Genomic DNA, 57,671 nt, shown 5'->3' with positions numbered 1-57,671 from the left:
TGTTTGTCGATTGCCGCACCACCAACGTCATATTCGCTGGTGGAGATACGCAGGCCAAAACGCTGACGCACGGCGTCGATGGTTTTGTAGGCCTGAGCCATGATCTCTGGACCGATGCCGTCTCCGGGTAAAACGGCGATATGATGTGTTTTGCTCATGATTAGACTGCTTCCTGATTAGAATGTGATGATGTTGTTTGCGTCTGGTGGATGCGTTGTTTTTCTTTTTCCACCTGTTGTGCACGCCAGATATTGTTCAGAACGTTAATTAACGCCAGCGCTGATGACTCAACGATGTCCGTTGTGATGCCAACGCCGTGAAAGCGACGACCATTATAATTAGCGACGATGTCCACCTGACCCAGCGCATCTTTGCCTTGGCCCTTGGCTGACAGCTGATATTTGACGATATCGATGTCATAACCGGCGATACGGTTGATAGCCTGATATACCGCATCAACAGGGCCATTACCGGTCGCTGCTTCGGCGCTAATTTCTCCTCCGATGTTCAGTTTTACCGAAGCTGTTGCCATTACGCTGGTGCCAGATTGCACACTGAAGTAGTCCAAACGGAAATGCTCTGGTTCTTCTTGTTGTTTATTGATGAAAGCTAAGGCTTCTAAGTCGTAATCGAAAACTTGACCTTTTTTATCAGCCAGCTTCAGGAAAGCGTCATACAAAGTATCCAGATTGAAGTCGGTGCCTTCTCGATATCCCATCTCTTCCATATGATGCTTCACTGCGGCACGACCGGATCGCGAGGTCAGATTCAGCTGTACCTGATTCAGACCAATAGATTCTGGCGTCATGATTTCGTAGTTTTCGCGGTTTTTCAGCACGCCGTCTTGGTGAATACCCGATGAATGGGCAAAAGCGTTAGAGCCGACGATGGCTTTGTTGCCAGGGATGGGCATATTGCACATTTGGCTGACGAACTGGCTGGTACGATAGATTTCTTGATGATGAATATTGGTGTGGACGCCCAGCATTTCAGAACGAGTGCGGATAGCCATAATGACTTCTTCCAACGCACAGTTTCCAGCGCGTTCACCGATACCATTAATCGTCCCTTCGACCTGACGAGCACCCGCTTGTACGGCGGTAATAGAGTTGGCGACCGACATGCCTAAATCATCGTGACAGTGCACGGAGATAATGGCTTTATCAATGTTTGGGACTCGCTCGTACAAATTGGTGATGATTCCGCCAAATTGATACGGCGTGGTATAGCCAACGGTATCGGGGATATTGATGGTCGTTGCGCCGGCTTTGATAGCTGCTTCCACGATGCGGCACAGATTGTCTAACGGAGTGCGGCCCGCGTCTTCACAGGAAAATTCGACGTCGTCAGTATAATTGCGAGCGCGTTTGACAGAATGCACCGCCATCGCGACCACATCTTCAAAGGACTTTTTCAGTTTCGATTCAACGTGCAGTGTAGAGGTAGCCAAAAAGACATGGATGCGGAAGGCTTCAGCCACGCGCAGCGCCTCAGCGGCAACGTCGATATCTTTGTCGACACAACGCGCTAAACCACAGACTCGGCTATTTTTGATGTTGCGTGCGATGGTCTGTACTGATTCAAAATCGCCAGGTGAAGAAACGGGAAAGCCAACCTCCATTACGTCAACGCCCATGCGCTCTAAGGCCATGGCGATCTGCATCTTTTCTTTGACGCTCAGGCTGGCTTGTAATGCTTGTTCACCATCGCGCAGCGTGGTGTCGAAAATAATGACTTGTTGGCTCATGCAGGTTGCTCCTCGCAGTTTTTATTAATTCATCAGTTCTTATTAACGCGTTGCGCTGCTTTTGACGTAAAAAAAAGCCCGCGCATTTGCGCGGGCTTTCTTGTGTTTGGTTGGAATCAGTTTTGATTACCGCCCACAGGCTCACCGCGCAAATTGGATGCGAGAAGGAGGAGGCCTAGGAGACGAGTCATTTTGATCATGTGATTCCGCTCTTAATCTGGGTGAATAAACTCAATGCTTAAAGTGATACTGGATAGCGGTAGCCTTGTCAACGGCTATTTAGTCGAGTGAAGAAAACTCATCTTCTTATGCAATAGTGATTAATGTTCCCGTTGTCATGTAATACAGAATTGTGAGGTTCATCCAATCTTTATTCGAAACATTAGTGTGCTAATTGCGTTCAGCTTGTTCTATAACTTCATGCGTTTTTATTGTAACCGATTGGATGAGAAGAATATTTCCATAAATATACATGGGTATTATTCATCGTTATTTAATCATTGCTTCCTTGAATTTTAAGTACAACTAAATCATTAACCAGTAGAATGTATCAATATTGAATGAGTGGCTACCTAATGAGTGATTGTTGTACTCGTATGTCATTGTAATTCTAATTGTATGAATCTATCTCAAATCATGTGAGTGCTTTAATTCATAAAGCTATATGACTATTTATCATTTATGAATTCATTTGCCCTCAGTGTTTTAATCAAACCGTAATGTCGCTTTTCTTTATTACGACGTTAACAAAGTTATTTATATTAGGGTGATGTATGTCAGCACAAAGTGAAGTTATGTCATTGGCCGAGAATGGAAGTACAGAGCTAGTTCAGTTAAGAAATGTTGATCTTAATTTATTAACTGTTTTTGATGCGGTAATGCAGGTGCAAAATATTACCCGAGCGGCGCATGCTTTGGGCATGTCTCAGCCTGCGGTAAGTAACGCGGTAGCTCGCTTAAAAGTGATGTTTAACGATGAGTTGTTTATGCGTTATGGCCGAGGTATTCAGCCAACGCATCGTGCATATCAACTGTTTGGTTCGGTTCGTCAGGCGTTGCAGATTGTACAGAATGAGCTGCCAGGTTCTGGTTTTAATCCACTGGTCAGCGAAAGAGTTTTCAATGTTGCAATTTGTAGCCCATTAGATATTCGCTTAACAGCGAAGTTGTTTAATCAGATCAAAGATAGCGCTTCTCATGTTCAATTGCATTTGAACTCATCCGTTAATGAAAATATTGAGCGTAAATTACGTTATCAGGAAAAAGACTTCTTGATCAGTTATAGCCGCTTTGAAAGCGATGAATATTCATGTGAACCGTTATTCAAAGATGAATTTGTTTTAGCTGTATCAAAAAATCACCCGCGTATTAATAATATGGTTAGCAATCAGCAACTGTTGGTAGAACAGCATGCGGTTGTTGGCTTAAATCTCTTCTCATCGCTGAGTCGTGGTTATTATGAGTCTAGCGAATTAGCACGCTGCATTGCATATCAAGGTACAGATATGAATAGCGTATTGAGCGTCGTTTCTAAAACAGAAATGGTTGCTATTGCTCCACGTTGGCTTGTTGAAGAGTATGCCGAGCATTTGAATCTCTCTGCAGTGCTTCTGAGTGATATCGAAAGAGAGCGTACCTGCTACCTGAGCTGGCACCACGCGGCAGAGCGTGACAGCGGTCATCAGTGGATGAAGTCGGTGTTAAGTGAGTTTGGTAGTAAGTTTTAAGTATTAAATTAATTTAAAAATTGAAGTTACATAAAATGGAGAGCCTAGCTCTCCATTTTTATATTTAGCCCAATAGCTCATAAACCAGTGTTTTATACACCCTTACCCCTAATTTCCCAGTTTTTTATATCTTTTACTTTTTTCTTTTTTTCTTCTATCGCGGCTAGATTTTTTATCTATGATGTCGATGTCATGGCTATAAATCATTCAAAAAATCGATCATAACTCACATTTATAGATTGAATAATCGTTGACCCGACAGCTAGAACAGGTAGACTTCCGCCAAAAGAGCGCACAGCTGTAAGCTGAATGAGATTTTTCACTTCTGTCTCATGGCGACTTCCACTTCGATAAATTCAATGAACTTCTTCTATGATCAATGAGTTAAATAAATACCATCTGGTTGAACGTATTCAGCAGCAGATCAAACATATTCCGCAGCGCGTTGCGCTACGTGAATGGTCTGCCCACGGTGAAACGCCCTATACTTGGCAGCAGGTCGGGCTACGCGTTGAAAAACTGGCGCTGGCATTGTGTGCGCTAGGCGTTGATGTTCAGGAGCGAGTGGCGATCTTTGCCCACAACTCGGTTTCGTGGTCACTGATTGATCTGGCGATTTTACACCTGCGAGCGATCACTGTTCCTGTTTACTCGACCAATACCGCTGCTCAGACGGCATTTGTTCTCAATGATGCAGACGTACGTATTTTGTTTGTTGATGGTCAATCTCAATATAACGCGGCGCTAGCGTTACGAGGGGTATGCCCTCAGCTTGAGCATATTATTGTTATGTCGGACAGCATCGACATGCAGGGCTGCGAAATTGCATGTACGCTGGATTCATTCGTGGCCAGCGCGCAAGAACGTTATTTACCTCTGTTAAAAGAGCGTATTGAACAGGCTGACATGAGCGATCTGTTCACGCTGATCTACACATCAGGGACTACCGGCGAACCGAAAGGCGTCATGCTGAATTATACCAATATGGGTGCTCAACTGCGTTTGCATGACGAGCGCCTGACGGTAACAGCAGATGATGTGTCACTCTGTTTTCTGCCACTTTCGCACGTCTTTGAACGCGCTTGGAGCTTCTATGTTATGCATAGTGGCGCGCAAAACGTGTATCTCAGCGATACCAATCAGGTACGCGAAGCGATGCAGTCTGTGAAACCGACAGTGATGTGTGCGGTACCGCGTTTCTACGAGAAAATTTTCAGCGCCATCCACGAAAAAGTGGCACAGGCTAAATGGCATAAACGCGCCATGTTTAAGTGTGCAATTTGGGTGGGGGAAAAACGTTTCCTCACTGAACGAGCAGGCTGCAAGCCGAACGTCGTTTTATCCGCCATGCATAAGCTGGCTGATAAACTCGTACTGAGCAAACTGCGCGGGATTTTGGGCGGGCGCGTGCGATTTTTACCAGCGGCTGGGGCAAAACTGGATGATAACGTTATTCTCTTTTTCCAAGCATTGGGTGCAAATATTAAATATGGCTATGGCATGACAGAAACCTGCGCCACGGTATCTTGTTGGGAAGAGAACGATTTCCGCTTTGGTTCTATCGGCAAACCGCTGCCAGATGTTGAAGTTCGCATCGGTCACGAAAATGAAATTCAGGTGCGTGGGCCGATTGTTATGTGCGGTTACTACAACAAACCGTTAGAAACCGCCGCAACCTTTACGGAAGATGGCTGGCTAAAAACGGGCGATGCGGGAGCATTAGATGAAAATGGCAACTTGTTTATTACTGAGCGCCTAAAAGATCTGATGAAAACCTCTAACGGCAAATACATTGCGCCACAAATGGTGGAAGGCACGTTAGCACAGGATCGTTTTATTGAGCAGGTTGCTGTGATCGCCGACGCAAGAAAGTTTGTGTCTGCCTTGATCGTGCCTTGTTTTGAGTCGCTGGAAGAGTACGCCAAGTCGATCAATTTAAAATATCACGATCGTCTGGATTTACTCCGTCATAGCCATATCGTAGAAATGTTTGATCAGCGTCTACGTGAGATGCAAAAGGGGTTAGCGAAGTTTGAGCAGGTTAAGCGTTTTACGCTGCTGCCCGAGGCCTTCTCGATGGAGCAGGGAGAACTAACTCCGACGCTGAAACTGCGGCGCAAAATTATTAACTCTCGCTATCAGATGGAAATTGAGTCCATGTATTTGGAACATTAATTTCTATCACTGTGGTATCAACGGCCAGCGCTTCTGCTGGCCGTTTTCTTTTCATGTGATATCACAGACTCTCTTTAGGACTGAGAATGATTTAGTTCTGTAATTTAGTCACCTGCAGCGATAAGCGCGGAGCCAACTCACCTACTCTTAGCGTTTTATACCTAAAAAAAGCGTGAATCCAGCAAGGTTACAATTCCTTCACTTTTGCTTCCGAGTTTGCCGTTTGCGCACTTGTTATTCCCACGTTAAGGTAATAAATCAAACACAACACATAAAAACAGGGATAAACCCTAATGCTGGTCACTTAAGCGTGATTTTAGGGGAAGTACACCGATGGGGTCGTAGCAGCTTTAGCTGCCGGAGCGCCCCGCGGTGTGCTAGCCCCGTGTATCTCGATCTCTTAAACGATTCGTATTAGTGATAAACCCTGGATATAACCTACGCAAAGTCAGCCGGGAGGCAAAACCATGGAGATGTTGTCAGGAGCCGAGATGGTCGTTCGATCGTTGATCGATCAGGGAGTAAAGCATGTATTCGGTTATCCGGGCGGGGCCGTTCTTGATATTTATGACGCTCTGCATACGGTTGGAGGTATTGAGCATGTGCTCGTGCGTCATGAGCAAGGCGCGGTGCATATGGCCGATGGTTTTGCGCGGGCCACAGGAGAAGTGGGCGTGGTGCTGGTCACATCAGGACCGGGAGCGACCAATGCCATCACCGGTATTGCGACGGCTTATATGGATTCGGTGCCTATGGTGGTTATCTCTGGCCAGGTAGCCACGTCTCTTATTGGTAATGACGCGTTTCAGGAATGCGACATGGTGGGGATATCCCGTCCAGTCGTGAAACACAGTTTCTTGGTTAAGCATACCGAAGATATTCCTACCATTCTCAAAAAGGCCTTCTATTTAGCATCTACTGGACGTCCGGGGCCCGTTGTGGTCGATTTACCTAAAGACATCATGAATCCGGCGATTAAGCTGCCTTATTCATATCCTGAAAGCGTCAAAATGCGTTCTTATAACCCAACCTTGCAAGGTCATCGTGGGCAGATTAAGCGCGCCTTACAGACGTTGTTAGCCGCCAAACAGCCGATTATCTATGCCGGTGGTGGGGTGATTAGTTCTGGCTGTCATGAAGAACTGCGTGATCTGGCTGAGCGCTTGAATATTCCAGTCACTACCTCGTTGATGGGTCTGGGGGGCTTCCCCGCATCACATGCGCAAAGCGTGGGGATGTTGGGAATGCACGGCACTTATGAAGCCAACATGGCGATGCATAATGCAGATGTTATTTTTGCCGTTGGTGTCCGTTTTGACGATCGCACCACCAATAATCTTGCTAAATATTGCCCAAATGCGACCGTGCTACATATTGATATCGATCCGACATCGATCTCTAAAACCGTGGATGCGGATATTCCGATCGTCGGTGATGCTAAAGAAGCACTCGGGACGTTTCTTGAGTTGTTAGGTCAGAAAGAAGTTAAACAAGATTTCGATGGCCTGCGTGATTGGTGGCAGAGCATCGCTCAATGGCGTGCGCGCAAATGTTTGAGTTACGACACCACAAGTGGCCGCATCAAACCACAGCAGGTCATTGAAACGTTGCATCGGCTGACGAAAGGTGAAGCCTACGTTGCATCTGACGTGGGGCAGCACCAAATGTTTGCCGCACTCTATTATGGCTTTGATAAACCGCGGCGCTGGGTGAACTCGGGCGGTTTGGGCACGATGGGCTTCGGTTTGCCCGCGGCGCTTGGGATTAAATTAGCCCTGCCAGAAGAAACCGTGATTTGCGTGACGGGGGATGGCAGTATCCAGATGAATATTCAGGAGCTGTCTACCGCATTGCAATACGATTTACCGGTGGTGGTGATTAACCTGAACAACCGTTTCTTGGGTATGGTGAAGCAGTGGCAAGACATGATTTACGCGGGACGTCACTCGCAGTCATATATGGAATCGTTGCCAGATTTTGTGAAGCTCGCAGAAGCCTATGGACACGTTGGTATTTCTATCCGCACGCCGGATGAGCTGGAAAGCAAATTAGAACAGGCATTGGCGGTTAAGAACCGTCTGGTGTTTGTTGATGTGACCATCGATGAAACCGAACACGTTTACCCAATGCAGATTCGCGGTGGGTCAATGGATGAAATGTGGTTAAGCAAAACGGAGAGGACTTAATAATGCGCCGGATCTTATCTGTATTACTGGAAAACGAGTCAGGCGCACTGTCCCGCGTGGTTGGCCTGTTTTCGCAGCGCGGGTATAACATTGAAAGCCTGACCGTAGCACCGACTGATGACCCCACGCTTTCGCGTATGACCATTCAAACCGTCGGCGACGCTAAGGTACTAGAACAGATTGAAAAACAACTGCATAAACTGGTAGATGTCCTGCGAGTGAGTGAGTTGGTACAAGGATCGCACGTAGAGCGAGAAATCATGCTGGTGAAGCTACAGGCTACCGGTTATGGACGAGAAGAAGTTAAGCGTAGCACCGATATTTTCCGAGGTCAGATCGTAGACGTTACAGCTTCGCTTTACACCGTTCAGCTAGTAGGTACCAGTGACAAGCTCGATGCCTTCCTAAGTGCCGTACGAGAGGTTGCTGAAATTGTTGAAGTCGCTCGTTCTGGTATCGTGGGTGTATCTCGTGGTGACAAAATAATGCGTTAATGCAGGTCAATTTTCTGTCTAATAGTGCTATTTAGAGGCTCAGCTTTGTGCTGAGCCTCTTACTTTTTCCTATTTGCTGATGCCTTTCAGCAAAACCGGTTGCTCCTTTCTTCTTTATGCGGTTAGATCAATGCCATTAAAGGCCATTCGGTCTTCTTATTTCATTTGATGCATGTAATGTATTTTACTGGCTCAAGAGGGGGATAACGTGAAGTTGGATGAAATCGCGCGTCTTGCAGGGGTTTCGCGGACGACGGCCAGTTATGTCATTAACGGTAAAGCCAAACAGTACCGTGTGAGTGATAAGACGGTTGAGAAAGTGATGGCTGTGGTTCGTGAGCATAACTATCATCCAAACGCCGTTGCCGCAGGATTGCGTGCTGGCCGCACCCGTTCAATCGGATTGGTTATTCCTGATCTGGAAAATACCAGTTATACCCGTATCGCAAATTATCTGGAGCGTCAGGCGCGTCAACGTGGCTATCAGTTGCTCATTGCCTGTTCTGAAGATCAGCCTGACAACGAAATGCGTTGTATTGAACATCTGCTACAACGTCAGGTCGATGCGATCATTGTATCCACTGCGCTGCAGCCAGAACACCCATTCTATCAGCGCTGGGCAAAGGATCCTTTGCCGATCATTGCGCTGGATCGCGCACTCGATCCAGAACACTTTATCAGCGTTGTCGGTGCCGATCGTGAAGATTCGGAGATGTTGGCGGAAGAGTTACGGAAATTCCCAGCGAAGTCGGTGCTCTATCTTGGCGCACTTCCTGAGCTCTCCGTGAGCTTCCTGCGCGAACAAGGTTTTCGTGATGCTTGGCGAGAAGATCCACGTGAAGTGCAATATCTTTACACCAACAGTTATGAACGTGACGCGGCAGGCGTCGCATTCTCTAACTGGTTAAAAAATAATGAAATGCCGCAGGCGTTGTTCACGACTTCTTTCCCGCTTTTGCAAGGGGTTTTGGATGTGACATTGAAACACCACGGGCATTTACCTACCGATTTGGCTATTGCGACTTTTGGTGATAATGAACTCTTGGATTTTCTGGATTGCCCGGTACTGTCAGTCGGTCAGCGTCACCGTGATATTGCCGAACGTGTTCTGGAGTTAGTACTCGCTAGTTTAGATGAGCCGAAGAAACCGAAGGCGGGATTGAGCCGGATGCGCCGCGTTTTATTAAAGCGCGGACGACTTAACCGGATGTAAGCAGCAATAGCAATAAAGTGTTATTCCGCAAATGAGCGCCGGTTTTTACCGGCGCTTTTTTATGCCTGCGCTTTGATATAGCCCGAGACTTTGAAGAGTTTACGGCAGTAATCAAGGAAGTACCCATAGGCGACGCCCATAGCCATTGAAACCACAGCATTGCTGGTGACCGCAGCCAGAATTTGCGCGCCATCAGCCCCGACATACCACAGAATAATGGCGTAAACCGGTGACTGGAAAGAGACATAGGCAATCAGGTCCGCCAATATTTTTGCCATGCCTTTTGAACGACAGCGCTGTGATTGGCGAATAAACCAGTCGCGGTACACGCCATAGGGCCAAGCAATAAGAATATTGACGGGGATGGAAAGTAAGCGAGATGACAACGACTGATTAAAGCTCATGCCAGAAATAAAAACTTCAATCAGCATGCCGACGATAAAGGAATAAACCACCAGCGCAAAAATATCTGCGGCAGCGCTGCGGGCACGTGAAGCGGGTGAGAACATAACGGCTAACTCCATTTTGAAACTAGTCATTAATACTGTTTTGTTGCGCTTTTGTTGGTTTTATAAACTGCATTTTGATTGTTTGAATAGCATACATGATTGCTGTTTGTTTTTTAACTAGCTATAAATTTTAATTTATAATGACTTTTGCTACAAAAAACTCTTAGGGTAGCGCGCCGAAGAGAATTTCATGATTTCTCACCGTGGCATTAAAATTTTTGTTTCCTTTCAACTTGTTGTGTGAAAATCATACAAATAGCGTTGGCCGATCACGAGTTCGTCGCCAAATCGGAAGGTTTGCAAAATAAAATTGATATTTGAGAACTATCTGAGGTGAAAGTTATTCAGAGGTAAATTTATCTAAATTACGATTTAAAAAAAGCAGTTAGATATTTAGTACCTAAAGACATTATTATCTGACGATAAAGTGAGATAAAATGTCCGACGGAAAAAAGTAAAGGAAGATTTTTTAATTAATTGATTGATGTTAAAAGGTATTTTTAATTTCCGGCATTGAATAACTTATGCTGAATTAGTCTTTGCTTTACCAATGTAAAGCGTATGTAAATTATCCAAGACATGTTCAAAATGAGAGCTATATTGCAAAGTCTGGTTAAATTTTAATTTTTGGTAAAATTTCTGTGTTTCGCGTCATTGACACTTCCCTCCAAGAATTTCCCTTAATTTATCATGATGTTAATTTTATTATTCCTCTTTAGGACTTTTCATCGTGGAAGGTTTTAAATTCACTTCAAGCAAAAATAATCCCAAACCGCATCCGCTCTGGCTTGACAAGGTTTTCCTACCCTCCGTAAACTTCCTTGTGTGGGAATTTGTGGAGTAAAGTGGTGAGATGGGGCAACGAGGGGTAATTTAGGTATGTTTCGTGGCGCAACAACCATCAATCTTGACGGTAAAGGACGCTTAGCGGTTCCGATGCGCTATCGCGAATTACTGCTCGAGGAATCGCAAGGTCAAATGGTTTGCACCATCGATCTCCATCAGCCATGCCTATTGCTTTATACCCTGCCTCAGTGGGAAGTGATTGAACAAAAGCTTTCGCGTTTATCGAGCATGAATCCTGTAGAGCGTCGCATTCAGCGTCTGCTGTTAGGTCATGCGAGTGAGTGTCAGATGGATAGTGCCGGTCGATTGCTGATAGCAAGCACGTTGCGTCAGCACGCAGGACTCACAAAACAAGTGATGCTAGTTGGGCAGTTCAATAAGTTTGAACTGTGGGATGAAGAAAACTGGTATCAACAAGTCAAGGAAGATATTGACGCACAACAGACCGCTACGGAGCCATTATCCGAGCGGCTACAGGATTTGTCGTTATAGTCATGTCAGAAGAAAATTACCAACACAAGACCGTGTTGCTTGATGAGGCGGTAAACGGCCTTAATCTGCGCAGTAACGGCATTTACATTGATGGCACTTTTGGTCGCGGTGGTCATTCTCGTCTTATTTTGTCTCAGTTGGGACCGGAAGGACGCTTGCTGGCTATCGATCGTGACCCGCAGGCGATTGCCGCAGCAGCAGAAATCACCGACCCACGCTTTTCTATCATTCACGGCCCATTCTCCGATATGGCGACCTATGTGCGCGAATTAGGTCTGGAAGGTCAAATCAACGGTGTTCTGCTTGATCTTGGCGTGTCTTCACCACAGCTTGACGATGCCGAGCGTGGTTTCTCCTTTATGCGTGACGGGCCGCTTGATATGCGCATGGATCCAACCCGTGGCCTTTCTGCCGCAGAGTGGTTGATGAAAGCGGAAGAAGAAGATATTGCTTGGGTGCTGAAAACCTTCGGCGAAGAACGCTTTGCTAAACGCATCGCTCGCGCCATCGTTGAGCGTAATCGTCTTGAGCCGATGACACGGACGCATGAGTTGGCAACGTTGATTGCGAATGCAAGCCCATTCCGTGAAAAGCATAAGCACCCAGCCACGCGTAGCTTCCAAGCGATCCGTATCTATATCAATAGCGAGCTGGAAGAGATTGAACGTGCGCTGAACGGCGCGTTGGAAATTCTATCCCCTGAAGGACGTCTGTCGATCATCAGCTTCCACTCGTTGGAAGATCGCATTGTTAAACAGTTTATTCGCCACCATAGCCGTGGCCCTCAGGTTCCAGCCGGTATCCCTTTAACCGAGGCTCAGCTGCGTAGCCAAGGTGGTCGTAAGTTGAAAGCGCTCGGAAAAATGAAACCAAGCAGTGACGAAGTAAGCGCTAACCCACGAGCGAGAAGTTCTGTCCTGCGTTTTGCGGAAAGGACGGTTGAATGATCGGTAACGAGCGCCACACGCTAGTTGCCGTTATTGGCGGAGATATTCTCCGCCACGGCAAGCTGCCTCTGATTCTGTTTATCGGCGTGCTGGTTTCGGCGGTGCTGGTGGTAACAACAACGCATAAAACGCGCCTGTTGACCGCGCAGCGCGAGCAGCTAGTGCTTGAGCGTGACGCTCTAGATATCGAGTGGCGCAATTTGATTCTGGAAGAGAATGCGTTAGGCGATCACAGCCGCGTGGAACGAATTGCAACCGAGAAGCTGCAAATGCAGCACGTAGACCCATCTCAAGAGAATATCGTGGTTAAACAATAGAGTATTTAACCGGTTTTATTTTCAATGGATCACCTTTGACGTAGGTAAATGTGTAATCAATGAAAGCAGTGCGACCCGGAAAGTTAAAGCGTCAGGAAGATCAGGCCAGCTTTGTCAGCTGGCGTTTTGCGTTGCTCTGCGGGTGCATATTTATTGCATTAATGGGTTTATTAGGACGAGTTGCCTATCTCCAGGTGATTAACCCCGACCGTTTGGTGCGCGAAGGCGATGCGCGTTCACTAAGAACTCAGCCTATCCTCACTTCGCGTGGAATGATCAGCGACAGGGCTGGGCGACCACTGGCGGTGAGCGTACCGGTAAATGCGATTTGGGCTGATCCGAAAGAAGTGAACGAACACGGTGGTATCACCTTAGATACCCGCTGGAAAGCGTTGGCTGATGCATTAGAAATGCCGTTAGACAAAATGGCTGCGCGTATCAACGCCAACCCCAAAGGCCGTTTCGTCTATTTGGCGCGTCAGGTTAACCCTGCGATGGCTGATTACATCCACAAGCTCAAATTGCCAGGCATTTTCCAAAAGCAAGAGTCGCGCCGTTATTACCCCGCAGGGCAAGTGACCGCTCACATTATCGGGGTGACCAACATTGATGGTCAGGGGATTGAAGGCGTAGAGAAAAGCTTTGACCGTTGGTTAACTGGCCAGCCTGGCGAGCGTACCGTTCGTAAAGACCGCTTTGGTCGTGTCATTGAAGATATTTCATCCGTTGACAGTCAGGCCGCGCATAACCTTGCCCTTAGTATTGATGAACGTTTACAGGCGCTGGTTTACCGAGAACTGAATAATGCCGTCGCATTTAACAAAGCCGAATCGGGTACTGCGGTGTTGGTAGATGTGAACACGGGTGAAGTGTTGGCGATGGCTAATAGCCCTTCATACAACCCGAATAATCTAGCCGATACGCCAAAAGAGGCCATGCGTAACCGCGCTATCACCGATATTTTCGAGCCAGGTTCTACGGTAAAACCGATGGTAGTGATGACCGCGTTGCAACACAACGTGGTGAAAGAGAACAGCGTACTGAATACGCTCCCTTATTTTGTTAACGGGCATCAGATTAAAGACGTTGCCCGCTATCCAGAACTCTCCATCACGGGGATTCTCCAGAAATCGAGTAACGTTGGTGTATCAAAGCTGGCGTTAGCGATGCCGTCCTCTGCGCTGGTAGAAACCTACTCGCACTTTGGATTGGGTAAGGCGACCAATTTGGGGCTGGTCGGAGAAAGCAGTGGCATGTACCCAAAAAAACAACGGTGGTCTGACATAGAGAGGGCCACCTTTTCTTTCGGATATGGGCTAATGGTAACGCCGTTACAGCTAGCACGTGTCTATGCAACGATTGGCAGCTTGGGTATCTATCGCCCGTTGTCGATAACAAAAGTCGATCCGCCGGTTCCTGGTGAGCGAGTGTTCCCTGAGCCAATTGTGCGTACGGTCGTACATATGATGGAAAGCGTAGCGTTGCCCGGTGGTGGTGGTACTAAAGCCGCCATTAAAGGCTACCGTATTGCGATTAAGACCGGTACGGCGAAGAAAGTAGGCCCTGATGGCCGTTATGTTGATAAGTACATTGCTTACACCGCGGGCGTAGCGCCAGCGAGTAATCCTCGATTTGCTCTGGTTGTGGTCATCAACGATCCGCAGGCAGGGAAGTATTACGGTGGTGCGGTATCCGCCCCGATCTTTGGCGCTATCATGGGTGGCGTACTGCGCACCATGAACGTTGAGCCGGACGCGTTGCCCACGGGTGATAAAAACGAATTAGCGAACAATAAAAAAGAGGGTTCAGGTGGCAGATCGTAATTTGCGCGCGCTTTTGGCTCCTTGGGTAGCAGATGCTCCGGAGCGCGTTTTGCGAGAAATGACATTAGACAGCCGCATTGCGGCTGCGGGCGATCTGTTTGTGGCGATTGTTGGCCACACCGCAGATGGTCGCCGTTATATTCCGCAAGCGATAGCGCAAGGCGTTGCTGCAGTCATCGCAGAGGCAGATGGGGAAGCAGAAGATGGCACCATTCGTGAGAGCCATGGTGTTCCCGTCATTTACCTGAGTCAGTTAAATCAGCGTCTTTCGGCGCTGGCAGGCCGCTTTTACCATCAGCCGGGTGCTGATTTACGCTTAATCGGCGTTACGGGTACCAACGGCAAAACAACCATTACGCAACTACTGGCGCAGTGGGGGCAGTTGCTCGGTGAAATTAGCGCGGTGATGGGAACCGTAGGAAATGGTTTGTTAGGGCAGGTTCATCCAAGCGAAAACACCACCGGTTCAGCCGTTGATGTTCAACACCTGCTGCGTAGTCTGGTATCTCAAGGCGCTACGCTGGCAGCGATGGAAGTCTCCTCACATGGTTTGGTTCAGGATCGTGTCGCCGCGCTGCCGTTTGCGGCTTCCGCGTTCACTAATTTGAGCCGCGATCATCTTGATTATCATGGTGATATGGAGCACTACGAACAGGCTAAATGGCTGCTGTTCTCAACCCATCACAGCGGTGAAAAAATTATTAATGCCGATGATGAAGTCGGTCAGCGTTGGTTGGCTAAGTCACCGGATGCGGTCGCTGTCACTATGGAACAGCGTCTGCCGGAGAACTGGGCCGGACGCTGGGTTTCTGCAAGCCAAGTTGACTATCACGACGGCGGTGCAAGCATCCGCTTTGATTCGTCATGGGGTAAGGGTGTGCTGGAAAGCCGTCTGATGGGCGCATTTAACGTGAGCAACCTGCTGGTGGCTGCTGCAACGATGCTGGCGCTTGGTTATCCATTGGATGTGCTGTGCAAAACGTCATCCCAGTTGCAGCCAGTATGTGGCCGTATGGAAGTTTTCACTGCGCCAGGAAAACCTACCGTCGTTGTCGATTACGCCCATACGCCGGATGCGCTGGAGAAAGCCCTCGAAGCTGCTCGTCTGCACTGTAAAGGGCAGTTGTGGTGTGTCTTTGGCTGCGGTGGCGATCGTGATAAAGGTAAGCGCCCACTTATGGGGGGGATTGCCGAGCAATATGCGGATCGTGTTGTAGTGACTGACGATAATCCTCGCAGCGAAGAGCCTCGATCCATTATGGCCGATATTCTTAACGGTATGCTCGATGCTGGGCATGCGCAGGCGATTTCTGGCCGCGCTGAAGCGGTGACTGGCGCGATCATGCAGGCGAAACCTGATGACGTGATTCTGGTTGCTGGCAAAGGCCATGAAGATTACCAGTTAGTGGGGAATCGTCGCTTGGACTATTCCGATCGTGTGACCGTTGCTCGTCTGCTGGGGGTGATTGCATGATCCCCGTCTCCTTGCAGGCTGTTGCACTGGCTGTAAACGGCCAATTAATAGGCGCCGACACGCAGATTAGCGATGTTGTCACCGATACTCGTAAGCTGACTGATGGCTGCCTGTTTATCGCGTTAAAAGGTGAAAAGTTCGATGCCCATGACTTTGCGGCGGATGCCGTAGCAAAAGGCGCAGGGGCTTTGCTGGTAAGTAAACACTTACCCATTGATGCACCGCAGATTGTGGTTGCTGATACCCATATCGCGCTGGGATTACTCGGTGCATGGGTACGTCAGCAAATGCCCGCTCGCATTATTGCGTTGACGGGTTCATCCGGTAAAACCTCGGTGAAAGAGATGAGCGCAGAAATTCTGCGCCAGTGCGGTAACGTGCTGTATACCGCCGGTAATTTTAATAACGACATCGGTGTGCCGCTGACGTTATTGCGCCTTGAACCAGAGCATGAGTTTGCTGTGGTCGAGCTGGGGGCTAATCACGTCGGTGAAATTGCCTATACGGTCAATCTGGTTAAGCCGGAAAGCGCGCTGGTCAATAATCTAGCGGCGGCTCATTTAGAAGGATTTGGCTCTTTGGCCGGAGTCGCTAAGGCTAAGGGCGAGATATTTGATGGTTTAACGTCAAATGGAACCGCCATCATCAACGCTGATAGCAATGACTGGCCGCACTGGCAAGAAAAAATCACCCACCAACGCGTATGGCGTTTCTCGCCACAGGCAGCGGAGGCGGTAGATTTCTTTGCTAGCGACGTGCGTATAACGCATCAAGGTACCGAATTTGAGCTGCATACGCCGTTTGGTACTGTTCCTGTCATCCTACCGCTGCCAGGTCGCCACAATATTGCGAATGCGTTGGCTGCGACTGCGCTAACGATGTCCGTGGGTGCAACGCTAGAGAACGTACGGCAGGGACTGAGTGAGTTAAAAGCGGTTCCGGGTCGACTGTTCCCGATCCGTTTAAATGCACAGCAGCTAATCCTTGATGACACCTACAACGCGAACGTAGGCTCAATGACCGCCGCAGCGCAGGTGCTTGGTTCTATGCCCGGTTACCGAGTGATGGTGGTGGGCGATATGGGGGAGCTGGGCGCGGAAGAAGAAGACTGTCACCGTCAGGTGGGCATTGCGGCCCGCGAAGCGGAGATTGATAAAGTGCTGAGCGTTGGCCGCTTGAGCCATCTCATCAGCGAGACCAGTGGTTGTGGTGAACATTTCACGGACAAAACGGCTCTGATTGAGCGCCTGAAAAACCTGTTATGCGAACATGCGGCGATCACCATTTTAGTTAAAGGTTCACGTAGTGCCGCTATGGAGCAGGTAGTACGAGGCTTATCTGTGCAGGAAATGCAGGAGAATCAATCATGTTAGTCTGGCTGGCCGAACACTTGGTCAAATACTATTCCGGTTTTAACGTCTTTTCCTATCTGACGTTTCGCGCCATCGTCAGCTTACTGACTGCGCTGTTCCTGTCCCTATGGATTGGACCGCGCATGATTGCTCGTCTGCAAAAAATGTCTTTTGGTCAAGTTGTGCGTAATGACGGACCTGAGTCGCATTTCAGTAAACGGGGTACACCGACGATGGGGGGGCTGATGATCCTCACGTCTATCACCATTTCCGTGCTGATGTGGGCATATCCTTCCAATCCCTATGTATGGTGTGTGCTGTTCGTACTGCTTGGCTATGGTGTTGTCGGTTTTGTCGATGATTACCGCAAAGTTGTGCGCAAAAACACCAAAGGCTTGATTGCCCGCTGGAAATATTTCTGGCAGTCGGTGATTGCGTTGGTCGTCTCCTTTGCCATGTACTCCATCGGTAAAGGCACTCCAGCCACTGAGCTGGTGGTTCCCTTCTTCAAAGACGTTATGCCTCAGCTGGGTCTGCTCTACATCTTGTTGAGCTACTTCGTCATCGTTGGCACCAGCAACGCGGTTAATTTGACCGATGGTTTAGACGGTTTAGCTATCATGCCGACGGTCTTTGTTGCCGCGGGTATGGGGCTGGTGGCGTGGGCAACCGGTAACATGAATTTTGCGGCGTATCTGCATATCCCTTACCTGCGCCATGCGGGGGAGCTAGTGATTGTATGTACCGCCATCGTGGGGGCTGGGCTTGGATTCCTTTGGTTTAACACCTATCCGGCTCAGGTCTTTATGGGAGACGTCGGCTCTCTGGCTTTAGGTGGGGCGCTGGGTACGATTGCTGTTCTGCTGCGTCAGGAGTTCCTGTTGGTGATTATGGGCGGTGTGTTCGTGATGGAAACACTGTCAGTTATTTTGCAGGTCGGCAGTTTCAAATTGCGCGGGCAACGTATTTTCCGTATGGCACCCATTCACCATCACTATGAATTGAAAGGCTGGCCAGAACCTCGCGTTATCGTGCGTTTCTGGATTATCTCTCTGATGCTGGTGCTGATTGGCCTAGCAACCTTGAAGGTGCGTTAATATGGTGGACTATCAGGGTAAGAAAGTCGTCATCATTGGCCTAGGTCTTACAGGCCTGTCGTGTGTTGATTTCTTTATGGCGCGAGGCGTTACGCCGCGCGTTATTGATACCCGTTTGTCTCCGCCGGGGCTGGACAAGCTGCCGGAAAACGTCGAGCGCCATCTGGGAGATATGAACCAAGAGTGGTTGCTGGATGCTGATCTGATCGTAGCCAGCCCGGGTATTGCTCTGGCGTCCCCAGCGCTGAGCGTTGCCGCTGAGGCGGGCGTTGAAATCGTGGGTGATATCGAACTGTTCTGCCGTGAAGCTCAGGCGCCCATCGTTGCTATTACGGGCTCTAACGGAAAAAGTACCGTGACGACGCTGGTGGGTGAAATGGCGAAGTCTGCTGGGTGGAACGTGGGCGTGGGCGGAAATATTGGTTTGCCGGCCCTGATGCTGCTTAAGCAAGAGTGCGATCTCTATGTGCTTGAGCTTTCTAGTTTTCAGCTTGAAACCACCACCAGCTTACGCGCCGCTGCTGCGACGATCCTTAATGTTACCGAAGATCATATGGATCGCTATCCGCTGGGGTTACAGCAGTATCGAGCCGCAAAGCTACGTGTCTATGAAAATGCGAAAGTTTGCGTTGTGAATTCTGACGATGCCTTGACGATGCCCATCCGCGGCGCTGACGCTCGCTGTGTCAGTTTTGGCGCTGATGTTGGTGATTATCATTTGAACCGTCAACAGGGTGAAATCTGGCTGCGTGTGCGCGGGGAAAAGATCCTAAACACACGTGAAATGAAAATCACCGGGAAACATAATTTTACTAATGCGTTGGCCGCATTAGCGCTGGCTGATGCTGTGGGTATTCCGCGCGCCTCTAGCCTGAAAGCGTTAACCACATTCACGGGCTTAGCGCATCGTTTCCAGCTTTCATTGGATCATAACGGCGTGCGTTGGATCAATGATTCCAAAGCAACCAATGTGGGCAGTACCGAAGCTGCGTTGAATGGCCTGCACGTCGATGGCACTTTGCATCTTCTGTTAGGTGGCGATGGTAAATCGGCAGATTTTAGCTCTTTAGCTCAATACCTACAGGGCGATAACGTGCGTTTGTACTGCTTTGGTCGCGATGGTGAACAGCTTGCTGCATTACGCCCAGAGGTTGCCGAGCAGACTGAAACCATGGAACAGGCCATGCGTATTATTGCAACCAGAGTGAAGTCTGGCGATCTGGTTCTGCTTTCTCCTGCCTGTGCCAGCCTCGACCAGTTTAAAAACTTTGAACAGCGCGGCGATGAGTTTAGTCGCTTAGCCAAGGAGATTGGATGATGCGCTTGAGACTCTTACGCTTACCTTATCAAAGCTATTCACTGCCGCGTTTCGGTATTATCACCCGTTTTCGTGAATGGGTGATGGGCGCTGGTGAAAGCGATGCTGCGATGGTGGTGCTATATGACCGTACGCTGCTTTGGCTAACCTTTGGGTTGGCTGCCGTGGGTTTTATTATGGTGGCATCAGCCTCAATGCCTATTGGTCAGCGTTTGGCAGACGATCCATTCCTGTTCGCAAAACGTGATGCGCTTTATCTGGCTCTGGCGTTTGGTTTGGCCATGGTGACATTACGTGTGCCAATGGCGGTTTGGCAGCGTTACAGTAACGCATTTTTGTTAGTGTCTGTCGCCATGCTGCTCATTGTTCTGGTCGTGGGAAGCTCGGTTAACGGTGCATCGCGCTGGATTGCTTTTGGCCCGCTGCGAATTCAGCCTGCGGAGATCTCCAAACTGGCGCTGTTTTGCTACCTGTCGAGCTATCTGGTGCGCAAGGTAGAAGAGGTCCGTTCGAATTTTTGGGGCTTCTGCAAGCCGATGGGCGTGATGGTGGTATTAGCCGTGCTGCTGCTGGCTCAGCCAGATTTGGGTACGGTGGTTGTGTTGTTCGTGACTACGCTCGGTCTGCTGTTTTTGGCGGGTGCCAAAATGTGGCAGTTCTTGGCGATCATCGGTTCCGGTATTTTTGCCGTGGTGTTACTGATTGTTGCTGAACCTTATCGTATGCGACGTGTTACTTCGTTTTGGAATCCATGGGCCGATCCATTCGGTAGTGGTTATCAGCTAACACAATCTTTGATGGCTTTTGGCCGCGGCGAATTTTGGGGACAAGGCTTAGGTAACTCAGTTCAGAAACTGGAGTATTTACCCGAGGCGCATACCGATTTTATTTTCTCTATTTTAGGCGAGGAACTTGGGTATTTCGGTGTGGTTCTCGCTTTGTTAATGGTATTCTTCGTGGCTTTTCGTGCGATGTCCATTGGACGCCGTGCATTAGAGGCCGATCAGCGTTTTTCTGGTTTTCTAGCCTGCGCCATAGGTATTTGGTTTAGTTTTCAGGCACTGGTTAACGTTGGCGCCGCTGCGGGGATGTTGCCGACTAAAGGGCTAACGCTGCCGCTGATTAGTTACGGTGGCTCCAGTTTGCTTATTATGTCGACCGCATTGGTATTGCTGTTACGCATAGATTATGAAACCCGTCTGGAGAAAGCGCAGGCGGTAGTAAGGAGTGCCCGGTGAGTAGCAATACTGCTCGTCAAAATAATAAACGCCTGATGGTGATGGCTGGCGGCACTGGGGGACACGTCTTTCCTGGTTTGGCTGTCGCACATTATTTGCAGGCTCAGGGATGGCAGGTTCGCTGGCTAGGTACCGCCGATCGTATGGAAGCACAGCTGGTGCCACAGCATGGTATTGAAATTGATTTTATTCAGATTTCAGGCCTGCGTGGCAAAGGTTTAAAAGCTCAGTTGGGTGCTCCGGTGCGTATTTTCCGCGCGGTGCGTCAGGCTAAAGCGATTATGAAAGCGTATCAGCCTGATGCCGTGTTAGGGATGGGCGGGTACGTTTCCGGCCCCGGTGGTTTGGCCGCGTGGCTATGTGGAATTCCTGTTGTACTGCATGAGCAAAACGGGATTGCGGGTTTAACTAACCGCTGCCTGTCAAAGATTGCCAAGCGTGTATTACAGGCCTTCCCTGGCGCATTTCCTAATGCACCGGTAGTAGGTAATCCGGTGCGTGAAGACGTATTAGCACTACCCACACCTCAGCAACGTTTAGCTGGCCGAATGGGGCCGATTCGCGTTCTGGTCGTGGGGGGAAGCCAAGGCGCGCGCATCTTAAACCAGACGATGCCGAAAGTGGCTGAACAGCTGGGTGATAGAATTACGTTGTGGCATCAGGTTGGCAAGGGCGCATTACCGGCGGTATTGGCCGACTATGAGAAAGTCGGGCAGACGCAGCACAAGGTGACTGAGTTTATTGATGACATGGCCGCGGCCTACGACTGGGCGGACGTAGTGGTATGCCGCTCAGGTGCTCTAACCGTGAGTGAAATTGCTGCTGCAGGCCTTCCCGCGTTATTTGTGCCTTTTATGCACAAAGATCGCCAGCAGTATTGGAACGCGTTGCCGTTGGAGCAAGCCGGTGCTGCAAAAATTATTGAACAGCCACAGCTTACCGTGGAGTCAGTCACTGCAACGTTGGCTGGATGGGATCGTCAGACCCTATTAGAAATGGCAGAGAAAGCTCGCGCTGCCGCAATTCCGGATGCGACTGAACGTGTTGCCGCCGTGATTTGTGAAGTAGCGAAATAATTTACCGCTGAGCGGGAGTTTGTTTGATAACAGTTTATTCAAGAACTCCGGCCAAAATGACAGAACTGAGAAACAGTGAATAAGAACGTAAATACTCAACAGCTCGCGAAACTGCGTACCATGGTGCCTGAGATGCGTCGTGTCCGGCACATTCACTTTGTCGGCATCGGCGGTGCTGGCATGGGCGGTATTGCCGAAGTGTTGGCTAACGAAGGTTATCAAATCAGCGGTTCTGATTTAGCACCGAATCCCGTCACGCAGCAGCTTACAGAGCTGGGCGCGCAAATTTATTTCCACCATCGCCCTGAAAATGTCAAAGATGCGAGCGTTGTGGTGGTTTCAACGGCAATCTCTGCGGATAACCCAGAGATTGTTGCCGCTCGTGAAGCACGTATCCCTGTGATTCGTCGTGCGGAAATGCTCGCTGAGCTGATGCGTTTTCGCCATGGTATTGCGATTGCGGGCACCCACGGTAAAACGACCACCACGGCGATGGTTTCCAGTATTTATGCCGAGGCAGGTTTAGATCCGACGTTTGTGAACGGTGGATTAGTCAAAGCCGCTGGCACACACGCGCGTTTAGGTTCTAGTCGTTATCTGATTGCGGAAGCCGATGAAAGTGATGCATCTTTCCTGCACTTGCAGCCGATGGTGGCCGTGGTAACAAATATCGAAGCCGATCATATGGATACTTATCATGGCGACTTCGAAAATTTGAAGCAGACATTTATCAACTTCCTGCACAACTTACCATTTTATGGCCGTGCAGTGATGTGTATTGACGATCCCGTCGTGCGTGAGCTACTGCCTCGTGTTGGTCGTCATATTACGACCTATGGCTTCAGCGAAGATGCGGATGTACGTATTGAGTCGTACCAGCAGAATGGCGCTCAGGGAACGTTTTTTATCTGTCGTCAGGATAAGCCTCGTTTGGCGGTCACGCTAAATGCGCCAGGGCGTCATAACGCTTTGAATGCGGCTGCAGCCGTTTCTGTTGCGACAGAAGAGGGGATTGCGGATGAGGACATTCTACGCGCGCTAGAGGGCTTCCAGGGCACCGGGCGCCGCTTTGATTTCCTCGGCGAGTATGCGCTCGATAATGTGAACGGCAAAGAAGGTAAGGCGATGCTGGTTGATGACTACGGACATCACCCAACTGAGGTGGATGCCACCATCAAAGCTGCTCGTGCGGGATGGCCTAATCGTCGTCTGGTGATGATTTTCCAGCCGCATCGGTTCACTCGTACTCGTGACCTGTATGACGATTTTGCAAATGTGTTGTCTCAAGTTGACGTATTGCTGATGCTGGATGTTTATTCCGCTGGCGAGACGCCTATTCCGGGAGCTGATAGCCGTTCACTGTGTCGCACCATTCGCGGCCGCGGCAAGTTGGATCCAGTTTTGGTTTCCGACGCAGCAACCTTGCCGGCAACGCTGGCACAGTTTTTACAAAATGACGACCTGATTTTGACTCAGGGCGCAGGAAATATTGGCAAAGTGGCGCGAACTTTGGCTGAGCAGAAACTGCAGCCGATTAACGTTGACAGAACAAGTACGGATGAAAAACATCATGGCTGAGAAAGTTGCTGTATTACTGGGTGGTACCTCCGCAGAGCGTGAAGTGTCTTTGCAGTCAGGCCAAGCGGTATTAAAGGGTCTGATAGAGGCCGGTATTGATGCGCATCCGGTTGATATTAAAGACTTCCCTGCAACGCAGTTGAAAGATGCAGGATATGACAAAGTCTTTATCGCCCTTCATGGCCGTGGTGGCGAAGACGGAACTCTGCAAGGCGTTTTGGAGTTTTTGCAACTGCCTTATACCGGTAGTGGTGTGATGGCCTCCGCCTTAACGATGGATAAGCTGCGTACTAAGCTGGTTTGGCAAGCCTCAGGCCTGCCAGTTTCGCCTTTTGTTGCTATCAGCCGTGCACAGTTTGATGACGGCTTAACGCAAGAGATGTTGGTTGCACTGAATGCGTTAGGTTTACCGCTGATTGTTAAGCCAAGCCGCGAAGGTTCTAGCGTTGGCATGAGCAAAGTGAGCGATGCCAGCGAGTTTGATGACGCTTTGGTAGAAGCCTTCCGTCATGATGATGATGTTCTGGTAGAGAAATGGCTAAGCGGTCCTGAATACACCGTTGCCTTCTTGGGTGACGAGATTTTACCGTCAATTCGTATACAAGCGCCGGGAGTATTCTATGATTATGAGGCTAAGTACTTGTCTGATAAGACCGAATACTTCTGTCCAAGTGGTTTGAGCGAAGATCGCGAACGCGAACTGGCCGAGTTGGCACGTAAAGCTTATAAGTCGCTCGACTGCAGTGGTTGGGGACGAGTGGATGTCATGATGGATAGCGATGGCGAATTCTATCTGTTGGAAGTGAATACGGCTCCGGGTATGACCAGTCATAGTTTGGTTCCAATGGCGGCGCGTCAGTCTGGGCTGAGCTTCTCTCAGCTAGTTGCCCGCATCTTGGAGCTGGCTAACTGATATGTCGCAGGCAGCCCTGAACACTCGCGACCGTGAACCGGCAGGTTCAGGCCAACGCCGTAGTGGTGCAGGCCTGCGTCGCAGTAATGGTATTCGTTTGTTTGGTATGATTTTTTTATTAATCGTACTGGGTTCAATCGTGGTTAGTGGCTGGATGGTGGTGAGCTGGATGAAAGACGCCAGCCGTATGCCACTTTCCAAGCTAGTGGTGACTGGAGAGCGTCATTTCACCAAGAATGACGATATCCGACAGGCCATTTTGTCATTGGGTGCCCCTGGCACATTTATGACGCAGAACGTTGATGTGATCCAACAGCAGATAGAGCGTTTACCGTGGATTAAGCAGGTTAGCGTGCGTAAGCAGTGGCCTAACGAACTTAAAATTCATCTGGTTGAGTATGTTCCAGTTGCTCGTTGGAATGACTTACGTTTGGTTGATGCTGAAGGTAAGCCATTCAGCGTACCGGCAGAGCGCACGATACAGCAGAAAATGCCGCTGCTGTATGGCCCAGAAGGCAGTGAAAATGACGTGCTGGAAGGGTATCGCTCAATGAGTCAGGAACTGGCGAAAAGTAACTTTAAGCTGAAAATGGTGTCAATGAGTGCGCGTCACTCATGGCAGTTAGGTCTAGAGGATGACATCCGTCTTGAGCTGGGACGTGATGATCCATCTGGGCGCTTAGCGCGGTTTGAGGAACTTTATCCCGCGCTACAGCAGCAGGCGCAGGCAACAAACCAACGTATTAGCTACGTTGATCTGCGCTATGACACCGGCGCAGCCGTGGGATGGGCTCCAGCGCCGATTGACCCGCAGACACAGCAACACGCTAATCAGCAACAGAATCAGGCACAGGTTAAACAACAATGATCAAGTCGACGGACAGAAAACTGGTAGTTGGACTGGAGATCGGAACGGCAAAAGTAGCCGCTCTGGTAGGGGAAGTTCTGCCCGATGGCATGGTCAATATCATCGGTGTGGGGAGTTGCCCATCCCGTGGCATGGACAAGGGCGGCGTTAACGATCTGGAATCCGTCGTTAAGTGTGTCCAGCGTGCCATTGATCAAGCCGAATTGATGGCAGATTGCCAAATTTCCTCAGTCTATTTGGCACTATCTGGCAAACATATCAGCTGCCAGAACGAAATAGGGATGGTTCCTATTTCCGAAGAAGAAGTGACGCTGGAAGATGTAGAAAACGTTGTTCACACCGCGAAGTCCGTTCGCGTGCGTGATGAGCACCGTGTTCTGCATGTTATTCCGCAGGAATATGCGATTGACTATCAAGAAGGCATCAAAAATCCGGTTGGACTCTCGGGCGTGCGTATGCAGGCTAAAGTTCATCTGATTACCTGCCATAATGATATGGCTAAGAATATTGTCAAAGCCGTTGAGCGCTGTGGCCTCAAGGTCGATCAACTGATTTTTGCCGGACTCGCAGCGAGTTATGCTGTATTGACCGAAGATGAGCGCGAACTGGGCGTTTGTGTGGTAGATATCGGCGGTGGCACCATGGATATGGCAGTCTATACCGGTGGAGCCCTGCGCCACACCAAGGTTATTCCTTATGCGGGCAATGTGGTCACCAGTGATATTGCTTACGCATTCGGCACTCCGCCAACCGACGCCGAAGCCATCAAGGTTCGCTACGGTTGTGCAATGGGAACGTTGGTGAGCAAAGACGAGAGCGTTGAAGTGCCAAGCGTTGGCGGTCGTCCGCCGCGTAGCCTGCAACGTCAGACTTTGGCTGAAGTGATTGAGCCTCGTTATACCGAATTGTTGAATCTGGTGAATGATGAAATTCTGCAGTTGCAGGAACAGCTTCGCCAGCAGGGTGTAAAACATCATCTGGCAGCAGGGATTGTTTTGACCGGTGGTGCCGCGCAGATCGACGGACTGGCAGCGTGTGCGCAACAGGTGTTCCATACGCAGGTGCGTATTGGACAGCCTCTGAATATCACCGGCCTGACAGATTATGCGCAGGAACCTTACTACTCAACGGCGGTTGGGCTGCTGCATTACGGAAAAGAGTCGCACCTTAGCGGTGAGGCTGAAGTAGAAAAAAGAGCTTCAGTCGGCAATTGGTTCAAGAAAATCAATGGCTGGCTGAGAAAAGAGTTTTAATGTTTAAAAAAAGAGATCATCCTTACGGGTTAATGATCTCGAAGCGACAGGCACAAAACGGAGAGAAACTATGTTTGAACCAATGGAATTAACCAACGACGCGGTGATTAAAGTCATCGGCGTCGGCGGCGGCGGTGGCAACGCCGTAGAGCACATGGTGCGTGAGCGTATCGAAGGCGTTGAATTCTTCGCGGTTAACACCGATGCTCAAGCGTTGCGTAAAACGGCTGTTGGCCAAACCATTCAGATCGGTAGTGGAATCACTAAAGGTCTGGGGGCGGGTGCGAACCCAGAAGTGGGCCGTAACTCTGCAGAAGAAGACCGTGAAGGTCTGCGTGCTGCATTGGAAGGTGCTGACATGGTATTTATCGCAGCCGGTATGGGCGGCGGTACAGGTACCGGCGCTGCGCCCGTTGTGGCTGAAGTTGCTAAAGATTTAGGTATTCTGACTGTTGCTGTTGTGACTAAGCCTTTCAATTTTGAAGGCAAGAAGCGCATGGCGTTTGCAGAGCAGGGTATCGCTGAACTGTCCAAGCACGTGGATTCCCTGATCACTATCCCGAACGACAAATTGTTGAAAGTTCTGGGTCGTGGTATCTCCCTGTTAGATGCGTTCGGTGCAGCTAACGACGTACTGAAAGGTGCGGTACAGGGTATTGCGGAACTGATTACACGCCCAGGTCTGATGAACGTCGACTTTGCGGACGTGCGTACCGTGATGTCCGAAATGGGCTATGCCATGATGGGATCGGGTATTGCCTGTGGCGAAGACCGTGCAGAAGAAGCGGCTGAAATGGCCATCTCTTCTCCACTGTTAGAAGATATCGATCTGTCTGGCGCACGCGGTGTGCTGGTTAACATCACTGCGGGCTTCGACCTGCGTTTGGATGAGTTCGAAACCGTAGGTAACACCATTCGTGCATTTGCTTCTGACAATGCAACCGTAGTTATCGGTACTTCTCTGGATCCAGAGATGAACGATGAGCTGCGTGTTACCGTCGTTGCAACCGGTATTGGCATGGATAAGCGTCCTGAGATCACTCTGGTTACCAGTAAACAGGCTCCACAGCCAGTTATTGACCAGCGTTATCAGCAGCATGGCTTGTCTCCGTTGCCACAAGAGAGCAAACCTGCAGCAGCGAAAGTCGTTAATGACCAAACCGCTCAGGGGAGTAATAAAGAACCTGACTATCTGGATATTCCGGCCTTCTTGCGTAAGCAAGCAGACTAATTTGCTCAGATATTTGGCATCTCCGCTCTTTGTGCTAAACTGTCCCGCCGCCCCTAGTATAAAATTACTTTGCTAGAGGTGGTTGGATGGATAAACACTGCGAGATAAAACGATGATCAAACAACGGACATTAAAACGTATTATTCAGGCGACTGGTGTCGGTCTTCATACCGGCAAGAAGGTCACGCTGACTATGCGCCCAGCCGCGGCTAACACCGGGGTCATCTATCGTCGCACTGACTTGAATCCACCGGTTGATTTTCCGGCTGATGCAAAATCCGTGCGTGATACCATGCTCTGTACTTGCCTGGTTAATGAGCATGACGTACGTATTTCTACCGTAGAACACCTGAACGCCGCATTAGCTGGCTTGGGTATCGACAACTTAATTATTGAAGTTGACGCGGCAGAAATCCCTATCATGGATGGCAGCGCCAGTCCTTTCGTATATTTGCTGTTAGAAGCAGGTATCGAAGAGCTGAACTGTGCGAAGAAATTCCTTCGCTTGAAGCAGGCTGTGCGTGTTGAAGATGGTGATAAATGGGCCGAACTGTCTCCGTATAACGGTTTCAGCTTGGACTTTACCATTGACTTCAATCATCCAGCGATTGATTCCAGCTCACAGCGTTACCGGATGGATTTTTCCGCCGAATCGTTTGTGCGCCAGATTAGCCGTGCGCGTACTTTTGGTTTTATGCGTGATATCGAATATTTACAGTCCCGTGGGTTGTGCCTGGGCGGTAGCTTCGATTGCGCCATCGTAGTGGACGATTATCGCGTCCTCAACGAAGATGGTCTGCGTTTTGAAGATGAATTCGTTCGTCACAAAATGTTGGATGCTATTGGTGACTTGTTCATGTGTGGACATAACATCATTGGTGCATTCACCGCATACAAATCAGGTCATGCATTGAACAACAAACTGTTACAAGCAGTATTGGCTAAGCAGGAAGCTTGGGAATACGTAACGTTTGAAGATGATGCCGAAATGCCAATCGCATTCCGTGCACCAACAACAGTTTTAGCTTAACGCTGACTGTTTCTGATCACGACTGGCGGAGTTAGTACTCTCTCCGGCTAATGAAGCCAGTCGTTCTAATTTTTATTCCTGTTTTTTCTTCTGTTATCCCCATTTCTGTTTTTCATTTCCAAGCAAAATACACCGTCTTTATCGTATTAATATGGCTTCCTGAGGCTGGGATTGATTAATCCTGATGTCGATTGGTGATAATAATGGTAAAATCTTCCGCCTATGTGTGGTGGAAACACGGAAATTTAATGTGATTGGTATTCTCAATCGTTGGCGACAATTTGGCAGACGCTATTTCTGGCCGCATCTCCTGTGGGGGATGGTCGCGGCTACGCTTGGTGTGCCTAATGCGTTAGCGAATACTGAGCAGACCAAGGTTGCCGATCCATCCACCAGCTTGCAGCGCTTAATCAACGCTCACAACACCAATGAGTTTTCTTGGTTGCAGGCTAGCAAACGTCGCGGTAGCTTCCAATCCATAGACTATTGGCACCAGCACGCTCTGCGAACGGCTATTCGTCATTTAAGCTATCGAATGACGCCGCAGGTTACGGCCAGCGAACCTGCTAATGATATTCAGGTTGATGAGCTGCATGCTCAGCAACTGGTTTTACTCAGTTCTCTAAGCTCGCTGTTAACATTACAGCCAGCGATCACGCCATCTACCCCCGTTCTACTGATGCCCAAGTTGGATACTGCGCCGAATGCGCATGCTCCAGCACTTTGGGTCGCTCAGGTACAAGGCATTCGTGCTGGACCGCAATTGAGCTATATCTAATCGCTTGTATTACCCTCTCATCATTATAAATTTGGGCGATCGTGAAGTATCGCTCGCTAAGAGATATTAGGACTTATGTTAATCAAATTATTGACCAAGGTTTTTGGTAGCCGTAACGATCGTACCTTGCGCCGTATGCGCAAAGCAGTAGCTCTGATTAATCAGATGGAACCGGAGATGGAAAAACTCTCCGACGACGAGCTAAAAGCAAAAACTAACGAATTCCGCGAGCGTTTGGCAAAAGGCGCAACGGTAGAAAGCCTGTTGCCAGAAGCCTTTGCGACCGTACGCGAGGCAAGTAAACGCGTATTCGGCATGCGTCACTTCGACGTGCAGCTGTTAGGTGGTATGGTTCTGAACGATCGCTGTATCGCGGAAATGCGTACCGGTGAAGGTAAAACGCTGACAGCAACCCTGCCAGCTTATCTGAATGCGTTAAGCGGCAAAGGCGTGCACGTGGTTACCGTGAACGACTACTTGGCACAGCGTGACGCCGAAAATAACCGTCCACTGTTCGAATTCCTCGGCCTTTCTGTTGGGATCAACTTGCCGGGTATGACCGCGCCAGCGAAACGCGCCGCCTACGCTGCGGATATCACCTATGGTACGAATAACGAGTACGGTTTTGACTATCTGCGTGACAACATGGCGTTTAGCCCTGAAGAACGCGTTCAGCGCAAACTGCACTATGCGCTGGTGGATGAGGTCGACTCCATCCTCATCGACGAAGCGCGTACGCCGCTTATCATCTCTGGTCCGGCTGAAGATAGCTCCGAGATGTACATCCGCGTTAACAAGCTGATCCCGAAACTGATCCGTCAGGAAAAAGAAGACTCCGACACCTTCCAGGGTGAAGGCCACTTCTCCGTTGATGAAAAAAGCCGTCAGGTTAACCTGACCGAACGCGGTCTGATCCTGATTGAAGAAATGCTGGTTGAAGCCGGCATTATGGAAGAAGGTGAGTCACTGTACTCTCCGGCGAACATCATGCTGATGCATCATGTCACAGCGGCATTGCGTGCGCATGTGCTGTTTACCCGCGACGTTGACTACATTGTTAAAGATGGCGAAGTCATCATCGTTGATGAACACACCGGTCGTACCATGCAAGGCCGTCGCTGGTCTGATGGTCTGCATCAGGCCGTTGAAGCCAAAGAAGGCGTTGAAATTCAAAACGAAAACCAAACGTTGGCTTCTATCACCTTCCAGAACTACTTCCGTTTGTATGAAAAACTGGCGGGTATGACCGGTACTGCAGATACCGAAGCGTTCGAATTTAGCTCCATTTATAAGTTGGATACCATCGTTGTACCCACTAACCGCCCAATGATCCGTAAGGATATGCCTGATCTGGTCTATATGACGGAAATGGAAAAGATTGGAGCCATTATTGAAGATATCCGCGAATGCACCAAACGCGGACAGCCCGTGCTGGTGGGTACTATTTCCATCGAAAAATCGGAAGTGGTTTCTCAGGAACTGACTAAAGCAGGCATCAAGCACAACGTTCTGAATGCGAAGTTCCACGCTAAAGAAGCGGACATCGTTGCCAACGCAGGTCTGCCTAGTGCTGTGACCATTGCCACTAACATGGCCGGTCGTGGTACCGATATCGTGTTGGGTGGTAGCTGGCAAACTGAGGTCGCCGAACTGGTCGAACCGACGGATGAGCAGATCGAAGAGATTAAAGCTGCATGGAAGATTCGTCACGACGCGGTTCTTGCCGCTGGTGGTTTACATATCATCGGTACTGAGCGTCATGAATCTCGCCGTATCGATAACCAGCTCCGTGGCCGTGCGGGCCGTCAGGGTGACGCCGGTTCTTCTCGCTTCTACCTGTCTATGGAAGATGCCTTGATGCGTATCTTCGCGTCTGACCGTGTCACTGGCATGATGCGCAAACTGGGTATGAAACCGGGTGAAGCGATTGAGCACCCATGGGTAACTAAAGCGATTGCCAATGCGCAGCGCAAAGTAGAAAGCCGTAACTTTGATATTCGTAAGCAATTGCTGGAATATGATGATGTGGCAAACGACCAGCGTCGTGCGATTTACTCCCAGCGTAACGAACTGCTGGATGTGAGCGATGTGAGCGAAACCATCACCAGCATTCGTGAAGACGTATTTAAAACGGTTCTCGATACTTACATTCCACCACAGTCACTGGAAGAAATGTGGGATATCGATGGTCTGCAAGAGCGCCTGAAAAACGACTTTGATTTGGAAATGCCGATCAAAGAGTGGCTGGATAAAGAGCCTGAACTGCATGAAGAAACTCTGCGTGAGCGTATCTTCCAACAGGCCGTTGAAGTGTATCAGCGTAAAGAAGAAGTTGTGGGCGTAGAAATGATGCGCAACTTTGAGAAAGGCGTGATGCTACAAACGCTGGACTCCCTGTGGAAAGAGCATTTGGCCGCGATGGATTATCTGCGTCAGGGTATTCATCTGCGTGGTTATGCGCAGAAAGATCCTAAGCAGGAATACAAACGTGAATCCTTCGCGATGTTTGCTGCCATGCTTGAATCACTGAAATATGAAGTGATCAGCGTTCTGAGCAAGGTTCAAGTACGCATGCCAGAAGAGGTTGAAGCGATGGAGCAGCAGCGTCGTGAAGAGGCCGAACGTTTGGCTCGCCAGCAGCAACTGAGTCACGTTGACGATGAAACCGTAGCGGCACAGTCTCTGGCATCACAGACCGGTGAGCGTAAAGTGGGTCGTAACGATCCATGCCCATGTGGTTCTGGTAAAAAATACAAACAGTGCCATGGTCGTCTGCAAGGCTAATCGCGTAGCACATTGATCTGTTGGTTATAAGGGATACGCATTTGCGTGTCCCTTTTTCTTGTCGGTAACGACGAGAATTTGAACAAAAGGAATAAGCTATGAGCCTAAAGCATCTGCACATTGCGGTCGGTATTATCCGTAATGATGAGGGAGAGATTTTTATTACTCGCCGCGGTGGTGACTCGCATTTATCCGGTTTATGGGAGTTCCCTGGTGGAAAAATTGAAGCTAATGAGAGCCCCGTGCAGGGCTTGTATCGTGAGTTGCAGGAAGAGACAGGCATCGAAGTGCGAGATTGTGAATTACTCTGCCAGCTCGATCATCGGTTTAGCGATCGTATAGTGACACTGTATTTTTATCTGGTGACGGATTGGGATAAAACGCCGTATGGGCGAGAAGGGCAGCCAATGCGCTGGGTGCATCAGCATCAGCTTAAGGCCGAAGAGTTTCCTGAGCCGAACAAACCGATCATTGAGCAGCTTAACCGCGCTTAAGAATGGTTAGCGCAGGCAATTGCTCTGCGCTATCTATAAGAAGAGCCAGCGATGTACTTATTGCTGTTCTTCACTCCAATCATCGCTTTCTGAGAGATCAGGATTGCTCGGAATTCGTTTCTCTTCATCCGCCCATTCGCCTAAATCAATCAATTGGCAGCGTTTGCAGCAAAATGGTCGATAAGGGCTTTGCTCACCCCAGACTACGGGTTTGCCACAGATCGGGCAGTTCACAGTCATAATTTCATCTGTCATTTCATTTTTCCTTTCTTGGTTCACGTGCACTGTTTCTGCCTTGCGAACCTTTGATGCATTTTTAGCAGCAGGCCAGATCAAACTTCAAACGCTCTGGAACAACGCCGTGTTCGCTATCAAGCGGTAAGAAGCGAATCGCAAATCGGGTTTTATGACCAGACACTTGCGGATAAACCTGCAAATCTAGTGCGATGTTCATCCGTAGCAGGTCTGCATCTTCAGCATTGTCTTGATAAAAACCATTCAGGCTGATCATCGGCTTGAAAACGCCAGAATTACGGATCAGGCTTAGGATCAACGTCAAGGTTGCAGATAACGGCTCGAGGGATGTCAGCCAAGAATCCACTAACTCATCGCGAACGTCTTGCGGCTGGTGAAGCCAAATGTGCAGCGTGGGGAGGTCAAAACTACAGCAGCCGCCAGGGATCCCCAAACGCTGACGAACCAAGGCGATTAGGCGATCCTCACGTAGTTGCTGGCCGATGCGCGGTGCCGCCATTAGCGTTGCGGCCTGATTTTTCAATTGGCTGCGTAACTGGCGGATCATCTCCTGATCGACACCAGGAACCTCAGTCCACTGCAAAAGTTTACGTTGCTGGCGTTCGAGTTCTTTTAGCAACTCGGTGCGAACTTCGCCACGTTCGAGAACATCGAGTAAATCAGAGGTGGTTCGAAAAAAAGCCAGTGCGCCTGTGATATCTTGAAGATGTCTATGTTGCTGTAATTGTTGAAGTAAAAAGTCAATCCGCAGCCAAGTACGCATTTTTTCATTTAGCGGATGTTCAAACAAAACAGTAGTAGAAGTATCACTCATGGTGTTGATCCTGTTGGGTCGCTGCCGCCAAACTCAAATAATGACGATGCAGTGAGGCAACGCGCGGAGCGATGGTTTCAGGGCTGCCGCTGTTCTCGATAATATCATCAGCACAGGCCAAGCGTTGGGCGCGGGTTGCCTGTGCTGCCAAAATGTTCTCGGCCTGTTCGCGAGAAATGCCGTCGCGGGCCATAGTGCGTTGAAGCTGCACGTCTGGATCGACGTCAACAACTAACACGCGGTGTGCTCGTTTAGAGAGCCCATTCTCAACCAGTAGCGGGACGACCCACAGGGCATAGGGGGCAACAATCGCAGCCAACTGTCGTTGAGTTTCTAGATGAATCAATGGATGGAGTAGACCATCAAGCCACCGTTTTTCCTGTGGCTGATTAAAAATAATCTTGCGTAAAGCTGATCGGTTGAGGGCGCCATCATTTTGTAAAATCTCCGAGCCAAAGTGCTCGGCAATTTTTTGCAACGCTGGAGCGCCGATGGCGACAACCTGTCTGGCAATGATGTCTGCATCAACTACAGGAACGCCCAATTGATTGAACGCCTCCGCAACAGTGCTTTTACCACTGCCGATTCCTCCAGTTAATGCCACGATGTAAGTCATCACGCCACCTTTACATAGCTGATTAGCCTAATAATGCCGGTTGGCTAACCTTTGAATCCACCCACAATGGATGAGAGAAATAAATGACATGCGAATCATAATGGTCTTAGCGCCAAGTGCAAGCAAGGATCTTATTGACTCTGTTTATTTTGAGACAAAAACATTTGAAGGCAGAAAATTCCCGCTTGGCGGCGAAAAAAATGTGATGCGGATGGGGTTGGCAGAATTGGATAAATTTGTAGGAGTGTAACCTAAATTTTGATGAAAAAGCAGTCTTGTCGAGATGGAATTCTTGCGTATGATAACGTCACTGGAACTGGCGTCATGTAATAACCAAACGTTTGCATGATTGCATTCCCTGCGAATCGTCGCCGTTAACCAGGAAACCAAACACATGCGTATTGAAGAAGATCTGAAGTTAGGCTTTAAAGATGTCCTGATCCGCCCTAAGCGTTCAACGTTGAAGAGTCGCTCTGAAGTTGAGCTTGAGCGTGAGTACACCTTTAAGCATTCAGGATGGAAGTGGTCCGGCGTTCCGGTTATCGCAGCCAATATGGACACCGTAGGCACTTTCCGCATGGCTGAAGCGCTCGCTTCTTTCGATGTTCTCACCGCAGTACACAAACACTATAGCGTAGAACAGTGGCAGGAGTTCGTTCAGCGTTCTTCTGAAAGCGTTCTGCGTCATGTCATGGTTTCAACCGGAACCTCTGAAGCTGACTTCCAGAAAATGAAGCAGATTCTGGCGCTATCTCCCTCTCTGAAATTTATCTGCATCGACGTAGCTAACGGCTATTCTGAGCATTTCGTTGCATTCCTGCGTAAGGCGCGTGAAGCTTGCCCAGACAAAGTGATCTGTGCGGGGAACGTCGTGACCGGGGAAATGGTTGAAGAGTTGATCCTGTCTGGCGCAGATATTGTGAAAGTAGGTATCGGGCCAGGGTCTGTATGCACCACGCGTGTAAAAACTGGCGTGGGCTATCCTCAGCTGTCTGCCGTAATTGAATGTGCTGATGCTGCTCATGGTCTGGGCGGACAAATTGTTTCTGACGGCGGTTGTACCGTACCGGGTGATGTGGCTAAAGCTTTTGGCGGCGGCGCTGATTTCGTTATGTTGGGCGGGATGCTGGCAGGACATGACGAGTGTGAAGGCCGTATCGTTGAAGATGAAAGCGGCGACAAATTCATGCTGTTCTACGGTATGAGCTCTGAATCTGCGATGAACCGCCATGTTGGCGGCGTTGCTGGCTACCGTGCCGCAGAAGGTAAAACGGTGCGTCTACCATTGCGTGGCCCAGTTGATAACACTGTTCGTGATATTTTGGGCGGTCTGCGTTCAGCCTGCACCTATGTGGGCGCTGAGCGTCTGAAAGAGCTGACTAAACGTACGACGTTCATCCGCGTGGCTGAGCAGGAAAACCGCGTGTACGGCTCAAACTAAGCCTATCGTTTTATCTAGACAGCCATTCGGTTTATTCAGGATGGCTGTTTTTATTTGGGCTACATAATTCCACCTAACTGGAAAATCGGTAGGTACATTGCCAAGACGAGTCCACCGACGATAATCCCCATAACCGTCATCATTATTGGTTCAATCATCTGCGCTAGCGTATCGCTCAGGCTATTTGCCTGATATTGATAATGCTGTGCTAAGCGCGACATCATTTGGTCGAGCCTACCAGACTCCTCACCGACTCGTATTAGCTGAAAACACAGCGATGGAAACACGCTCTGCTGCTTTATCGCCAAACTTAGCGCCTCTCCCTGATGTAAATTTTCAATGACCGCTTCGACGGCTAGCCTAAAGATGGGGTTCTGTTGCGCCTGCGCGGCATTCTCTAACCCTTTCAGCAAAGGCAATCCCGCTTGCTGGGTCATGGCAAGGCTGTAAAACAGCTGGCTGAGATTCGCCATCGTGATCAGTTGGCCAATAATAGGCAAATGCAGCAGGGCGCGCTGGATCCGAATTCTTAGCTGAGCTGAACGCCGGTAGCGATATGTCAATATGAGAGCGGTAGAGAGGAGAAGGCCAATAAACAGTGGAGCATGATGGATAAGAGCTTGAGAACAGGCCATCAATAGACGGGTAAAATGAGGCAGTGGCGCATTAAAATTTTTATACAGTTCGGCAAACTGTGGGAGAACCCAAACTAGCATGATCGTAATAACGATTACCGTAACGCTTAACAATAACGCGGGATAGCGTAGCGCTTTGACAATTTTGGCTTTGAGCTCGGCCTGACGCTTTTGCTGTTCAGATAAGGCCAAACAGCTTTCATCCAGCCTTCCTGTGAGTTCTGCGGTCGCAATGGTCTTTCCATAGATGGGAGGAAAGATGCTGGAGTAGTCCATCATGGCTTCCGACAGCGGAATTCCGTTATTGATTTGGCTGGCTAAACGTTGCAACAAACATTGCCAATGGCGCAATGGATGGTCTTCTGCCAGTAACGTTAGACACTTTGCCAAAGGTAATCCGGCATGTAGCAGGGTCGCCAACTGCTCTATATAACGGATACGATCGGTGTTTTTCCACGCCAAAGAGCGGAAATGATATTGCTGCTGTAATTTCAGCGGTGCTAATCCTTGTGCATGCAGTTGAGTAAGAGCCTGCTCCTTATGCTCTGCCAGAGAGAGACCTTTTTGTAGTTGCTGTTGGGCATCTAATGCCAACCAAGCATAGAGTGTGTAAGTCATCTATTTTTCACCAAAATGGCCACCAAGGACTCGGATAATTTCAGAAAGTGTCGTTTCCCCTCGGTGAGCCAACTGTAACCCAGACTCCCACAGTGAAATAACTCCCTGACGCTGTGCTAGCGTCTGTATTTGCATTGCGGATGTTTGGGCTATCACCGCCTGTTGAATTGCGCTGGATATTGGTAAAACCTCATACACCGCCCTACGGCCATAATAGCCGTTGAAACAATGCTCGCAGCCAACGGCACACCAGTGGTGAAATTCATCCTGCGGCCATCCTTCCGGCATGAGTGTCTGCGGGGAGTGGTCTAATTGACGACAGTGCAAGCACAGCTTACGGACTAATCTCTGGGCAATCACCAAACTAAGGCTGGCTGCGATAAGATAGGGTGCGACGCCGAGCTGTGATAGACGAACTAATGTTTCGCAGGCTGAGTTGGTGTGCAGCGTGGATAACACCAGATGGCCCGTTTGTGCAGCATTCACCGCGATATTAGCGGTTTCGGCATCGCGGATTTCACCAATCATGATGATGTCTGGATCTTGGCGTAAAAGGGCGCGCAGAACCGCGGTGAAATCTAGCATCGCCTTGGTATTAATTGCGGTTTGGTTAACGCTCTCCAAGGGGGATTCAATCGGATCTTCAACGCTGCAAATATTGATCTCAGACGATCGTAGATAGTTAAGGCTGCTATACAGCGTGGCCGTTTTACCACTGCCTGTTGGGCCGGTAACTAAAATAAGTCCCTGCGGTTTTTCTAGAGCCTGTTTAAAACTGCGTAGCGCATCGGGTTCGAAGCCTAAGCCATCGAGTTCAAAAGGCTGAGCGCCTTCCTGCACCTGCCGTAATACCACCTTTTCCCCGAGGCGGGTTGGCAGTGTTGAAATACGAAAGGTGACGTTCTGCGTATTTATCGTGGCTGATAGCTGTCCATCCTGCGGCAGACGACGTTCTGCAATGTCTAGCTCAGCCATCACTTTTAGCCGAGGAATTATACGCAGCGTTTCGGCCCCGCTTGCGATGGGGAGCTCTTGCAAAACGCCGTCAATACGCAATCGAACGCCTAAACCGCGGGCGGTTGGTTCTAAGTGGATATCAGAGGCTCTGCGCTTAACCGCCTGCGTTAGAATATGTTCGAGCCGTTGCATGACTCTGGAGTCATCTTCAATAGGGCTTGAGGGGGCCGCATGATTTTGAATGGCAGACTCTAACTGTGCAGGGCTCCAGCTGTGCCAAACGACCGATTTTCCCGTCGCAAACTTGATGGCATCTATCAACCTGCTGGGAGCATTGGTATCACGCCCAGCAATCTGAATTGTCTGCACATCTTCGCTAATCACTACACAACCAAACTGCTGGCATAGCTGTTCATGACGCGTAGGGGTCATTGAGTCTCTCCCACCGACGGGAAGCGTAAAACCTGTTCGCAGGCGGTAGTTAACGACGCATTGCCGCCGGAAACCTGACAGTTTTTCTGCCAGTTAAGATCGCCCGTAGAGCTATCTAGCTGTGGTGTTAGTGTTGCGGTTAGTCCTTGTAGTGCTTGCAATCCGATTGCAGTAATCGTTCCTTGAGAAACATCAAGGCTGCTCACATAGGTGGTGCTTTTATTAGGTGGGATCCCGTTAGCACCAATATTACATTCAGTAAGGCTGCCCTGTTCAAGCGCGCATAATTCCACGGCGGTTTTATAGGGCATCATGGCTTGTAGCATGTCGGTCATCGCCGCTTTTTGGATGTAGCTTTGATAGGCCGGTATCCCGACTGCGCTGAGGATGGCAATGATTGCAATAACAACCATTAATTCGATTAGCGTAAATCCACTTTGCTGGTTGAAGTTGAGTATCGCTGCTGGGGAATTGTTCATGAGATATCTCCGCTGATGGATGCGGCGCAGCATGCAATGAGCGGATGCGGTTACCAAGCGGTGTATAGCAAGATTGGAAAGGAGGTTGATGAGGAATTAATGAATGTTGCAACGTTACCCGCCGTAGTGCGAAGCCTCTCGCAATATGGCGGGTTGAAAATGAAGTTACTGGAAGCGCATAGAAAGATCGAGTGCGCGAATATGTTTGGTTAACGCGCCGACGGAAATGAAATCGACACCGGTTTCTGCAAATTCACGCAGGGTTTCATCGGTGACATTACCCGAAACCTCCAGAAGTGCCCGTTCGCCGGTCAGCGCAACGCCTTCGCGCATCATGTCGGTGGTGAAATTATCCAGCATGATGATGTCTGCGCCTGCGTCTAGCGCTTCTTTCAGTTCATCTATGGATTCAACTTCCACTTCGACCGGCACATCCGTATGCATCCAGAATGCCTGTTCGACCGCTTTTTTGATGGAGCCAGCGGCAATGATGTGGTTCTCTTTAATTAAGAATGCATCAGAAAGTCCTAAACGATGGTTGCTACCGCCGCCGCACAGCACCGCATATTTGAGTGCGGTACGCATGCCAGGAATGGTTTTTCTGGTATCCAACAAACGCGTTTTAGTCCCAGCCAGAATTTGCACGTAGTGATTTACCGTTGTAGATACGCCACTCAGCGTTTGTAAAAAGTTTAACGCGGTGCGCTCGCCTGTGAGTAAGATGCGAGCGGGGCCTGTGAGCTTACAAAGGCATTGATTTGGCACCAAAGCGTCACCATCTTTTACCTGCCATTCAACGGTGACTTTGTGCCCGAGCTGAAGAAAAACTTCTTCCAGCCAGCGCACGCCGCAAAAAATGCCGGCTTCACGCGTGATAATCGTTGCGGTAGCCTGCTTATCGTTTGGCAGTAACTGAGCGGAGATATCACGGTCAGCATCCACTTCGCCACCGAGATCTTCGCGTAAGGCGTTAGAGACAGAGTAAGGAATATCGTTTTCAATACGTTCTAACAGCTCGGCTCGGCGCGCATCGGCACTGTAGCGACGTGTCGGCATAATAAAAACTCCGAAAGTAGCAGAAGATGGCCTAAGGCCCATAGGCTTAGACTGTTGATATAGGTCCAAGTATAAAGAATAATCATGCTACTCTGTTGCCGGTATATATGTAAATCAACGCAGTCAGGAGTATCTGTAATAAATGCGATTAGAAGACGGCTGGATTGTAGGAGTCGAGCGCGTACCCTTTCCACATTTTGACGAACGCCCAGATGGAGAAGCACCGTCATTGTTAGTGGTACACAATATCAGTTTGCCACCGGGAGAGTTTGGCGGCCCCTATATCAGCCAGCTATTTACGGGTACTTTGCGGGCGGAAGATCATCCTTTCTTTGCTGAGATTCAGCATTTGCGAGTATCGGCCCATTGTCTGATTCGTCGTGATGGCCAGATTATTCAGTATGTGCCGTTTAATCGCCGCGCATGGCATGCTGGCGTCTCTCATTTTGAAGGTCGTGAGCGCTGTAACGATTTCTCAATCGGTATTGAGTTGGAAGGAACGGACACTCAGCCATTTGAACGCGAGCAATACCGTAAGTTGGCAGAAATTAGCGCATTACTGATGAAAGAATATCCGATAACGCCCCAGCGTGTGACAGGACATAGTGATATTGCACCGGGAAGAAAAACCGATCCAGGCCCTATGTTTTTCTGGGATGATTATCGTGAGATGTTAAGTCATTACACTAAAAATAAATAAAAAATAGGGAGTTAAGATTCATGACTCTGTTTTCGCTGTTATTGGTTTTGGCGTGGGAGCGTTTGTTTAAGCTCGGCCATCATTGGCAAATAGATCATCGCTTTGAGCCTTTGTTCCGTTTAGGTTCTGGTGTGTCATTAGCTAAAACGCTGTTGATGACTATTATCTGGATGGCGGTGGTATTCGTGGTTTTGTGGGCAGCTCACGGTATGTTCTTTGGCGTGTTGTCCTTGGTTCTATGGATTATTATTGCGTTGTTTTGTATTGGTGCTGGGGAGATCCGCAAGCATTACCGTGCATACCTAGTGGCGGCTCGTAAAGGTGATGATCACGCGACCGATCAAATGGCGACTGAATTAGCTTTAATTCACGGCTTGCCTACAGATTGCACTCTTGATGTGCGTTTGCGTGAGTTACAGAATGCGCTGGTTTGGATTAATTTTCGGTTCTATTTAGCGCCGTTGTTCTGGTTTGTGGTTGCGGGGCCTTATGGTCCTGTCGCTTTAGCGGGTTATGCAATGCTGCGTGCTTATCAAACTTGGTTAACACGTCAGGAATCCCCTTTATTACGGGCGCAATCCGGTGTGGATTTAGTGCTTCATTGGTTGGACTGGATTCCCGTGCGTTTGGCCGGTGTGGCCTATGCGCTGTTAGGGCATGGAGAGAGAGCACTACCTGCATGGTTGGCTTCACTGGGTGATGTTCACACCTCTCAATATCAAGTCTTGACTAATTTGGCTCAGTTTTCTTTGGCGCGAGAGCCGCATTTAGACCCGATTAAAACACCACGAGCGGCGGTGACTTTAGCACGGAAAATCACGATGGTATTGCTGGTGGTTGTGGCATTACTGACGATTTACGGGGCGCTGATGTAGGTGGTGTTAGGTTTCGCCCGCCTACGCCACTCGTTACATGGAAATATTCATGCTAACTGGCGGACGAAACCTGTCGTAAATTCAGTATTGAGAAAGAACGAGTGTGATTTTTATCTATTATCTGCTAACGGCTCCCCAAACACCGGCATACCTTTCTCATCCCAATGAAAAATTTTGATGCGAGTGTGGCGATTAGGATCATACAACGGATCGCCTTCAATCTCGGTGTAGTTGCGTGCGTGATAAACCAATACGTCTTGGCCCTCTTTAGTGCGCGTAAAACTATTATGCCCAGGGCCGAATTGACGGTTGTGGCGGGCGGTGCCAAACACGGGTTTATCGACTTTATGCCATGCGCTAGCATCTAAAATGTTCGCACCTTCTTTGGCCCATAGTAGCCCCATACAATAGTTTTCGTCGGTGGCGCTAGCGGAGTAGGTGATAAAGATCTTATCACCGTGACGAATGACCGCAGGGCCTTCATTGACCCAGAAACCTTGGGTTTCCCAGTCAAACTCGGGCTTCGTTAACATTACCGGATGACCTTTGATCGACCATGGTGTTTCGAGCTCTGCGAGATAGAGGTTGGAATTACCCCGAATATCGGGATCTTTCTGTGCCCAGAGGTAATAGTGTTTCCCTTGGTACTCAAAGCTGGTGGCATCTAACGAAAACGTATCCAGCGGCGTGACGACTCTGCCTCGCTCGATCCATTTTCCATTTAGCGGATTTGATTCATCACATGTGAGCGCAAACATGCGGTGCTGGAATAAGCCATCTTTGATTTCTGGGGAATGGGCGGCAGCAAAATAGATAACCCATTGTCCGTTGATGAAATGCAGTTCTGGAGCCCAAATGAGATGGCTCATTGGGCCGCTTTCTGGTTTGCGCCAGATTGTGGTGGGCTCGGCTTCTGCTAATTGCTCTAAGGTTTGAGCTCGGCGGAGTTCTAAGCGATCGTATTCCGGTACTGAGGCAATAAAGTAATACCAACCATCCTGATGCAAATGGATATAGGGATCGGCTCGTTGCTCAATGAGTGGATTGGGAAAAGTCGTCATCTCTAGCTCCGTTATGATTATTTCTCTATTTAAATTTCAATGAATTAAATGGTATTTGCTTTTGCCTGCTTGGCATCGATGAGTTCATTCAGCTCATGATAATTTTCACGGCGCTTGGCCAAGTCACTCTGGATTTTAATCATCATTGCGCGATCGACCTTCAGTAAGCGAACCACTCCCGCGGTAATCAAATAACCCACACCGGGGATGACGGTAAACAGCAGGATAATCCCGCCGATAGCGGTTTCACTCTGATGTGCTGCGCCGGCGTCGTAACCGTATGCCGAAAGCAAGAACCCCACCATTGCGCCAGCGACAGCTAATCCGACTTTCAGGAAGAACAGATTACCGGAGAAACTAATACCGGTGCTGCGCTTACCCGTTTTCCATTCTCCGTAGTCATCGACGTCGGCCATCAGTGACCAATGTAGAGGCGAAGGTAATTGATGCAGAATATTGAGTAAGAAATAGAGCACCAAAACTAGCATCGTGGCGTGTGGGTTTACCCAATAGAAGCCGCAGGAGAAAATGGCTAGCACGATATTGGTCCAGAAGAAGACCTTGAGTTTACAGAAGCGGTCGGTTAACGGTTTTGCTAGGGCGCTGCCAAACATCATGCCAATAACACCAAGGCTGATAAACATAGTGGCGAAGTGGGTGCTTTTTTCCATCACCCACACCACGTAATACATGGTTGCCGCCATGCGAATAAAACCAGGGCAGACGTTGCAAAATGTGAGCAATAAAATACGCACCCACTGATCGTTTTTCCACACGTCACGCAAATCTTGTTTGAGCGCATCGTTGCTGGGAACCGCAGGTTTAATACGTTCACGTACCGTGGCAAAGCAAAACAGAAACATGAATAGGCCAATCAGCGCTAATACTCCCATCGCCATTTGATAGCCTTTGGCTTTGTCCTCACCACCAAACCAGTCAGCCATTGGCAATAGGGTTGAGGAGAGAATCAGCGTAGCGACGCCAACCATGATAAAGCGATAGGATTGACAGGAAACGCGCTCTTTAGGATCGGCGGTAATTACGCCGCCCAGCGAACAATAGGGAATATTAATCGCGGTATAAGTGAGTGACATAAGGAAGTAAGTTGCAAAAGCGTAGATAACCTTGCTGTTGTATGTCCACTCTGGGGTGGTAAACATCAGTACGCTAAAAATGACGTAAGGGAATGATATCCACAGCAGGTAAGGACGAAAACGCCCCCAGCGAGTTTGGGTTCGATCGGCTATCGCGCCCATAATCGGATCGGTTACCGCATCCAGCACGCGTACCGAAAGCAGTAGCACCCCCACTAATGCTGGAGCTAAGCCAAAGACGTCGGTATAGAAATAGCTTAGGAACATCATGATAGCGCCACCGATCATGTTGCAGCCAGCGTCTCCCATTCCGTACCCGATTTTTTCTGTTATCGAGAGTTTGTTTTCGTTCATGGCTAGCTTCCTCATATAGAAATTTTTTAGCTATCTTAATGAGGATTATGTGCTTTTGAGGCTTGATTCTATGGGTAAAGGTTTAGCTGGCGAGATGGATTAATGTGCTACTGGATTGGAATTGTGAGCAGGATAACAATTTGGCGATAGGGGGTGGAAACATCTTACTGGAAAAACAAAGCCTCCGATTTGCGGAGGCTTTGTTTGATTCATCACTAAAGCTAAGAGTGGCTGGATACGCTTTGAGCGTTGCGCTGGTTACGTTGTTTTACCGCATAACCAATACCCAGAATAATTAGCCAAACGGGAATTAACAGAACGGAAATCTGAATTCCTGGCGTGAAATACATGATAACGAGGATGGCGCAGAGGAACGCCAAGCATAGGTAGTTGCCAAATGGATACCAGAAGGCCTGGAACTTAGGCACTACGCCCTCACGATTTTTGGCCGCACGGAAACGAAGGTGCGCCAGACTGATCATCGCCCAGTTGATGACCAGAGCAGAAACCACCAGCGCCATGAGGAGCTCGAAGGCTTTCCCAGGCATCACATAGTTGATCAGCACGCACAGCAACGTTGCCGCCGCAGACAACCCAATGGCAACCACGGGGACGCCACGGGCATCCACTTTCAGCAGCGCTTTAGGGCCGTTGCCTTGCTTAGCCAGACCGAACAACATACGGCTGTTGCAATAGACGCAGCTGTTATAAACAGACAGTGCCGCGGTAAGAACAACAATGTTCAGGATGGTAGCAACCACGTTGCTGTCTAATTCGTGGAAAATCATTACGAATGGGCTTCCGCCTTCGACCACTTTGCCCCAAGGATAGAGTGACAGCAGAATAGACAAGGAGCCAATATAGAAAATCAAGATGCGATAAATAACCTGATTGGTTGCTTTTGGAATGCTTTTCTCTGGATTATCAGCTTCAGCGGCGGTGATACCAACCAGTTCTAGACCACCAAAGGAGAACATGATCACCGCCATGGCCATGACGAGTCCCATGATCCCGTTCGGGAAGAAGCCGCCTTGCTCCCACAGATTGGTCACAGTTGCTTCTGGCCCTGCATGGCCGCTGAGTAACAGCCATGCACCGAAGACGATCATGCCGATAATTGCCACGACTTTAATGATGGCGAACCAGAATTCCATTTCACCATACACTTTGACGTTGGCAAGGTTAATGGCATTAATGGCAAGGAAGAAGACCGCAGCGGAGACCCAGGTGGGAATATCAGGGAACCAGTATTGGACATAAATACCGACAGCAGTAAGCTCAGCCATCGCGACTAAAACGTAGAGCACCCAATAGTTCCAGCCGGAAGCAAACCCCGCGAAGTTACCCCAATATTTATAGGCAAAGTGGCTAAAAGAACCTGCTACAGGCTCTTCTACCACCATTTCACCTAATTGGCGCATGATTAAGAAGGCGATGAAGCCTCCAATTGCGTAACCCAGAATAACGGATGGGCCAGCCATTTTGATGGTTTGCGCGATACCTAAAAATAGCCCGGTGCCGATAGCACCGCCCAGTGCAATGAGCTGAATATGGCGATTTTTCAATCCCCTTTTCAGCTGGTCACCCTGCGGCTGAGCGCGATGTTGCTGGTCACTCATGTCTTTTATCCTCTAAATACGCCAGCCGATATTCACTTCTGGCTCACCGTTGCTGTTATTTGTAATAATTAAAATACGAAGTGCGTAATTTATTGTTTACAACAGGTGTCCGATAGATTTGTTTTATCGGCTACCAATGGATGGAGAATAATGATAAGCGAAAGAAAATGCACCAAATTTATAATGCCAAACACCGATACAGATCACATCAATGGTTCGATACACTTTTGCTTGGGCGGTAAGAAGAATTGAACATTGTTTATAAAATAGACGCTTTAGAGGAAATTAGCGAAGTAACCGAAAAAAGACTTAAATTTTACAAAAAAAAGTGCTGGCTAGAGGTATACCGTAAGCCAATAAGGCGAGTTGCCAATTGATTGGATCTCATCCAATGCCATTCAGCAGTTTCTAAATAATCTCATCTCCCCCAGCCTTATTTACTTAATTTTACCTATCACTCGTAACATATTTATCTTCAAGGAATTAGCATCAATGATGCCAATCAAAATTAAATAAAAAATCACATAAATGAATTTATATGCAATTTTCATGCGGCTTTCACGCTTCAGCTTGAGTGTATTTAGGTTTCAATAAAGTTAAAATACCCTCGGGGCTAGTAAATGGTATTACCACGTTACAGTTATAGTATTGCTGTGTTGTTTGAGTGACTTTGTTAAAAAATGCTCGCTTTCATGATTTCAATCAAAGCCTGTATGGACAGCAGGTGAATACTTTGTTACTTTAGCGTCACGTTTTTGAAATTGGTATTACCAATTGACTTTGCGCCACTCGCAGAGATTTTAAGCGGCTTGCGAATACTCAAAACAAGAGAACGCCAATAAAGAAGAAGCACTCGCAGAGAAGATAAGAGCGACATGGCCTACAGCAAAATTCGTCAACCTAAATTATCAGATGTCATCGAACAGCAACTGGAATATCTGATTCTGGAAGGCACTCTGCGTCCCGGAGAGAAACTTCTTCCTGAGCGTGAGCTGGCGAAGCAGTTTGATGTGTCTCGACCTTCATTAAGAGAGGCGATACAGCGCCTAGAAGCAAAAGGATTGCTGTTGCGTCGTCAGGGAGGCGGTACCTTTGTTCAAACAAACCTCTGGCAGAGCTTCAGCGATCCGTTAGCTGAACTGCTGGCAGACCATCCAGAATCACAATTCGATTTACTTGAAACCCGTCATGCGCTGGAAGGTATTGCTGCTTATTACGCAGCGCTGCGTGGCACAGACGAAGATTTTACCCGTATTCGCGCGTGCCATGTGGTTATCCAAGAGGCGCAGCAGAGCGGCGATTTAGACGCCGAAGCCGATGCGGTTATGCAGTATCAGGTCGCCGTGACCGAAGCTGCACACAACGTGGTTCTTTTGCATTTGCTGCGCTGCATGGCGCCCATGCTGGAACAAAACGTTAAACAGAACTTTGAGTTGCTTTACTCACGCCGTGAAATGTTGGCAAAGGTAAACGACCATCGTGCCAGCATTTTTGAGGCGATAGTGGCTCGTGAGCCAGAGAAAGCTCGCGAAGCATCACACCGCCATCTGGCATTTATTGAGGATATTTTGCTGGAGCTTAATCGGGAGCACAGCCGCCGTGAGCGGTCATTGCGTCGACTCCAGCAACGCAAGGATTAAAAACGGATGATGAGAGCTTAGCCCTCTGATAGTCCGTTTTATTGCAACACCACTAGGCAACTAAACCCTGATTGGGCCTGTCTTCGTGTTTTTTCCCGACATGAAGAGAATATACCCTAATTAATTCGCGTTGCAGGAAGGCGGCAACGGCGTGAATCCTCAGGAGCTTACATCGGTAAGTGACTGGGGGGAACGCAGGTAGCCAACACACCTGCAACGTGAAGTAAGACGGGTATGCACGAAGACAGGCTCCTGACAAACCATTAGACAGATAAGGAATACCACCATGTCAGAACGTTTAAACAATGACGTGGACCCGATCGAAACCCGCGACTGGCTGCAGGCGATCGAATCGGTCATCCGTGAAGAAGGTGTAGAGCGCGCTCAGTACCTGATTGATCAAGTATTGGGTGAAGCCCGTAAAGGCGGAGTCAATCTGCCTACCGGAGCGACCAGCCGCAACTACGTCAATACCATTGCGGTAGAAGACGAACCTGCGTATCCAGGTAATCTGGAGCTGGAACGCCGCATCCGTTCAGCGATTCGTTGGAACGCGATCATGACCGTTCTGCGTGCATCGAAAAAGGATCTGGAGCTGGGTGGCCACATGGCTTCTTTCCAGTCTTCCGCAACGGTATACGAAGTCTGCTTTAACCACTTCTTCCGCGCGCGTAACCAAAAAGACGGCGGCGATTTGGTTTACTTCCAGGGCCACATTTCTCCGGGCGTTTATGCTCGTGCCTTCCTTGAAGGTCGCCTGACTGAAGAACAGATGAATAACTTCCGTCAGGAAGTTCACGGTAAAGGCCTGTCCTCTTACCCGCATCCTAAATTGATGCCTGAATTCTGGCAGTTCCCAACCGTATCAATGGGCTTGGGCCCAATCGGTGCAATCTATCAAGCTAAGTTCCTGAAATATCTGGAACACCGTGGCCTGAAAGATACTTCTGAACAAACCGTTTACGCTTTCTTGGGCGACGGTGAGATGGATGAGCCAGAATCTAAAGGTGCGATCACTATCGCAACTCGTGAAAAACTGGACAACCTGTGCTTCATCATCAACTGTAACCTGCAGCGCTTGGATGGCCCAGTCACCGGTAACGGCAAAATCGTTAACGAACTGGAAGGCATCTTCGCAGGCGCTGGCTGGAACGTGATCAAGGTTATCTGGGGCGGTCGTTGGGATGAGCTGCTGCGTAAAGACACCAGCGGTAAACTGATCCAGCTGATGAACGAAACGCTGGACGGCGACTACCAGACCTTCAAATCCAAAGATGGCGCTTATGTTCGTGAGCACTTCTTCGGTCGTTACCCTGAAACTGCCGCTCTGGTTAAAGACATGAGCGATGACGAGATCTGGGCATTGAACCGTGGCGGCCACGATCCTAAGAAAGTCTACGCAGCACTGAAAAAAGCGAAAGAAACCAAAGGTCAAGCGACTGTTATTCTGGCTCACACCGTTAAAGGTTACGGCATGGGTGACACCGCTGAAGGTAAAAACATCGCTCATCAGGTTAAGAAAATGAACATGGACGGCGTGCGCCAGTTCCGTGATCGTTTCAACGTGCCAGTTGCTGATGCTGATATCGAAAAACTGCCATACGTTACCTTCGATAAAGATTCTGAAGAGTCCAAGTACCTGCACGAACGTCGTCAGGCGCTGCAAGGTTACCTGCCAACTCGTCTGACTCACTTCACCGAGAAACTGGAAATCCCTGCTCTGTCAGACTTCGGTTCTCTGTTGGAAGAGCAGAACAAAGAAATTTCTACTACCATCGCTTTCGTTCGTGCCCTGAACGTGATGCTGAAGAACAAGTCGATCAAAGATCGTCTGGTTCCAATCATCGCCGATGAAGCGCGTACCTTTGGTATGGAAGGCCTGTTCCGTCAAATCGGTATTTACAGCCCGAACGGTCAGCAGTATACGCCTCAGGACCGTGAGCAGGTTGCTTACTATAAAGAAGACGAAAAAGGTCAGATCCTGCAGGAAGGTATCAACGAACTGGGTGCAGCATCATCTTGGCTGGCGGCGGCAACGTCTTACAGCACCAACGATCTGCCAATGATTCCGTTCTACATCTACTACTCCATGTTTGGTTTCCAGCGTATCGGCGACCTGTGCTGGGCAGCGGGTGATCAGCAGGCTCGTGGCTTCCTGATCGGCGGGACTTCTGGTCGTACGACCCTGAACGGCGAAGGTTTGCAGCATGAAGATGGTCATAGCCATATTCAGTCTCTGACTATTCCTAACTGTATCTCTTACGATCCAGCATACGCTTACGAAGTTGCAGTCATCATGCATGACGGCTTGGAGCGCATGTACGGCGAAGCGCAAGAAAACGTTTACTACTACATCACCACGCTGAACGAAAACTACCACATGCCGGCAATGCCGCAGGGTGCAGAAGAAGGTATCCGTAAAGGTATCTACAAACTGGAAACTCTGGAAGGTAGCAAAGGTAAGGTTCAGCTGTTGGGTTCAGGTTCTATCCTGCGTCACGTACGTGAAGCGGCTAAGATCTTGGCTGAAGAATACGGCGTGGGTTCTGACACCTACAGCGTAACATCCTTCACCGAATTGGCTCGTGATGGTCAGGACTGTGAGCGTTGGAATATGCTGCACCCAACCGAAACTCCACGTGTACCGTACATCGCTCAAGTGATGAACGATGCTCCAGCGGTTGCGTCTACCGACTACATGAAGCTGTTCGCTGAACAGGTTCGTACTTACGTTCCAGCCAGCGATTATCGCGTACTGGGTACTGACGGCTTTGGTCGTTCAGACAGCCGCGAAAACCTGCGTCACCACTTTGAAGTTGATGCTTCTTACGTTGTGGTTGCTGCACTGGGTGAATTGGCTAAACGCGGTGAAATCGAAGCATCTGTTGTTGCTGATGCCATTAAGAAATTCGATATCAACCCAGAAAAAGTTAACCCGCGTCTGGCATAAGAGGTACAGAAGAATGTCTATCGAAATTAATGTACCGGACATCGGTGCTGATGAAGTTGAAGTCACCGAAGTGATGGTGAAAGTGGGCGATAAAGTGGAAGCAGAACAGTCTTTGATCACCGTTGAAGGTGACAAGGCTTCCATGGAAGTCCCATCGCCGCAGGCCGGTGTGGTTAAAGAAATCAAAGTTTCCGTGGGCGACAAAGTCGAAACCGGCAAACTGATCATGATCTTTGAAGCCGAGGGTGCAGCCGCTGCTGCGCCAGCTAAAGCTGAAGAGAAATCAGCTGCACCAGCTCCGGCGGCTGCCGCTGCGGCAAAAGATGTTGAAGTTCCAGACATCGGCGCTGACGAAGTTGAAGTCACCGAAGTGATGGTGAAAGTCGGTGATACCGTTGAAGCTGAACAGTCTCTGATCACCGTAGAAGGCGATAAAGCCTCTATGGAAGTGCCAGCTCCATTTGCGGGCGTGGTTAAAGAGATCAAGATTGCCACTGGCGATAAAGTGAAAACGGGTTCTCTGATTATGGTCTTTGAAGTGGCCGGCGCTGCGCCTGCGACTTCTGCACCTGCTCAGGCTGCAGCACCTGCAGCTTCAGCTGGCGCATCAGCGGTTAAAGACGTTGAAGTTCCAGATATCGGCGGCGACGAAGTTGAAGTGACTGAAGTGATGGTGAAAGTAGGCGATAAAGTTGCCGCTGAGCAGTCACTGATCACCGTAGAAGGCGATAAAGCCTCTATGGAAGTCCCAGCTCCGTTTGCGGGCGTGGTCAAAGAGATCAAGATTGCCACTGGCGACAAAGTGAAAACCGGCTCGCTTATCATGACCTTTGAAGTGGAAGGCGCTGCACCTGCTGCCGCGACATCGACCAACACCGCCGCGAAACAGGAATCTGCACCAGCTAAACAGGAGCAGAAAGCTGCGCCAGCTTCAGCCGCTAAAGCTGAATCTAAAGGCGAGTTTACTGAGAACGACGCTTATGTCCACGCAACGCCGGTTATCCGTCGCTTAGCGCGTGAATTTGGCGTGAATCTGGCGAAAGTTAAAGGTTCTGGCCGTAAAGGTCGTATCCTGCGCGAAGACGTTCAGGCATACGTGAAAGATGCGGTTAAACGTGCTGAATCTGCACCTGCTGCTGCAACCGGCGGCGGTCTGCCAGGCATGCTGCCATGGCCGAAAGTGGACTTCAGCAAGTTTGGTGAAATCGAAGAAGTGGAAATGGGTCGTATCCAGAAAATTTCTGGTGCTAACCTGAGCCGTAACTGGGTCATGATCCCGCACGTTACGCACTTCGACAAAACTGATATCACCGATCTGGAAGCGTTCCGTAAGCAGCAGAACGAGGAAGCCGCTAAGCGCAAGCTGGACGTGAAATTCACGCCAGTTGTGTTCATCATGAAAGCCGTTGCTGCCGCTCTTGAGCAGATGCCACGTTTCAACAGCTCTCTGTCTGAAGATGGTCAGAAGCTGACGCTGAAAAAATACATCAACATCGGTGTTGCTGTTGATACGCCAAATGGTCTTGTTGTTCCAGTCTTCAAAGATGTGAACAAGAAGAGCATCACTGAACTGTCTCGCGAACTGATGGCGATTTCTAAGAAAGCGCGTGACGGTAAGCTGACCGCTGGCGAAATGCAGGGCGGCTGCTTCACTATCTCCAGCCTTGGTGGTATCGGGACGACTCACTTCGCGCCAATCGTTAACGCGCCTGAAGTGGCTATTCTGGGTGTATCCAAGTCTGCGATGGAACCGGTTTGGAATGGTAAAGAGTTCACTCCGCGTCTGATGATGCCGATGTCTCTGTCCTTCGACCACCGCGTGATTGACGGTGCTGATGGTGCTCGCTTTATCACCATCATCAACAACATGCTGTCAGACATTCGTCGCCTAGTGATGTAACCCCAAAAGCCGGCCAAACGGCCGGCTTTTTTCTTCAAGTGCGCCAATGCTGGTGCTAATACGGTTCAGCATTGGATAGTGAGACTTTCGTCACCCGATCAAAGCTTTACAGAATTGTTAACATTTTTGTAAACTATGGGCAGTACGAGCGTCCCGGTGGTCGATGGGCGTTATGAATGACTCTCCATATCCGTGGGTAATATTCCCAAGGATATACAGGTTGTGAGCCAAACAATGACGTTGGCAGTGATGTTATCAATATGGATGATGTCGCACCCGCCGGACAAACAATAAAGAGGTCATGATGAGTACTGAAATTAAAACTCAGGTCGTGGTACTTGGGGCGGGCCCAGCAGGTTACTCTGCGGCTTTCCGTTGCGCGGATTTAGGTTTAGAAACCATCATCGTTGAACGTTATTCCACCTTGGGTGGCGTATGTTTGAACGTCGGTTGTATCCCTTCTAAAGCTTTGCTGCACGTAGCGAAAGTGATTGAAGAAGCCAAAGCATTGGCTGAACACGGCATCGTTTTCGGTGAGCCGAAAACTGACATCGATAAAGTCCGTGTCTGGAAAGAAAAAGTCATTACTCAACTGACCGGCGGTCTGGCTGGGATGGCTAAAGGTCGTAAAGTCAAAGTGGTTAACGGTCTGGGCAAATTCACCGGTGCTAACACTCTGGAAGTTGAAGGTGAGAACGGTAAAACCGTGATCAACTTTGATAACGCGATTATCGCGGCGGGCTCTCGTCCAATCCAGCTGCCATTCATTCCACATGAAGATCCACGCGTTTGGGATTCAACGGATGCGCTGGCGCTGAAATCAGTCCCAGAGCGTCTGCTTGTGATGGGCGGTGGTATTATCGGTCTGGAAATGGGTACCGTTTACCACGCGCTGGGTTCTCAGATTGATGTGGTTGAAATGTTTGATCAGGTCATTCCTGCCGCTGACAAAGACGTGGTGAAAGTGTTCACCAAGCGTATCAGCAAGCAATTTAACCTGATGCTGGAAACCAAAGTGACTGCGGTTGAAGCCAAAGAAGATGGCATCTACGTCACGATGGAAGGTAAGAAAGCGCCGGCTGAGCCACAGCGTTATGATGCCGTTCTGGTTGCTATCGGCCGTGTACCTAACGGTAAACAGCTGGATGCAGGTAAAGCAGGCGTTGAAGTTGACGAGCGTGGCTTTATTCACGTCGACAAACAGCTGCGTACTAACGTACCTCATATCTTTGCTATCGGTGACATCGTGGGTCAGCCAATGCTGGCGCACAAAGGTGTTCACGAAGGCCACGTTGCCGCTGAAGTTATCGCGGGTATGAAGCATTACTTCGATCCTAAGGTCATTCCTTCAATCGCTTACACCGAGCCAGAAGTTGCCTGGGTTGGTATGACCGAGAAAGAAGCGAAAGAAAAAGGCATCAGCTACGAAACTTCCACCTTCCCGTGGGCAGCTTCTGGCCGTGCTATCGCTTCTGACTGCGCTGACGGTATGACTAAGCTGATCTTTGACAAAGAATCTCACCGTATCATCGGTGGTGCGATTGTGGGTACTAACGGCGGTGAGCTGTTAGGTGAGATCGGTCTGGCAATCGAGATGGGCTGTGACGCTGAAGATATCGCACTGACTATCCATGCTCACCCAACGCTGCATGAATCCGTTGGTTTAGCCGCAGAGATCTACGAAGGTAGCATCACTGACTTGCCGAACCCGAAAGCGAAAAAGAAATAAGTTTTTGCGTTTAATGCGCTGAAATTGCTCAACGGCTCCCTAATTTAGGGAGCCGTTTTTTTTACGATATTTACAACCGGTAACGAAGCTGACTGGGGGCGATTTTTTCAGAACCAGTTTAGGCGCGGAGGAGGAGCTGATTTTTGGCGGGCTAATCGTCTTTAAATCCGATAAAAAAGGCAACAGTGAACAGAAGTACGCCAACGATGAGGGCAAATAAGAAGAAGTTCATTCCCCAAACCATGGTGCCGCTGTCTAAATCCGTGCGCGTTAAATGATCGCCATTGAGCACTAAATATTGAGTCTGCGAGCTATCAATCAGATAAAACAGTGCCGCAATTGCCAGTAATACCGAGGCAATTTGTAGCACCGTAAGATAAAAAGTTTTTGATTTCCTTTTGAACTTCATTTCGCATCCTGCACCTGCTTACAACGATAGAGGATCATAGCGAAAAAATAGGCGGCTAGATCCTAGAACAGATCAATATTTATCAGTTTTTGGAATTTAATACTGCCGTAGAAAGGTAAGAATTTGCTTCATGCTATATCTATGTTGCTTTTATGTGAACAGTTTAACAACCGCGTTAAATCCTGATATGCTGGACGGGCATAACCGGGTACTCTACCTATGAAGACCTTAACGAAATAAAGGTCTTGTTCTTTCGGAGCGTAGGATAACGCTCCAAAGATATCTGACTTACCAGTGACCCGGTGGTGGGTGTGTTCCGTAGTGGGTTATCGCACAGATGACAACGTTGGAAGCGCACTACGCAACACACCCTCTGCACACATAATGACTCCAACAATGAGAGCGAGGATAAAGTCGTGCTAAAAGAATATCGCGAGCACGTTGCTGAACGTGCGGCAGAAGGCGTGGTTCCTAAACCACTGGATGCGACGCAAATGGCTGGGTTGGTGGAATTACTGAAATCGCCACCGGCGGGTGAAGAGGAATTCCTGTTAGATCTTTTGATTAATCGTGTACCACCGGGCGTTGATGAAGCGGCCTATGTTAAAGCCGGTTTTCTTGCCGCCGTGGCGAAAGGCGAAACAACCTCTCCTCTGGTTTCTCCAGAAAAAGCCGTTGAGCTGCTTGGCACCATGCAGGGCGGTTATAATATCCATCCTCTGATTGACGCTCTCGATGATGCCAAACTGGCACCTATCGCTGCTAAAGCGTTGTCACACACCTTGCTGATGTTTGATAACTTCTACGATGTGGAAGAGAAAGCCAAAGCCGGGAATGAGTATGCTCAGCAGGTTCTGAAATCTTGGGCAGACGCTGACTGGTATTTGTCACGGCCTGAATTAGCCGAAAAAATCACCGTCACCGTATTTAAAGTGACCGGTGAAACTAACACCGATGACCTGTCTCCTGCTCCAGACGCTTGGTCACGTCCTGATATTCCTCTCCATGCCTTGGCAATGTTGAAAAACGAACGTGAAGGCATCGTTCCTGACCAGCCGGGTAGCGTTGGTCCAATTAAACAAATTGAGTTGCTGAACAAAAAAGGTTTCCCGTTAGCTTATGTCGGGGATGTCGTAGGAACCGGCTCTTCGCGTAAATCAGCGACTAACTCCGTATTGTGGTTTATGGGGGATGATATTCCTCATGTGCCAAACAAACGCGCTGGCGGGGTCGTTCTTGGCGGTAAAATTGCTCCGATTTTCTTCAATACCATGGAGGATGCGGGCGCACTGCCAATCGAAGTTGATGTGTCTAAGCTAAACATGGGCGATGTGATTGATATTTACCCTTATAAAGGTGAAGTCCGTCATCACGAAACCAATGAACTGCTGGCTGAGTTTGAACTGAAAACCGAAGTTCTGCTGGATGAAGTTCGCGCCGGTGGGCGTATTCCGTTGATCATCGGCCGTGGTTTAACGACCAAAGCGCGCGAGGCGCTAAACCTGCCACAGAGTGAAGTATTCCGTATTGCCAAACCGGTAGCAGATAGCGGTAAAGGTTTCTCATTAGCGCAGAAAATGGTGGGACGTGCCTGTGGAACCAAAGGTATTCGCCCTGGGCAGTACTGTGAGCCGAAGATGACCTCCGTAGGTTCTCAGGATACCACTGGCCCAATGACTCGTGATGAATTGAAAGACTTGGCCTGTTTAGGCTTCTCTGCCGATTTAGTCATGCAGTCATTTTGTCATACAGCGGCTTATCCTAAGCCGGTAGACGTCACGACACACCATACGTTGCCCGATTTCATTATGAACCGTGGCGGTGTATCACTGCGCCCAGGCGACGGTATTATCCACTCATGGTTGAACCGTATGCTGCTGCCAGATACGGTGGGTACGGGCGGTGACTCCCATACTCGTTTCCCTATTGGCATTTCTTTCCCTGCAGGGTCTGGTTTAGTGGCGTTTGCTGCTGCGACGGGTGTGATGCCTCTGGATATGCCGGAGTCTGTACTGGTTCGATTTAAAGGCAAAATGCAGCCGGGAATTACCCTGCGCGATCTGGTTCATGCCATTCCTTACTATGCGATTCAGCAAGGTTTGCTGACCGTTGAGAAGAAAGGTAAGAAAAATATCTTCTCAGGACGCATTCTGGAAATTGAAGGCTTACCAGAACTGAAGGTTGAGCAGGCGTTTGAACTGGCGGATGCTTCTGCAGAGCGCTCTGCGGCGGGCTGTACCATCAAACTGGATAAGGCGCCGATTACTGAATATCTCAGTTCTAACATCGTGTTGCTGAAGTGGATGATTGCGGAAGGCTATGGCGATCGTCGCACTTTAGAACGTCGTATTCAGGGAATGGAAAAATGGCTGGCCGATCCACAATTGCTGGAAGGCGACGCCGATGCAGAATATGCCGCGGTGATCGACATCGATCTTGCTGATATCAAACAACCAATCCTGTGTGCGCCAAACGATCCGGATGATGCACGTCTGCTGTCTGACGTGGCTGGCGAGAAGATCGATGAAGTCTTCATTGGTTCTTGCATGACTAATATCGGCCATTTCCGTGCGGCGGGTAAACTATTGGATGGACACAAGGGGCAGCTGCCAACACGTCTGTGGGTAGCTCCACCGACCAAGATGGACGCAGCACAGCTGACAGAAGAAGGCTACTACAGCATCTTCGGTAAGAGCGGTGCGCGTGTGGAAATCCCTGGGTGCTCGCTGTGTATGGGGAACCAAGCTCGCGTGGCAGATGGCGCAACCGTGGTTTCAACGTCTACGCGTAACTTCCCGAACCGTTTAGGGACAGGGGCGAATGTGTATCTGGCTTCGGCTGAACTGGCGGCGGTCGCTTCGCTGTTAGGGCGTTTGCCGAATCCTGAAGAGTACCAGCAGTACATGGAGCAGGTAGATAAAACGGCGGTAGACACCTACCGTTACCTGAACTTTGACAAGCTGGAACAGTACACTGAAAAAGCAGACGGTGTGATTTTCCAGACTGCGGTCTGAGTTGCATCAAATGAGATTAAGAGGGAGGCTTCGGCCTCCCTTTTTTGTCGGGGCTATTCGTTC

General features: G+C 49.2%; 47 protein-coding genes (1 of these 47 cut by a window edge). 33 read left to right on the top strand and 14 right to left on the bottom strand.

What is annotated here, in order from left to right; genetic code table 11:
- Positions 1-158: the start of a 3-isopropylmalate dehydrogenase gene (leuB, locus tag HMPREF3091_RS02805; RefSeq protein WP_004094577.1), read on the bottom strand. Its footprint begins 934 nt before the window's first position; only the first 158 of its 1,092 coding nucleotides appear in the window; its start codon is at positions 156-158; its stop codon lies off the left edge, out of view.
- 2 nt (positions 159-160) lie between these two features.
- Entirely contained in the window at positions 161-1,747 is a 1,587-nt protein-coding gene (leuA, locus tag HMPREF3091_RS02800; RefSeq protein WP_004094574.1) for a 2-isopropylmalate synthase, read from the bottom strand.
- 773 nt (positions 1,748-2,520) lie between these two features.
- Between leuA and leuO the strand changes: the two genes are divergently transcribed.
- The 5 genes from leuO to cra all read left to right on the top strand — a co-directional run bounded on the left by leuO (position 2,521) and on the right by cra (position 9,542).
- Positions 2,521-3,474: a transcriptional regulator LeuO gene (gene leuO / locus HMPREF3091_RS02795; RefSeq protein WP_004094573.1), complete on the top strand. Its 954-nt coding sequence runs from the start codon at positions 2,521-2,523 to the stop codon at positions 3,472-3,474.
- Positions 3,475-3,846: 372 nt separating this feature from the next.
- Positions 3,847-5,649: an AMP-dependent synthetase/ligase gene (locus HMPREF3091_RS02790; RefSeq protein WP_070714057.1), complete on the top strand. Its 1,803-nt coding sequence runs from the start codon at positions 3,847-3,849 to the stop codon at positions 5,647-5,649.
- Positions 5,650-6,116: 467 nt separating this feature from the next.
- Entirely contained in the window at positions 6,117-7,835 is a 1,719-nt protein-coding gene (ilvI, locus tag HMPREF3091_RS02785; protein WP_070714055.1) for an acetolactate synthase 3 large subunit, read from the top strand.
- Between the two features lie 2 nt (positions 7,836-7,837).
- Complete coding sequence (gene ilvN / locus HMPREF3091_RS02780) at positions 7,838-8,329, top strand: acetolactate synthase small subunit (RefSeq protein WP_035503740.1); 492 nt, start codon at positions 7,838-7,840, stop codon at positions 8,327-8,329.
- A 208-nt stretch (positions 8,330-8,537) separates the two neighbouring features.
- Positions 8,538-9,542, top strand: coding sequence for a catabolite repressor/activator (gene cra / locus HMPREF3091_RS02775; protein WP_004094567.1), 1,005 nt, complete (start codon positions 8,538-8,540; stop codon positions 9,540-9,542).
- Positions 9,543-9,601: 59 nt separating this feature from the next.
- On the opposite strand, the gene HMPREF3091_RS02770 is transcribed toward cra, so the two are convergent.
- Positions 9,602-10,051 (bottom strand): L-alanine exporter AlaE, encoded by a 450-nt coding sequence (locus tag HMPREF3091_RS02770; RefSeq protein ID WP_035503739.1) that lies wholly within the window; start codon positions 10,049-10,051, stop codon positions 9,602-9,604.
- 879 nt (positions 10,052-10,930) lie between these two features.
- Here HMPREF3091_RS02770 and mraZ point away from each other — a divergent pair.
- The 19 genes from mraZ (at position 10,931) to mutT (ending at position 32,960) form a co-directional block, all read left to right on the top strand.
- A complete protein-coding gene (gene mraZ, locus HMPREF3091_RS02765; RefSeq protein WP_004094563.1) occupies positions 10,931-11,389 on the top strand; it encodes a division/cell wall cluster transcriptional repressor MraZ in 459 nt (152 codons plus the stop codon).
- 2 nt (positions 11,390-11,391) lie between these two features.
- Complete coding sequence (gene rsmH, locus HMPREF3091_RS02760) at positions 11,392-12,336, top strand: 16S rRNA (cytosine(1402)-N(4))-methyltransferase RsmH (protein WP_004094562.1); 945 nt, start codon at positions 11,392-11,394, stop codon at positions 12,334-12,336.
- Positions 12,333-12,653: a cell division protein FtsL gene (gene ftsL, locus HMPREF3091_RS02755; RefSeq protein ID WP_004094561.1), complete on the top strand. Its 321-nt coding sequence runs from the start codon at positions 12,333-12,335 to the stop codon at positions 12,651-12,653. The genes rsmH and ftsL overlap by 4 nt, the downstream gene beginning before the upstream one ends.
- 59 nt (positions 12,654-12,712) lie before the next feature.
- Entirely contained in the window at positions 12,713-14,476 is a 1,764-nt protein-coding gene (locus tag HMPREF3091_RS02750; RefSeq protein WP_004094559.1) for a peptidoglycan glycosyltransferase FtsI, read from the top strand.
- Complete coding sequence (murE, locus tag HMPREF3091_RS02745; protein WP_070714051.1) at positions 14,463-15,950, top strand: UDP-N-acetylmuramoyl-L-alanyl-D-glutamate--2,6-diaminopimelate ligase; 1,488 nt, start codon at positions 14,463-14,465, stop codon at positions 15,948-15,950. The genes HMPREF3091_RS02750 and murE overlap by 14 nt, the downstream gene beginning before the upstream one ends.
- Positions 15,947-17,323 (top strand): UDP-N-acetylmuramoyl-tripeptide--D-alanyl-D-alanine ligase, encoded by a 1,377-nt coding sequence (gene murF, locus HMPREF3091_RS02740; RefSeq protein WP_070714048.1) that lies wholly within the window; start codon positions 15,947-15,949, stop codon positions 17,321-17,323. Before murE ends, murF begins: the two co-directional genes overlap by 4 nt.
- The gene (mraY, locus tag HMPREF3091_RS02735) at positions 17,317-18,399 is read left to right on the top strand and encodes a phospho-N-acetylmuramoyl-pentapeptide-transferase (RefSeq protein WP_004094552.1); all 1,083 of its coding nucleotides are present in this window, start codon (positions 17,317-17,319) and stop codon (positions 18,397-18,399) included. The genes murF and mraY overlap by 7 nt, the downstream gene beginning before the upstream one ends.
- A gap of 1 nt (position 18,400) precedes the next feature.
- On the top strand, positions 18,401-19,717 hold the full coding sequence (murD, locus tag HMPREF3091_RS02730; RefSeq protein ID WP_070714045.1) for a UDP-N-acetylmuramoyl-L-alanine--D-glutamate ligase: 1,317 nt from the start codon (positions 18,401-18,403) through the stop codon (positions 19,715-19,717).
- Between the two features lie 83 nt (positions 19,718-19,800).
- Entirely contained in the window at positions 19,801-20,955 is a 1,155-nt protein-coding gene (ftsW, locus tag HMPREF3091_RS02725) for a cell division protein FtsW (protein WP_246839948.1), read from the top strand.
- Complete coding sequence (murG, locus tag HMPREF3091_RS02720) at positions 20,952-22,031, top strand: undecaprenyldiphospho-muramoylpentapeptide beta-N-acetylglucosaminyltransferase (RefSeq protein WP_083321346.1); 1,080 nt, start codon at positions 20,952-20,954, stop codon at positions 22,029-22,031. Before ftsW ends, murG begins: the two co-directional genes overlap by 4 nt.
- Positions 22,032-22,151: 120 nt before the next feature.
- Positions 22,152-23,609 carry a UDP-N-acetylmuramate--L-alanine ligase gene (gene murC, locus HMPREF3091_RS02715; RefSeq protein ID WP_070714109.1) on the top strand — a complete coding sequence of 486 codons (1,458 nt, stop codon included), beginning with the start codon at positions 22,152-22,154 and terminating at the stop codon, positions 23,607-23,609.
- Positions 23,602-24,522, top strand: a complete 921-nt coding sequence (locus HMPREF3091_RS02710) for a D-alanine--D-alanine ligase (RefSeq protein ID WP_070714110.1) — start codon at positions 23,602-23,604, stop codon at positions 24,520-24,522. The genes murC and HMPREF3091_RS02710 overlap by 8 nt, the downstream gene beginning before the upstream one ends.
- Before the next feature lies 1 nt (position 24,523).
- On the top strand, positions 24,524-25,390 hold the full coding sequence (gene ftsQ, locus HMPREF3091_RS02705) for a cell division protein FtsQ (RefSeq protein ID WP_004094544.1): 867 nt from the start codon (positions 24,524-24,526) through the stop codon (positions 25,388-25,390).
- On the top strand, positions 25,387-26,643 hold the full coding sequence (gene ftsA, locus HMPREF3091_RS02700) for a cell division protein FtsA (RefSeq protein ID WP_004094542.1): 1,257 nt from the start codon (positions 25,387-25,389) through the stop codon (positions 26,641-26,643). Before ftsQ ends, ftsA begins: the two co-directional genes overlap by 4 nt.
- A 70-nt stretch (positions 26,644-26,713) precedes the next feature.
- A complete protein-coding gene (ftsZ, locus tag HMPREF3091_RS02695; RefSeq protein WP_004094540.1) occupies positions 26,714-27,874 on the top strand; it encodes a cell division protein FtsZ in 1,161 nt (386 codons plus the stop codon).
- A 112-nt stretch (positions 27,875-27,986) separates the two neighbouring features.
- Positions 27,987-28,904 (top strand): UDP-3-O-acyl-N-acetylglucosamine deacetylase, encoded by a 918-nt coding sequence (lpxC, locus tag HMPREF3091_RS02690; RefSeq protein WP_004094538.1) that lies wholly within the window; start codon positions 27,987-27,989, stop codon positions 28,902-28,904.
- A gap of 250 nt (positions 28,905-29,154) precedes the next feature.
- Positions 29,155-29,682, top strand: coding sequence for a secA translation cis-regulator SecM (gene secM / locus HMPREF3091_RS02685; RefSeq protein WP_035503762.1), 528 nt, complete (start codon positions 29,155-29,157; stop codon positions 29,680-29,682).
- Between the two features lie 75 nt (positions 29,683-29,757).
- Entirely contained in the window at positions 29,758-32,466 is a 2,709-nt protein-coding gene (gene secA, locus HMPREF3091_RS02680) for a preprotein translocase subunit SecA (protein WP_004094534.1), read from the top strand.
- Between the two features lie 98 nt (positions 32,467-32,564).
- Positions 32,565-32,960 carry an 8-oxo-dGTP diphosphatase MutT gene (mutT, locus tag HMPREF3091_RS02675; protein WP_070714042.1) on the top strand — a complete coding sequence of 132 codons (396 nt, stop codon included), beginning with the start codon at positions 32,565-32,567 and terminating at the stop codon, positions 32,958-32,960.
- 57 nt (positions 32,961-33,017) lie between these two features.
- Here mutT and yacG read toward each other — a convergent pair whose 3' ends face one another.
- From yacG to coaE, 3 genes are all read right to left on the bottom strand, one after another.
- A complete protein-coding gene (gene yacG, locus HMPREF3091_RS02670) occupies positions 33,018-33,215 on the bottom strand; it encodes a DNA gyrase inhibitor YacG (RefSeq protein WP_070714040.1) in 198 nt (65 codons plus the stop codon).
- 61 nt (positions 33,216-33,276) lie between these two features.
- A complete protein-coding gene (gene zapD, locus HMPREF3091_RS02665; protein ID WP_004094527.1) occupies positions 33,277-34,029 on the bottom strand; it encodes a cell division protein ZapD in 753 nt (250 codons plus the stop codon).
- Positions 34,022-34,645 carry a dephospho-CoA kinase gene (coaE, locus tag HMPREF3091_RS02660; protein ID WP_070714038.1) on the bottom strand — a complete coding sequence of 208 codons (624 nt, stop codon included), beginning with the start codon at positions 34,643-34,645 and terminating at the stop codon, positions 34,022-34,024. Before coaE ends, zapD begins: the two co-directional genes overlap by 8 nt.
- Positions 34,646-34,733: 88 nt before the next feature.
- Between coaE and HMPREF3091_RS22595 the strand changes: the two genes are divergently transcribed.
- A complete protein-coding gene (locus HMPREF3091_RS22595) occupies positions 34,734-34,895 on the top strand; it encodes a hypothetical protein (RefSeq protein ID WP_168168168.1) in 162 nt (53 codons plus the stop codon).
- Between the two features lie 144 nt (positions 34,896-35,039).
- Positions 35,040-36,086, top strand: coding sequence for a GMP reductase (locus HMPREF3091_RS02655; RefSeq protein WP_004094520.1), 1,047 nt, complete (start codon positions 35,040-35,042; stop codon positions 36,084-36,086).
- 59 nt (positions 36,087-36,145) lie between these two features.
- Here HMPREF3091_RS02655 and hofC read toward each other — a convergent pair whose 3' ends face one another.
- From hofC to nadC, 4 genes are all read right to left on the bottom strand, one after another.
- Entirely contained in the window at positions 36,146-37,339 is a 1,194-nt protein-coding gene (gene hofC, locus HMPREF3091_RS02650; protein ID WP_070714034.1) for a protein transport protein HofC, read from the bottom strand.
- Positions 37,340-38,728 carry a type II secretion system protein GspE gene (gspE, locus tag HMPREF3091_RS02645; RefSeq protein ID WP_070714030.1) on the bottom strand — a complete coding sequence of 463 codons (1,389 nt, stop codon included), beginning with the start codon at positions 38,726-38,728 and terminating at the stop codon, positions 37,340-37,342.
- Positions 38,725-39,207, bottom strand: coding sequence for a prepilin peptidase-dependent pilin (ppdD, locus tag HMPREF3091_RS02640; RefSeq protein ID WP_070714026.1), 483 nt, complete (start codon positions 39,205-39,207; stop codon positions 38,725-38,727). Before ppdD ends, gspE begins: the two co-directional genes overlap by 4 nt.
- A 165-nt stretch (positions 39,208-39,372) precedes the next feature.
- Positions 39,373-40,263 (bottom strand): carboxylating nicotinate-nucleotide diphosphorylase, encoded by an 891-nt coding sequence (gene nadC, locus HMPREF3091_RS02635; protein WP_035503735.1) that lies wholly within the window; start codon positions 40,261-40,263, stop codon positions 39,373-39,375.
- Positions 40,264-40,405: 142 nt separating this feature from the next.
- On the opposite strand from nadC, the gene ampD reads away from it, so the two are divergent.
- Both ampD and ampE read left to right on the top strand, forming a co-directional pair.
- Positions 40,406-40,963, top strand: coding sequence for a 1,6-anhydro-N-acetylmuramyl-L-alanine amidase AmpD (ampD, locus tag HMPREF3091_RS02630; RefSeq protein ID WP_070714023.1), 558 nt, complete (start codon positions 40,406-40,408; stop codon positions 40,961-40,963).
- A 20-nt stretch (positions 40,964-40,983) separates the two neighbouring features.
- Positions 40,984-41,838 (top strand): beta-lactamase regulator AmpE, encoded by an 855-nt coding sequence (ampE, locus tag HMPREF3091_RS02625; RefSeq protein ID WP_070714020.1) that lies wholly within the window; start codon positions 40,984-40,986, stop codon positions 41,836-41,838.
- 110 nt (positions 41,839-41,948) lie between these two features.
- Here the strand turns inward: ampE and HMPREF3091_RS02620 are convergent, their stop codons facing one another.
- The 3 genes from HMPREF3091_RS02620 to HMPREF3091_RS02610 all read right to left on the bottom strand — a co-directional run bounded on the left by HMPREF3091_RS02620 (position 41,949) and on the right by HMPREF3091_RS02610 (position 45,966).
- On the bottom strand, positions 41,949-42,899 hold the full coding sequence (locus HMPREF3091_RS02620) for a glycoside hydrolase family 43 protein (protein ID WP_070714018.1): 951 nt from the start codon (positions 42,897-42,899) through the stop codon (positions 41,949-41,951).
- A gap of 44 nt (positions 42,900-42,943) precedes the next feature.
- Positions 42,944-44,347, bottom strand: a complete 1,404-nt coding sequence (locus HMPREF3091_RS02615; protein ID WP_070714015.1) for a glycoside-pentoside-hexuronide (GPH):cation symporter — start codon at positions 44,345-44,347, stop codon at positions 42,944-42,946.
- A gap of 221 nt (positions 44,348-44,568) precedes the next feature.
- Positions 44,569-45,966 (bottom strand): amino acid permease, encoded by a 1,398-nt coding sequence (locus HMPREF3091_RS02610; protein WP_061059604.1) that lies wholly within the window; start codon positions 45,964-45,966, stop codon positions 44,569-44,571.
- A gap of 875 nt (positions 45,967-46,841) precedes the next feature.
- Between HMPREF3091_RS02610 and pdhR the strand changes: the two genes are divergently transcribed.
- From pdhR to lpdA, 4 genes are all read left to right on the top strand, one after another.
- Positions 46,842-47,606, top strand: a complete 765-nt coding sequence (gene pdhR / locus HMPREF3091_RS02605; RefSeq protein WP_004094492.1) for a pyruvate dehydrogenase complex transcriptional repressor PdhR — start codon at positions 46,842-46,844, stop codon at positions 47,604-47,606.
- Between the two features lie 286 nt (positions 47,607-47,892).
- Complete coding sequence (gene aceE, locus HMPREF3091_RS02600) at positions 47,893-50,556, top strand: pyruvate dehydrogenase (acetyl-transferring), homodimeric type (protein WP_004094491.1); 2,664 nt, start codon at positions 47,893-47,895, stop codon at positions 50,554-50,556.
- A gap of 13 nt (positions 50,557-50,569) precedes the next feature.
- Entirely contained in the window at positions 50,570-52,456 is a 1,887-nt protein-coding gene (gene aceF / locus HMPREF3091_RS02595; protein WP_064572889.1) for a pyruvate dehydrogenase complex dihydrolipoyllysine-residue acetyltransferase, read from the top strand.
- Between the two features lie 304 nt (positions 52,457-52,760).
- Positions 52,761-54,185, top strand: coding sequence for a dihydrolipoyl dehydrogenase (gene lpdA / locus HMPREF3091_RS02590; RefSeq protein WP_020303577.1), 1,425 nt, complete (start codon positions 52,761-52,763; stop codon positions 54,183-54,185).
- Between the two features lie 151 nt (positions 54,186-54,336).
- On the opposite strand, the gene HMPREF3091_RS02585 is transcribed toward lpdA, so the two are convergent.
- Complete coding sequence (locus HMPREF3091_RS02585; RefSeq protein WP_004094474.1) at positions 54,337-54,594, bottom strand: hypothetical protein; 258 nt, start codon at positions 54,592-54,594, stop codon at positions 54,337-54,339.
- Between the two features lie 416 nt (positions 54,595-55,010).
- On the opposite strand from HMPREF3091_RS02585, the gene acnB reads away from it, so the two are divergent.
- On the top strand, positions 55,011-57,608 hold the full coding sequence (acnB, locus tag HMPREF3091_RS02580) for a bifunctional aconitate hydratase 2/2-methylisocitrate dehydratase (protein ID WP_004094472.1): 2,598 nt from the start codon (positions 55,011-55,013) through the stop codon (positions 57,606-57,608).
- The last annotated feature ends 63 nt before the right edge of the window (positions 57,609-57,671 follow it).

It is taken from the genome of Hafnia sp. HMSC23F03 (genome assembly GCF_001816025.1).
In the GTDB taxonomy this organism is placed as follows: Bacteria; Pseudomonadota; Gammaproteobacteria; order Enterobacterales; family Enterobacteriaceae; genus Hafnia; species Hafnia paralvei.
The sequence above is the reverse complement of the archived record's forward strand: the minus strand, read 5'-3'. Positions and strand labels throughout refer to the sequence as shown.

Bases quoted from the DNA above. Each gene is read 5' to 3' on its own strand.
- leuA (WP_004094574.1), bottom strand. From the start codon at position 1,747: ATGAGCCAACAAGTCATTATTTTCGACACCACGCTGCGCGATGGTGAA.
- leuO (WP_004094573.1), top strand. From the start codon at position 2,521: ATGTCAGCACAAAGTGAAGTTATGTCATTGGCCGAGAATGGAAGTACA.
- HMPREF3091_RS02790 (WP_070714057.1), top strand. From the start codon at position 3,847: ATGATCAATGAGTTAAATAAATACCATCTGGTTGAACGTATTCAGCAG.
- ilvI (WP_070714055.1), top strand. From the start codon at position 6,117: ATGGAGATGTTGTCAGGAGCCGAGATGGTCGTTCGATCGTTGATCGAT.
- ilvN (WP_035503740.1), top strand. From the start codon at position 7,838: ATGCGCCGGATCTTATCTGTATTACTGGAAAACGAGTCAGGCGCACTG.
- HMPREF3091_RS02770 (WP_035503739.1), bottom strand. From the start codon at position 10,051: ATGTTCTCACCCGCTTCACGTGCCCGCAGCGCTGCCGCAGATATTTTT.
- mraZ (WP_004094563.1), top strand. From the start codon at position 10,931: ATGTTTCGTGGCGCAACAACCATCAATCTTGACGGTAAAGGACGCTTA.
- rsmH (WP_004094562.1), top strand. From the start codon at position 11,392: ATGTCAGAAGAAAATTACCAACACAAGACCGTGTTGCTTGATGAGGCG.
- ftsL (WP_004094561.1), top strand. From the start codon at position 12,333: ATGATCGGTAACGAGCGCCACACGCTAGTTGCCGTTATTGGCGGAGAT.
- HMPREF3091_RS02750 (WP_004094559.1), top strand. From the start codon at position 12,713: ATGAAAGCAGTGCGACCCGGAAAGTTAAAGCGTCAGGAAGATCAGGCC.
- murF (WP_070714048.1), top strand. From the start codon at position 15,947: ATGATCCCCGTCTCCTTGCAGGCTGTTGCACTGGCTGTAAACGGCCAA.
- mraY (WP_004094552.1), top strand. From the start codon at position 17,317: ATGTTAGTCTGGCTGGCCGAACACTTGGTCAAATACTATTCCGGTTTT.
- murD (WP_070714045.1), top strand. From the start codon at position 18,401: ATGGTGGACTATCAGGGTAAGAAAGTCGTCATCATTGGCCTAGGTCTT.
- ftsW (WP_246839948.1), top strand. From the start codon at position 19,801: ATGGGCGCTGGTGAAAGCGATGCTGCGATGGTGGTGCTATATGACCGT.
- murC (WP_070714109.1), top strand. From the start codon at position 22,152: ATGGTGCCTGAGATGCGTCGTGTCCGGCACATTCACTTTGTCGGCATC.
- HMPREF3091_RS02710 (WP_070714110.1), top strand. From the start codon at position 23,602: ATGGCTGAGAAAGTTGCTGTATTACTGGGTGGTACCTCCGCAGAGCGT.
- ftsQ (WP_004094544.1), top strand. From the start codon at position 24,524: ATGTCGCAGGCAGCCCTGAACACTCGCGACCGTGAACCGGCAGGTTCA.
- ftsA (WP_004094542.1), top strand. From the start codon at position 25,387: ATGATCAAGTCGACGGACAGAAAACTGGTAGTTGGACTGGAGATCGGA.
- ftsZ (WP_004094540.1), top strand. From the start codon at position 26,714: ATGTTTGAACCAATGGAATTAACCAACGACGCGGTGATTAAAGTCATC.
- lpxC (WP_004094538.1), top strand. From the start codon at position 27,987: ATGATCAAACAACGGACATTAAAACGTATTATTCAGGCGACTGGTGTC.
- secA (WP_004094534.1), top strand. From the start codon at position 29,758: ATGTTAATCAAATTATTGACCAAGGTTTTTGGTAGCCGTAACGATCGT.
- mutT (WP_070714042.1), top strand. From the start codon at position 32,565: ATGAGCCTAAAGCATCTGCACATTGCGGTCGGTATTATCCGTAATGAT.
- yacG (WP_070714040.1), bottom strand. From the start codon at position 33,215: ATGACAGATGAAATTATGACTGTGAACTGCCCGATCTGTGGCAAACCC.
- zapD (WP_004094527.1), bottom strand. From the start codon at position 34,029: ATGAGTGATACTTCTACTACTGTTTTGTTTGAACATCCGCTAAATGAA.
- coaE (WP_070714038.1), bottom strand. From the start codon at position 34,645: ATGACTTACATCGTGGCATTAACTGGAGGAATCGGCAGTGGTAAAAGC.
- HMPREF3091_RS22595 (WP_168168168.1), top strand. From the start codon at position 34,734: ATGCGAATCATAATGGTCTTAGCGCCAAGTGCAAGCAAGGATCTTATT.
- HMPREF3091_RS02655 (WP_004094520.1), top strand. From the start codon at position 35,040: ATGCGTATTGAAGAAGATCTGAAGTTAGGCTTTAAAGATGTCCTGATC.
- hofC (WP_070714034.1), bottom strand. From the start codon at position 37,339: ATGACTTACACACTCTATGCTTGGTTGGCATTAGATGCCCAACAGCAA.
- gspE (WP_070714030.1), bottom strand. From the start codon at position 38,728: ATGACCCCTACGCGTCATGAACAGCTATGCCAGCAGTTTGGTTGTGTA.
- ppdD (WP_070714026.1), bottom strand. From the start codon at position 39,207: ATGAACAATTCCCCAGCAGCGATACTCAACTTCAACCAGCAAAGTGGA.
- nadC (WP_035503735.1), bottom strand. From the start codon at position 40,263: ATGCCGACACGTCGCTACAGTGCCGATGCGCGCCGAGCCGAGCTGTTA.
- ampD (WP_070714023.1), top strand. From the start codon at position 40,406: ATGCGATTAGAAGACGGCTGGATTGTAGGAGTCGAGCGCGTACCCTTT.
- ampE (WP_070714020.1), top strand. From the start codon at position 40,984: ATGACTCTGTTTTCGCTGTTATTGGTTTTGGCGTGGGAGCGTTTGTTT.
- HMPREF3091_RS02620 (WP_070714018.1), bottom strand. From the start codon at position 42,899: ATGACGACTTTTCCCAATCCACTCATTGAGCAACGAGCCGATCCCTAT.
- HMPREF3091_RS02615 (WP_070714015.1), bottom strand. From the start codon at position 44,347: ATGAACGAAAACAAACTCTCGATAACAGAAAAAATCGGGTACGGAATG.
- HMPREF3091_RS02610 (WP_061059604.1), bottom strand. From the start codon at position 45,966: ATGAGTGACCAGCAACATCGCGCTCAGCCGCAGGGTGACCAGCTGAAA.
- pdhR (WP_004094492.1), top strand. From the start codon at position 46,842: ATGGCCTACAGCAAAATTCGTCAACCTAAATTATCAGATGTCATCGAA.
- aceE (WP_004094491.1), top strand. From the start codon at position 47,893: ATGTCAGAACGTTTAAACAATGACGTGGACCCGATCGAAACCCGCGAC.
- aceF (WP_064572889.1), top strand. From the start codon at position 50,570: ATGTCTATCGAAATTAATGTACCGGACATCGGTGCTGATGAAGTTGAA.
- lpdA (WP_020303577.1), top strand. From the start codon at position 52,761: ATGAGTACTGAAATTAAAACTCAGGTCGTGGTACTTGGGGCGGGCCCA.
- HMPREF3091_RS02585 (WP_004094474.1), bottom strand. From the start codon at position 54,594: ATGAAGTTCAAAAGGAAATCAAAAACTTTTTATCTTACGGTGCTACAA.